Annotated in this window: 47 protein-coding genes and 1 pseudogene (2 of these 48 running past the window's edge); 25 read left to right on the forward strand and 23 right to left on the reverse strand. The window is 67.9% G+C overall.

Going from position 1 to position 57,671, the window contains the following annotated elements; all coding sequences use genetic code 11:
• On the reverse strand, positions 1-348 hold the 5' portion of the coding sequence (locus CJ177_RS40665; RefSeq protein WP_095870364.1) for a DUF429 domain-containing protein. 396 nt of this gene lie to the left of the window's left edge; 348 of the gene's 744 nt are visible here — the first part of the coding sequence; it begins with the start codon at positions 346-348; its stop codon lies off the left edge, out of view.
• A gap of 144 nt (positions 349-492) precedes the next feature.
• Between CJ177_RS40665 and CJ177_RS40670 the strand changes: the two genes are divergently transcribed.
• Both CJ177_RS40670 and CJ177_RS40675 read left to right on the forward strand, forming a co-directional pair.
• On the forward strand, positions 493-1,905 hold the full coding sequence (locus CJ177_RS40670; RefSeq protein ID WP_095870365.1) for a cytosine permease: 1,413 nt from the start codon (positions 493-495) through the stop codon (positions 1,903-1,905).
• Between the two features lie 161 nt (positions 1,906-2,066).
• Entirely contained in the window at positions 2,067-2,474 is a 408-nt protein-coding gene (locus tag CJ177_RS40675) for a VOC family protein (protein WP_025433064.1), read from the forward strand.
• Here CJ177_RS40675 and CJ177_RS40680 read toward each other — a convergent pair.
• Genes CJ177_RS40680 through CJ177_RS40700 form a run of 5 tightly spaced genes read right to left on the reverse strand, consistent with a single transcriptional unit; the run spans position 2,471 to position 6,777 of the window.
• Entirely contained in the window at positions 2,471-3,625 is a 1,155-nt protein-coding gene (locus tag CJ177_RS40680; RefSeq protein WP_005252438.1) for a M20 family metallopeptidase, read from the reverse strand. The two genes, CJ177_RS40675 and CJ177_RS40680, sit on opposite strands and share 4 nt — an antisense overlap.
• On the reverse strand, positions 3,622-4,293 hold the full coding sequence (locus CJ177_RS40685; RefSeq protein ID WP_061044394.1) for a DUF1028 domain-containing protein: 672 nt from the start codon (positions 4,291-4,293) through the stop codon (positions 3,622-3,624). The genes CJ177_RS40680 and CJ177_RS40685 overlap by 4 nt, the downstream gene beginning before the upstream one ends.
• Positions 4,290-4,703, reverse strand: coding sequence for a RidA family protein (locus CJ177_RS40690; RefSeq protein ID WP_005252433.1), 414 nt, complete (start codon positions 4,701-4,703; stop codon positions 4,290-4,292). Before CJ177_RS40690 ends, CJ177_RS40685 begins: the two co-directional genes overlap by 4 nt.
• On the reverse strand, positions 4,700-6,160 hold the full coding sequence (locus tag CJ177_RS40695) for a 4-hydroxyphenylacetate 3-hydroxylase family protein (protein WP_005252432.1): 1,461 nt from the start codon (positions 6,158-6,160) through the stop codon (positions 4,700-4,702). Before CJ177_RS40695 ends, CJ177_RS40690 begins: the two co-directional genes overlap by 4 nt.
• The gene (locus CJ177_RS40700) at positions 6,157-6,777 is read right to left on the reverse strand and encodes a flavin reductase family protein (RefSeq protein WP_095870366.1); all 621 of its coding nucleotides are present in this window, start codon (positions 6,775-6,777) and stop codon (positions 6,157-6,159) included. Before CJ177_RS40700 ends, CJ177_RS40695 begins: the two co-directional genes overlap by 4 nt.
• 193 nt (positions 6,778-6,970) lie before the next feature.
• Between CJ177_RS40700 and CJ177_RS40705 the strand changes: the two genes are divergently transcribed.
• Complete coding sequence (locus CJ177_RS40705) at positions 6,971-7,876, forward strand: dienelactone hydrolase family protein (RefSeq protein ID WP_061044474.1); 906 nt, start codon at positions 6,971-6,973, stop codon at positions 7,874-7,876.
• On the opposite strand, the gene CJ177_RS40710 is transcribed toward CJ177_RS40705, so the two are convergent.
• Complete coding sequence (locus CJ177_RS40710; RefSeq protein ID WP_005252427.1) at positions 7,834-8,511, reverse strand: YrhK family protein; 678 nt, start codon at positions 8,509-8,511, stop codon at positions 7,834-7,836. The two genes, CJ177_RS40705 and CJ177_RS40710, sit on opposite strands and share 43 nt — an antisense overlap.
• Positions 8,512-8,630: 119 nt before the next feature.
• Here CJ177_RS40710 and CJ177_RS40715 point away from each other — a divergent pair, with 119 nt between their 5' ends.
• The gene (locus tag CJ177_RS40715; protein ID WP_061699707.1) at positions 8,631-9,839 is read left to right on the forward strand and encodes an enhanced intracellular survival protein Eis; all 1,209 of its coding nucleotides are present in this window, start codon (positions 8,631-8,633) and stop codon (positions 9,837-9,839) included.
• Here CJ177_RS40715 and CJ177_RS40720 read toward each other — a convergent pair.
• From CJ177_RS40720 to CJ177_RS40735, 4 genes are all read right to left on the reverse strand, one after another.
• A complete protein-coding gene (locus CJ177_RS40720; protein ID WP_005252424.1) occupies positions 9,836-10,762 on the reverse strand; it encodes a LysR family transcriptional regulator in 927 nt (308 codons plus the stop codon). The genes CJ177_RS40715 and CJ177_RS40720 overlap by 4 nt on opposite strands.
• Before the next feature lie 86 nt (positions 10,763-10,848).
• The gene (locus CJ177_RS40725; RefSeq protein ID WP_095870367.1) at positions 10,849-12,390 is read right to left on the reverse strand and encodes an APC family permease; all 1,542 of its coding nucleotides are present in this window, start codon (positions 12,388-12,390) and stop codon (positions 10,849-10,851) included.
• 68 nt (positions 12,391-12,458) lie between these two features.
• Positions 12,459-14,123 carry an amidohydrolase gene (locus CJ177_RS40730; protein WP_061699705.1) on the reverse strand — a complete coding sequence of 555 codons (1,665 nt, stop codon included), beginning with the start codon at positions 14,121-14,123 and terminating at the stop codon, positions 12,459-12,461.
• The gene (locus tag CJ177_RS40735) at positions 14,120-15,547 is read right to left on the reverse strand and encodes a cytosine permease (RefSeq protein ID WP_061699704.1); all 1,428 of its coding nucleotides are present in this window, start codon (positions 15,545-15,547) and stop codon (positions 14,120-14,122) included. Before CJ177_RS40735 ends, CJ177_RS40730 begins: the two co-directional genes overlap by 4 nt.
• Before the next feature lie 226 nt (positions 15,548-15,773).
• On the opposite strand from CJ177_RS40735, the gene CJ177_RS40740 reads away from it, so the two are divergent.
• From CJ177_RS40740 to CJ177_RS40785, 10 genes are all read left to right on the forward strand, one after another.
• Positions 15,774-17,891, forward strand: coding sequence for an FAD-dependent oxidoreductase (locus CJ177_RS40740; RefSeq protein WP_095870420.1), 2,118 nt, complete (start codon positions 15,774-15,776; stop codon positions 17,889-17,891).
• 11 nt (positions 17,892-17,902) lie between these two features.
• A complete protein-coding gene (locus tag CJ177_RS40745) occupies positions 17,903-18,268 on the forward strand; it encodes a cupin domain-containing protein (protein WP_061699703.1) in 366 nt (121 codons plus the stop codon).
• Positions 18,269-18,302: 34 nt separating this feature from the next.
• A complete protein-coding gene (locus CJ177_RS40750; protein ID WP_005252419.1) occupies positions 18,303-19,799 on the forward strand; it encodes an aldehyde dehydrogenase in 1,497 nt (498 codons plus the stop codon).
• A gap of 209 nt (positions 19,800-20,008) precedes the next feature.
• Positions 20,009-20,497 carry a GNAT family N-acetyltransferase gene (locus CJ177_RS40755; protein WP_025433067.1) on the forward strand — a complete coding sequence of 163 codons (489 nt, stop codon included), beginning with the start codon at positions 20,009-20,011 and terminating at the stop codon, positions 20,495-20,497.
• A 31-nt stretch (positions 20,498-20,528) separates the two neighbouring features.
• Complete coding sequence (locus CJ177_RS40760) at positions 20,529-21,515, forward strand: isopenicillin N synthase family oxygenase (RefSeq protein ID WP_061699702.1); 987 nt, start codon at positions 20,529-20,531, stop codon at positions 21,513-21,515.
• Positions 21,516-21,705: 190 nt separating this feature from the next.
• The gene (locus CJ177_RS40765) at positions 21,706-23,085 is read left to right on the forward strand and encodes a dicarboxylate/amino acid:cation symporter (RefSeq protein WP_061699701.1); all 1,380 of its coding nucleotides are present in this window, start codon (positions 21,706-21,708) and stop codon (positions 23,083-23,085) included.
• Between the two features lie 43 nt (positions 23,086-23,128).
• Entirely contained in the window at positions 23,129-23,524 is a 396-nt protein-coding gene (locus tag CJ177_RS40770) for a nitroreductase/quinone reductase family protein (RefSeq protein WP_061699700.1), read from the forward strand.
• 377 nt (positions 23,525-23,901) lie between these two features.
• A complete protein-coding gene (locus CJ177_RS40775) occupies positions 23,902-29,394 on the forward strand; it encodes a glutamate synthase-related protein (protein WP_095870368.1) in 5,493 nt (1,830 codons plus the stop codon).
• On the forward strand, positions 29,391-31,160 hold the full coding sequence (locus tag CJ177_RS40780; protein ID WP_061699698.1) for a sulfite reductase subunit alpha: 1,770 nt from the start codon (positions 29,391-29,393) through the stop codon (positions 31,158-31,160). The genes CJ177_RS40775 and CJ177_RS40780 overlap by 4 nt, the downstream gene beginning before the upstream one ends.
• 34 nt (positions 31,161-31,194) lie before the next feature.
• Entirely contained in the window at positions 31,195-31,644 is a 450-nt protein-coding gene (locus CJ177_RS40785; RefSeq protein WP_005252412.1) for a flavodoxin domain-containing protein, read from the forward strand.
• A gap of 4 nt (positions 31,645-31,648) precedes the next feature.
• Here the strand turns inward: CJ177_RS40785 and CJ177_RS40790 are convergent, their stop codons facing one another.
• From CJ177_RS40790 to CJ177_RS40800, 3 genes are read right to left on the reverse strand one after another with little or no spacing between them, the layout of a single operon-like run.
• Positions 31,649-32,512, reverse strand: a complete 864-nt coding sequence (locus CJ177_RS40790) for a PaaX family transcriptional regulator C-terminal domain-containing protein (RefSeq protein WP_061699697.1) — start codon at positions 32,510-32,512, stop codon at positions 31,649-31,651.
• Positions 32,496-33,731, reverse strand: coding sequence for a kynureninase (locus CJ177_RS40795; protein ID WP_095870369.1), 1,236 nt, complete (start codon positions 33,729-33,731; stop codon positions 32,496-32,498). The genes CJ177_RS40790 and CJ177_RS40795 overlap by 17 nt, the downstream gene beginning before the upstream one ends.
• Positions 33,728-34,582 (reverse strand): tryptophan 2,3-dioxygenase, encoded by an 855-nt coding sequence (locus CJ177_RS40800; RefSeq protein ID WP_005252409.1) that lies wholly within the window; start codon positions 34,580-34,582, stop codon positions 33,728-33,730. Before CJ177_RS40800 ends, CJ177_RS40795 begins: the two co-directional genes overlap by 4 nt.
• Positions 34,583-34,875: 293 nt before the next feature.
• On the opposite strand from CJ177_RS40800, the pseudogene CJ177_RS40805 reads away from it, so the two are divergent.
• Positions 34,876-35,418, forward strand: a pseudogene (locus CJ177_RS40805) (dihydrofolate reductase family protein); the annotation flags it as partial.
• An 87-nt stretch (positions 35,419-35,505) separates the two neighbouring features.
• On the opposite strand, the gene CJ177_RS40810 reads toward CJ177_RS40805, so the two are convergent.
• Entirely contained in the window at positions 35,506-36,027 is a 522-nt protein-coding gene (locus CJ177_RS40810; protein WP_082764787.1) for a hypothetical protein, read from the reverse strand.
• A 382-nt stretch (positions 36,028-36,409) separates the two neighbouring features.
• Here CJ177_RS40810 and CJ177_RS40815 point away from each other — a divergent pair, with 382 nt between their 5' ends.
• Positions 36,410-37,585 carry a S9 family peptidase gene (locus tag CJ177_RS40815; protein ID WP_095870421.1) on the forward strand — a complete coding sequence of 392 codons (1,176 nt, stop codon included), beginning with the start codon at positions 36,410-36,412 and terminating at the stop codon, positions 37,583-37,585.
• Here the strand turns inward: CJ177_RS40815 and CJ177_RS40820 are convergent.
• From CJ177_RS40820 to CJ177_RS40845, 6 genes are all read right to left on the reverse strand, one after another.
• A complete protein-coding gene (locus CJ177_RS40820) occupies positions 37,494-39,116 on the reverse strand; it encodes a GMC family oxidoreductase (protein ID WP_095870371.1) in 1,623 nt (540 codons plus the stop codon). The two genes, CJ177_RS40815 and CJ177_RS40820, sit on opposite strands and share 92 nt — an antisense overlap.
• A complete protein-coding gene (locus CJ177_RS40825) occupies positions 39,113-40,681 on the reverse strand; it encodes an APC family permease (protein WP_005252403.1) in 1,569 nt (522 codons plus the stop codon). Before CJ177_RS40825 ends, CJ177_RS40820 begins: the two co-directional genes overlap by 4 nt.
• A gap of 56 nt (positions 40,682-40,737) precedes the next feature.
• A complete protein-coding gene (locus CJ177_RS40830) occupies positions 40,738-42,258 on the reverse strand; it encodes an aldehyde dehydrogenase family protein (RefSeq protein WP_025433069.1) in 1,521 nt (506 codons plus the stop codon).
• Positions 42,255-43,901, reverse strand: coding sequence for a BCCT family transporter (locus CJ177_RS40835; RefSeq protein ID WP_082833491.1), 1,647 nt, complete (start codon positions 43,899-43,901; stop codon positions 42,255-42,257). The genes CJ177_RS40830 and CJ177_RS40835 overlap by 4 nt, the downstream gene beginning before the upstream one ends.
• On the reverse strand, positions 43,898-45,070 hold the full coding sequence (locus CJ177_RS40840) for an aromatic ring-hydroxylating dioxygenase subunit alpha (protein WP_005252400.1): 1,173 nt from the start codon (positions 45,068-45,070) through the stop codon (positions 43,898-43,900). The genes CJ177_RS40835 and CJ177_RS40840 overlap by 4 nt, the downstream gene beginning before the upstream one ends.
• 382 nt (positions 45,071-45,452) lie before the next feature.
• On the reverse strand, positions 45,453-46,265 hold the full coding sequence (locus CJ177_RS40845) for an IclR family transcriptional regulator (protein WP_005252398.1): 813 nt from the start codon (positions 46,263-46,265) through the stop codon (positions 45,453-45,455).
• A gap of 198 nt (positions 46,266-46,463) precedes the next feature.
• On the opposite strand from CJ177_RS40845, the gene CJ177_RS40850 reads away from it, so the two are divergent.
• On the forward strand, positions 46,464-46,808 hold the full coding sequence (locus CJ177_RS40850) for a bifunctional 3-phenylpropionate/cinnamic acid dioxygenase ferredoxin subunit (RefSeq protein ID WP_005253983.1): 345 nt from the start codon (positions 46,464-46,466) through the stop codon (positions 46,806-46,808).
• The gene (locus tag CJ177_RS40855) at positions 46,805-47,983 is read left to right on the forward strand and encodes an NAD(P)/FAD-dependent oxidoreductase (RefSeq protein WP_005252396.1); all 1,179 of its coding nucleotides are present in this window, start codon (positions 46,805-46,807) and stop codon (positions 47,981-47,983) included. The genes CJ177_RS40850 and CJ177_RS40855 overlap by 4 nt, the downstream gene beginning before the upstream one ends.
• An 8-nt stretch (positions 47,984-47,991) precedes the next feature.
• On the opposite strand, the gene CJ177_RS40860 is transcribed toward CJ177_RS40855, so the two are convergent.
• Positions 47,992-48,792: an IclR family transcriptional regulator gene (locus CJ177_RS40860; RefSeq protein WP_005252395.1), complete on the reverse strand. Its 801-nt coding sequence runs from the start codon at positions 48,790-48,792 to the stop codon at positions 47,992-47,994.
• A 339-nt stretch (positions 48,793-49,131) separates the two neighbouring features.
• Here CJ177_RS40860 and CJ177_RS40865 point away from each other — a divergent pair, with 339 nt between their 5' ends.
• The 4 genes from CJ177_RS40865 to purU all read left to right on the forward strand — a co-directional run bounded on the left by CJ177_RS40865 (position 49,132) and on the right by purU (position 54,069).
• Positions 49,132-51,594 carry an FAD-dependent oxidoreductase gene (locus tag CJ177_RS40865; protein WP_095870372.1) on the forward strand — a complete coding sequence of 821 codons (2,463 nt, stop codon included), beginning with the start codon at positions 49,132-49,134 and terminating at the stop codon, positions 51,592-51,594.
• Positions 51,591-52,217, forward strand: coding sequence for a cyclodeaminase/cyclohydrolase family protein (locus CJ177_RS40870; protein ID WP_061044376.1), 627 nt, complete (start codon positions 51,591-51,593; stop codon positions 52,215-52,217). Before CJ177_RS40865 ends, CJ177_RS40870 begins: the two co-directional genes overlap by 4 nt.
• Positions 52,214-53,107 (forward strand): bifunctional 5,10-methylenetetrahydrofolate dehydrogenase/5,10-methenyltetrahydrofolate cyclohydrolase, encoded by an 894-nt coding sequence (locus CJ177_RS40875; protein WP_095870373.1) that lies wholly within the window; start codon positions 52,214-52,216, stop codon positions 53,105-53,107. The genes CJ177_RS40870 and CJ177_RS40875 overlap by 4 nt, the downstream gene beginning before the upstream one ends.
• A gap of 113 nt (positions 53,108-53,220) precedes the next feature.
• On the forward strand, positions 53,221-54,069 hold the full coding sequence (gene purU / locus CJ177_RS40880; protein WP_061044374.1) for a formyltetrahydrofolate deformylase: 849 nt from the start codon (positions 53,221-53,223) through the stop codon (positions 54,067-54,069).
• Positions 54,070-54,136: 67 nt separating this feature from the next.
• Here purU and CJ177_RS40885 read toward each other — a convergent pair whose 3' ends face one another.
• Positions 54,137-54,808 (reverse strand): GntR family transcriptional regulator, encoded by a 672-nt coding sequence (locus CJ177_RS40885; RefSeq protein WP_005253976.1) that lies wholly within the window; start codon positions 54,806-54,808, stop codon positions 54,137-54,139.
• 113 nt (positions 54,809-54,921) lie between these two features.
• Between CJ177_RS40885 and glyA the strand changes: the two genes are divergently transcribed.
• The 3 genes in view from glyA to CJ177_RS40900 are tightly spaced (at most 33 nt apart) and all read left to right on the forward strand, a layout consistent with a single transcriptional unit that may run on beyond the window.
• Positions 54,922-56,247 (forward strand): serine hydroxymethyltransferase, encoded by a 1,326-nt coding sequence (gene glyA, locus CJ177_RS40890; RefSeq protein WP_061044373.1) that lies wholly within the window; start codon positions 54,922-54,924, stop codon positions 56,245-56,247.
• A complete protein-coding gene (locus tag CJ177_RS40895; RefSeq protein ID WP_005252387.1) occupies positions 56,247-57,482 on the forward strand; it encodes a sarcosine oxidase subunit beta family protein in 1,236 nt (411 codons plus the stop codon). The genes glyA and CJ177_RS40895 overlap by 1 nt, the downstream gene beginning before the upstream one ends.
• Before the next feature lie 33 nt (positions 57,483-57,515).
• On the forward strand, positions 57,516-57,671 hold the 5' portion of the coding sequence (locus tag CJ177_RS40900; protein WP_005252386.1) for a sarcosine oxidase subunit delta. It continues 123 nt past the right edge of the window; 156 of the gene's 279 nt are visible here — the first part of the coding sequence; its start codon is at positions 57,516-57,518; its stop codon lies off the right edge, out of view.

Here is a 57,671-nt window from a genome sequence, read left to right on the forward strand (position 1 = left end):
CGCGATGAGATCGGCCGACACACTGAGCGGGGATATCCCCGTCGCGGCCTGCACCACGAGGTCGGTGCGCCGCTTGGTCAGCGGTCGACGCCCGTCGCGGTTGGCGAGACCGCTGGTCGCGGACAGTCGGCCGGCGTGATGGTCGGTCACCATCCGGACGAACGCGTCGGGCCAGCCGAACGGTGCATCGATACCGGTCCTGTCGCACGCCAGCACGGCCTCGGTGACGGCGTCGTTCCCGGCTCCCAGCCGGACGGACTCGACGCGGGCCACACCGCCGGACCAGTCGATGATCGCCACAGCCGTCTTCTTCGGTTCGGCCGCCAGGTCGACTCCCACGGTGCGCATCGTCCCAGGCTAGTCCGACCTGCTGAATCAGAAGAAGTGATGCAACGCATCAGTTAGTTGTTCTGTACAGATTCACTGCCTCCGACCATTGTGGTCTCCACTACTCGACCTAGAAGTGGCGCACTTGCGCCGTTCGGAGGATTGATGCCCGACACCCCCGTCGCCCCGATGCTGGAGAAGCACACCATCGGGTTCGTCCCGGAATCCGATCGCCACGGCAAGGTTCGTGATCTGTTCACGCTGTGGTTCGGCGGCAACCTCGCCCCGCTCCCGATCGTGACCGGTGCCCTCGGCCCCAGCCTGTTCGGACTCTCGCTGTGGTGGAGCCTCGTCGCGTTCGTCGTCGGACATCTCGCCGGGGGCGCCCTGATGGCGTTGCATTCGGCGCAGGGACCTCAGATGGGAATCCCCCAGATGATCCAGAGCCGCGGACAGTTCGGCACGTTCGGGGCGCTCATCATCGTGGTGATCGCCGCCGTCATGTATCTCGGCTTCTTCTCGTCGAACATCGTCCTGGCAGGCCAGTCGATGCACGGGATCGCGAACGGCATACCCGTGGACGTGGGGATCGTGGCCGGCGCTCTCGGCTCCGCCGTCATCTGCATCGTCGGCTACCGGTTGATCCACATCCTCAACCGCATCGGAACCTGGGTCCTCGGAATCGGAATCCTGGTGGGCTTCTTCGCCATCCTCACCGGCGACCTGCCGTCGGACTTCCTCACGCGGGGCGACTTCAACTTCGCCGGTTGGCTGGCCACCGTGTCACTCGGCGCACTCTGGCAGATCGCGTTCGCACCCTACGTCTCCGACTACTCGCGGTACCTCCCCAAGGACGTGGGCGTGCCGTCGACGTTCTGGGCGACGTACCTCGGGTGCACCCTCGGCTCGTTCCTCGCCTTCGCGTTCGGCGCGGTCGTCACGTTAGCCGCACCGATCGGCATGGGCACGATGGACGGCGTCAAGGCGACGACGGGAAGCCTCGGCAGCGTCATGCTGGTGCTGTTCCTGCTCAGCGTGATCAGCCACAACGCGCTGAACCTGTACGGCGCCGTCCTCGCCATCATCACGTCGGTCCAGACGTTCCGCGCCCGCTGGATTCCGACCGCCCGCGCCCGGGTGATCCTCTCGACGATCATCCTCGTCGCGGCCTCCGTCGTCGCCATCGCGCTGTCGGCCGACTTCGTGTCGCACTTCGTCGATCTGGTGGTCGTGCTTCTCGTGGTGCTGGTGCCGTGGACGGCGATCAACCTCATCGACTTCTACATCATCCACAAGGGCGTCTACGACCTCGAGTCGATCTTCCGCTTCGACGGCGGCATCTACGGCCGCTTCAACTGGACGGCCATCACCGCCTACCTGCTCGGCATCGTCGTCCAGATTCCGTTCATGGCCACGTCGCTCTACACGGGCCCGGTGTCCGCGTTCCTCGGCGGCGCCGACCTGTCGTGGGTGGCCGGGCTGGTGGTGACCGGGCCCATCTACCTGCTCCTGGCGCGGCGCGGTTCGACCGGAGCGAAGACCGCCTCCGGCGCTGCATCTGTGCCCGCCCGGCTGTAGTCCCCGAACACCGCGCCGCCCGAGCCTGTTACAGGCTCGGGCGGCGCGGTGTTCAACCCCTGTCCGCTCGGGCAGGGTTTCGCATTTGTCCACCACCCGGCGGCGCCGGCTCGTTAGGGTCGAAAAAGAGACCGTTCCACCGGAGAAGAGAGTTGTCGCAGATGTCCAATTTCCCGGGCCTCACCCACGTCGCGATCACCGTGTCCGACCTACCGGCCAGCACCGCCTGGTACACCGCACTGTTCGGATCTGCCCCCGTCCTCGACGAGGACGAGGAATCGGGGACCTTCCACCACACGGTGTTCGCGCTCGACGGCGGCATGCTCTTCGGCCTGCACACGCACCCAGACAGCGGCGCTCCCGCACGGTTCGACGAACGGCAGGTCGGACTCGATCACATCGCGTTCCAGTGTTCGCCCGACGCACTGCCCCGGTGGGTGGAGCGGCTCGATGCCCTCGGCATCGAGCACGGGGGCATCAAGACAGCGCACTACGGTTCGGGCATCTCGTTCCGCGACCCCGACAACATCGCGCTCGAATTCTTTGCCCCACCCGTGAGTACTTCTTAACGTCGGGCGGTTAACAAGTACTCACGGGCGGCGGAGCCGCAGGCGTCGAGCAGGGTCAGGGCGAGGGCCAGTGCGCCGTCGACGGCCGCCCGGTCTGCAGCGGACGCGGCGCTGGCCGCGGCGAACTCGGCCTGATGGTTGACCGCGGGCGCCGAGTCGATGCCGATGTAGGGGTGGATCGCGGGAATCACCTGCGAGACGTTGCCCATGTCGGTGGAGGCCCGGTTCATCAGCGAGTCCGCGCCGGTGCGGAACACGCGGCCCAGTCCCTCCGCGTGCCGGACGTACGACGCGAGCAGCGCTTCGTCGGTGCGGAACTCCGAGTACGGTTCGCTTTCCGGGGCGATGGTCAGTTCACAGCCGGTTGCGACGGCGCCGGCCTCGAAGCAGCGGGCCACGCGGGGCTCGATGCGGGCCAGCTCCTCCAGCGTCTCCGCCCGCACGTACCAGCGACCTTCGGTGCGCTGGGGAATGGCGTTGGGCGCCTCTCCCCCGCGGGTCATCATCCCGTGCACTCGCGTGCTCGACGGAAGCTGTTGGCGGAGAAGCCCGATGGCGACCTGCGCCACCGTGAACGCGTCGGCCGCGTTGACACCCCGTTCGGGGTACGCGGCGGCGTGTGCCGCCTTGCCGTCGTACCGGATGTGGCTGTGGGACACCGCGTACGGTTCGGCCCGGGCGACGTCGACCGGGCCGGGGTGGGCCATGACGGCGGCATGGACGCCCTCGAACGCACCGCGTTTCAACATGTCGATCTTGCCGCCCCCGCCTTCCTCGGCGGGGGTGCCGAGCACCGACAGGGTGATGCCGAGGTCGTCGACGAGCGGGGCGAGAGCCAGCGCCGTCCCCACCGAGATGGCGGAGATGACGTTGTGTCCGCACGCGTGCCCGAGCCCGGGGAGCGCGTCGTATTCCGCGCAGACCGCGAGGTGCAGCGGTCCGGAACCGACGTGCGCGCGGAACGCGGTGGGCAGACCGACGTACTGCTGCTCGACCGTGAAACCGGCGTCCGACAGCACCCCGGCCACCCGCACGCACGAGCGTTCCTCCTCCCACGCGACCTCCGGGTGGGCGTGGAGGTCGTGCGACAGAGCCAGGATCCGGTCTTCCGCCCTCCTGGCTCCGTCACGAACCGCGGCGTCGGCGCTCACAGGTCCCCCGGCACGCCGTAGGACGGGGCGGCCGTCGGATCGACACCGCGCACCCGGTAGTCCCGCTTCTGCGGCTCCCACACCGTCCACAGCCGGCGCAGTTCGCCGACCGGGTCGTCGTGCCAGTCGACGCGCAGATCGGTGACTGGCCAGGGCACGTCCTCGACCACCTGGATTCCCGCCGAGTGCACGGGCCCCGCCTCCCCACCGGCGGTGACCGCCGCGGTGAGTCCGTCGAGCAGTCTGCCCTCGAACGTCGGGGCGGTACTCGACACGTAGCCGAACAGCAGCGACCGGATGACGCCTTCGTCGCGGAGCATGTTGCCGGCGACGGCGGCGCCGCTGCCCTGCGCACTGCTGTGGATGCCCAACGTCTGCGCGCCCGAGTGCACGGCGGTGCCGCCGCCCGGATCGACGACGACGACCTGGCGGTACTCCGGGAACTTCTCCTGCGCGAGTGCGCTTTTCAGCGCGGTCTCGGCATTCGCACCCGAGGCGAGCGCGTCGAGGCCGACCGGTCCCAGCTGCGGATTGGTCACGTTCTGGGAGGCGACGACGCCGACCCCGGACCGCACGTGCAGGCAGCGTGCGGCCACGGCGGGGCTCGAGGAGCAGACGACCATCCCGAACGCGCCCCCGGAATCACGGGCGACGAGTGAGAACGTCATGAGCTGATCACTGCCGTCGCGTCGATCTCGACGAGCCATTCGGGCCGGGCGAGGGCGTCGACGACGATGCCGGTGGACACGGGGTGCACACCCTTCAGCCAGCGTCCGACCACTCGGTAGACGGTCTCGCGGTACCGGACGTCCACCAGGTAGATGGTGACCTTGACGACGTCCTCCAGCCGGCTGCCCGATTCCTTCAGCAGCATCGCGATGTTCGCCATCGCCTTCTCGGCCTGGGCCTCGACGTCGCCGACTCCCACCGACTCCCGGGTGTCGAGGTCCTGTCCGATCTGCCCGCGGAGATACACGACTCCGCCGGCGACGACGGCCTGTGCGAGGTCGTTGTCGAGGTTCTGTTCCGGGTACGTGTCACGGGTGTTGAACGGGCGGACGCGGGTGTGGGTGGTCATGCCGCACCTCCGTCGACGTTGTCCGACAGTCCCGCTGCGGCCTTGACCAGCCCGAGTGGACCGTCGAAGTCGAAGTTGCGGTAGACGGCGGCGAGCTGTGCGAAAGGCGGCGACTGGGCGAAGAGCTGGAACGTCAGGCGATGTCCCGCGTAATCGCTGTTGAGCAGGTCGCGGGCGAACGCGAGCAGCTTGCGACGGTCGTCGGCCACCCAGTTGTCGTTGATGGAGTAGAACTTCTCCAGCCACGGCGCGACGTCGGGGTCGGCGAACGTGGCGGCGTCCGGGGTGATGCAGATCTGGCCGCCGCACAGTTCGCGGGCGATGTGCATCATCGCGGGCAGCTGGCTGAGCGCCATCACCCGGCCGGTGTAGAGCAGGGACTGGTTGGGCATGAGCAGGCCGCCGGGGCTGGGCTCGGCGAGGGAGATGGCCGCGGTGAGGTGGGCGTTGATCGTCTCCCGGTAGCAGGCGAGCTGCGCGAGCTTCTCCTGCACCGCCTGCTGCTTCTCGAGCCCGCTCTGCTTGACGTTCCAGAGTGCGGATCCGATCATCAGATCGGCCAGGTGCAGGGTGCGTTGCACGAATGGGAACGCGCTGTAGCGGTGCAGGGTGGAGCGGATGAACGTGGCCGCCCGGGTGTGCCGGTAGAACAACACGTCTTCCCAGGGGATCTCGACGTTGTCGAACACGACGAGGGACTCGACCTCGTCGACGCGGTTGGCGAGCGGGTAGTCGGCGGACGGCGCGCGGCCGGCGAACCCGTTGCGGGAGATGTACTTCAGCCCCGGCGCACCCATGTCGAGCACGAATCCGACGGCGTAGTCGGACAGTTCGCTGTTGCCCCAGTTGGCGATGGTCGGTTTGGTGAACGCCTGGTTGGAGTAGGCGGCGGCGGTCTCGTACTTCGCGCCGCGCACGACGATGCCGTTGTCGGTCTCCTTCACGACGTGCAGGAGCATGTCGGGGTCCTGATCCTGCGGCGCCTTGGACCGGTCGCCCTTGGGGTCGGTGTTCGCCGACACGTGGAACGGGTCCTCCCGGACCGACCGGTCCAGGTGGCGACGGATGTTCTCCGAGAAGCGCGGGTCGACCTCGTTGAGGACGTCCTGACCGTCGAACAGCGACCACATCTCGCCGATGGTCTCGTCACCGACGCGGGTGACCACGCCCCGGGTGTCCTCGAGTACCAGGTCGACGGCGGCGCGCTTGTCGAGCCAGTCCTGCTGCGTGCGGGGAAGCTTGTTGGCGATGGCGTTGCGTTCGCCGGATTCGGGATCGACGTAGGTCATCGCGTCCTGCGTGGCCTCGTCGTGTGCGAGGTCGTAGATGCGTGCCCGCACGTCGACGATCGGCTTGAACATGGGGTGGTTGGCCACGTCCTTGACGCGTTCCCCGGCGACCCAGACCTCGCGGCCGTCCCTGATGGACTCCCTGTATTCGTCACCGGTGCGGATCATTTCGTGCTCCTGGTCCTCGGCGCGGGGTGTGCGTCCGGGTAGTCGGGAAAGGTGGAAGGTTCGAACGCTGCGGGCTTGCTGTAGGTGTGGGAGGCGTACACGAGCGGTTCGCCGGGGTGTGCCTCCACGGCGGCGACGCGCCCGATGTAGACGCGGTGGGTGCCGGCCTCGATGACATCGTGGACGGTGCAGTCGAACGACGCGATCGCGTCGTGGACGCGGGGTGAGCCGGATTCGGCCACGGTCCAGTGCCCGCAGGTGAAGTCCCACCGCTGCTTGCCGGGCCAGGGGCGGCCGGCGAAGGTGTCTGCGACGTGATCGTGCTGGGTGGCAAGCACATTGACGCAGAAGACGCCGTTCTCGGAGATCGCGTCGTTGACCGGGCTTCGTCCGTGCAGGCAGACCAGCACCAGCGCCGGGTCGGCCGAGACGGAGCACATTGCGCTCACGGTCTGTGCGGCGCGCCCGCCGGGGCCGTCGGTCGCGACGACGGTGACTCCGGTGGCGACGGCGCCCATGGCCGCGACGAAGTTCACGGTCGAGCTGTCCGGCATCGGTGGGGCCACCGATGTTCGGGCCGTCGTTTCGACGGCTGTGTGACGGTCAGCGATCGGCATGACGGGCTCCTTTCTATGTGCGGTGAGCGGGGAGTTCGTGACGTTGCACCAATCTTGAGGTCCCCAGTGAAATCTGTACAACACAGATAAGTGGCGCACTGCATAAGGAAAAGTGATGAATCGGGAACCGATGCCGATCACGACTTCGACCAGGGATAATTCCCTACATCAGCCGATGCGGACGGGGACGATCATGACGCCACTGCAACGCTATATCGCCGAAGAGATCGCAATCGACCATGCCGACGGGCTGCTGTCCCGCCGCGAGGCGTTGCGAAGACTCGGCCTCATCGGTCTCGGCGTGGCGGCGGCGTCCTCGCTGCTCGCCGCGTGTTCCACCGACAGCGACGAGTCGCCGACCTCGGCGCCGGTGACACCCGGCGGAGCGACGCCCCCGCCACCGGGCGCGGCCGACGCCGTCGGGACCGAAGCCGTGACGTTCCCCGGCCCGGACGGCCGGGTCCTGCAGGGTGCGTGGGCCGACGCGGCCTCGCCCCGCGGAACGGTCCTCGTCATACACGAGAACAAGGGCCTGACCGACCACATTCGTTCGGTGGCGGGACGATTCGCGGGTGCCGGCTACTCCGCCCTCGCCCTCGACCTGCTCTCGGAAGAGGGCGGGACCGCGACGTTCACCGATCAGGCGCAGGCCACCGCCGCGCTGGCCACCGTGCCGCCGGCACGCTTCGTCGCCGACATGAAGGCCGGTATCGACGAACTCGGGCGACGGGTGCCGGACAAGAAGATGGCGGCGGTCGGGTTCTGCTTCGGCGGCGGGATGGTGTGGCAACTCCTCGCGTCCGGCGAGCCGCGGCTGGCGGCGGCGGTCCCCTTCTACGGTCCTCTGCCCGAGGGCGCCGACTTCTCCGGGTCGAAGGCCGCGGTCCTCGCCATCTACGCGGAATTGGACGCCCGGGTGAACGCGTCCCGCGACGCCGCGGCCGCCGCACTCGCGAAGGCGGGGCTACCGCACGAGATCGTCACGGTTCCGGGTGCCGATCACGCGTTCTTCAACGACACCGGGCCCCGCTACAACGCGACCGCGGCAGCCGAGGCCTACGAACGTGTCCTCGCCTGGTTCGGCGAATACCTGGGGTGAGGCGGGCGCATCAGCAGTGCGGCCACGAGGAAGCAGACCGCGCCCACGAACGTGCCCAGATCGGCGATCGTCGCGTTCTTCAGCGCGTCGGTGCCGGGCACGATGTACGCGCCGACCGCGGACACCCCGAACGCTATCGACCCGATCATGTTCAGCCAGGTGCTGCGCCAGTTGCGGGCATGCGGATCCCACAGCTTGTCGGTTTCGGTGGTGGCCACCACCGCCAGACCGCTGGCGACGAGGAACGCCGTCGACCCGAAGAGGTCGGGACTCCACCCCCACACCCGGTCCTGTTCGACGGTGAGGCTCTGGATCAGCACGACCCCGGTACTCACGTTGAACAGCAGGGTGCCGACGAACTGGATCAGCGCCGCCCACCAGTCGTAGCGTTCGACCGTCGCGGATTCCTCCCCGGGCACCGGCCTGCCGCTGAGCCGCAGCTGGATGAATCCGGCGGTGGTGAAGAACAGCGATCCGACGAAGTAGGTGATGTTGTCGATCTCGGGGCCGACCGCCTGCCCGTACACCCGTGTGGCCGCCATCCCGAACAGGAAGGAGCCGATGACGAATCCCCAGGACTCCCGACGCAGCCGGAGCGTTCGGCGAGGTGCGGACGAGGTGTGGTCACTCGACACCGTGACGTCACCCCCTCACCGGTCGGCAAGGTCTCAGACTCTCCGAAGACACGCACCGGGTCAAGGTCGGACGCCGAAATTCGGCTGCGCGTCCACGTGGGGTGTGCCAGTGTCGGGACATGACGACGACCACCGCCGGCATCACGATCAGAACGGCGACCGAACAGGACTGGCCGAAGATCACCCTGCTCAACGAGATCTGCTTCGTGACACCGCAGACCGAGGAGTTCACCGCCCACTGGAAGCAACTCGTCAGCGGCGCGCCGCCGATCATCGCGCTCGACGAGGACGCGGTGGTCGGCGCCACCATGGACATCCCCATGACCGTCACCGTTCCCGGTGGCGAAGGCGTTCCCGCGGCGGGCGTCACCGCGGTGACGGTCGCGCCCACCCATCGCCGCCGCGGCCTCCTGCGCGCGCTCTACACCGAACATCACACCCGCATCCGGACGTCGGGTGTCCCGCTGTCGCTCCTCACCGCCAGCGAGGGCGGGATCTACGGCCGCTTCGGGTACGGACCCGCGACGGTCGAGACCACGTCGAGCATCGACCGCCGGTTCGCTGTGCCGCACCCGAAGGCACCGGACCCGGGTGGTGTGCGGATGGTCCATCCCGCGGAGGCCCGGGTGGCGTTCACCGACGTCTACGACCGCTGGCAACGGGTGACCCCGGGGGCGCAGGTCCGGCCCGGGATCGTGTGGAATCGGATCTTCGCCGACCGCGAGAGCGAGCGCGGCGGCGGCACAAGCCTGTTCGGGCTCGTCCATGACGACGGCTACGTGCTCTACCGTCGCGTGTCCGGCGACAACGGAACCGTCGCCCGGGTGGAGGAGATCCGCACGGTCACGCGGGACGCGCACGCGGCGTTGTGGCGGGCACTGCTCGGCCTGGACCTCGTGCGCCGCATCGAAGCGCACCTCACCCCCGAGGACCCGCTGCCGTATCTGCTGACCGACGGCCGGCTGGTGCGCACCACCTCGCGCCACGACGAGCTGTGGGTCCGGATCATGGACGTGCCCGCCGCCCTCGAGGCCCGCAGGTACCGAACAGACCTCGACGTCGTGATCCAGGTCGACGACGGGTTCCTGGACGCCGGTGGGCGGTTCGCGCTGACTGTGCGGGACGGCACCGCGATGTGCACCGCGACCGCCTCCGCCCCGCAGGTGGTGCTCGACCTGGACGTGCTGGGCAGCCTGTATCTCGGCGCCCACCGGGCACGCACGTTCGCGGCCGCGAACCGGCTGCAGGCTGCGGACCCCGACGTCCTCGACCGTGTCGATCACGCCTTCGGCGCCGACCGCGACGCCCAGATGGGGTGGCCGTTCTAGCGGCCCGAACCGGCCTGTTTCGCGAACACGGCGCGCGCCCGTTCGGCGACGGCCCGGGCCCGCGCCGTGCTCCGCACACCCTTCAGCCGGGCGAGCACCACGGGGAGGCCGGGGACGTCGTCGGCGATCGGCAGCGTCGCGACGCGTCCGCCGTCGTAGGTCCGGCCCTCGGCGGGCCGCTGGTTGAGGATCGAGAAGCCGTGGCCGCGGGCGACGAGCCCGCGCACCGTTTCGTAGCTCGCGGACCGGTACCGGACCACCGGCGTGACCCCCGCCGCCGACAGCATCGCCAGGAAGTAGTCACGGCTGCTCGGCAGGTCCAGCAACACCATGGGTTCGCCCTCGAGGTCGGCGAGGGTGATCGCGTCGTGTCCGGCCAGCCGGTGGTCCGGCGGAAGGATGACGTGCGGTCGGGCGACCCCGAGCGTCTCCGTCTCCATGTCGTCGCCCAGCCCGAGATCGTAGGTCAGGGCCAGCTCCGCGGTGCCGTTGCGCAGCGCCGACCGCACCGCCTCCGCCTGCGTCTCGACCACCTCGACCTCCAGGTCGGGGTGCTGATCACGCAGGTCCGAGATCAGTGTCGGGAGGATGAACGGGGTGAGGGTGACGAAGCAGGCCAGGCGCACCGTTCCCCGGACGTTGTCCTCGTGGCCGCGCGCCGCGTCGAGAACCTCACCGAGGTGGGCGAGGACGCTGCGGGTGTCGCGGAGCATCTCCTCACCCGCCGCGGTGAGGACCAGTCCGCGGGACCGTTGCCGGATGAAGAGCTGGGTGCCGATCTGGTGCTCGAGTTGGGAGATCGCCGAGGAGACTGCCGACTGCGCGACCATCAGTTCGTCGGCGGCCTTCGTCATACTGGAGAAGTTCGCGGCCTCGACGAAATACCTGAGCTGGGTGAACGTCACGTCGGGTCGTCGTTGCATGCGCTCTCCTCGGGATCTGAGGCCACCAGGATTGCAGGTCTCCGACCGGGGAGCCACCCACGACACACGCGGCGGCCGCGACACCGTCAGCGGATGTCGGCGTTCACGAGGTCGGGATCCCGCTCCGATCCGGGGCCGTCCTCCCGGGCGGGGCGCGGGCCGCTCTCGGACCGCACGGACTTGCCGCGCACGTATCCGACGGCGCCAAGGAGCGCGAGCACGGCCAGCGTCCCGAGGGTGAACAGTTCGAACGTCCCCTGGCTCACTCCCCAGATCTCCTCGAAGTCGTAGTCCAGGCCAAACACCGATTCCAGGGTTCCGGGGAAGACCGCCACCCAGGAGCCGAGCAGCACCCACGCGAAGCAGAGGATGCCGAGCACGCGGAAGCCCGCGTTTCCGGTGGGAACCCGAAAGGGCCGCACGACGTCCGGGAAACGGGTGCGCAGGCGGACCGCCGAGGGGATGACGATCAGGTAGCTGAGCAGGAACGTCGAGATCGAGATGGTGAGCACGACCGCGAAGATGGAACCCCCGGAGCCGGTGATCTGCATGGCCGCGATCATGAAGACGGTGGCGACGAGTCCGGACAGGAAGTTGACGCGCACCGGCGTTCCGAGACGCGGATGGAAGCGGCCGAAGAACCCGCCGAAGAACGCGCCGTCGGCCGCGGCCATGGCCTGCATGCGGTCGCTGATGATCATCCACGCCGCGCCCTGGGTCATCAGGATGACCGCGAAGATCACCCCGGTCACGGTGAGCATGGCGGGTGCGGCGGGACCGTAGACGCTGTACACGGTCGCGACTGCCTCGAGAAGTCCGCCGACACCGGTGATGTCGTCTGCGGGGACGACGAGCAGGATGGCGAAGATCGGCAGCAGGTAGGACGCGGCGGCAATGGCGCAGGCGCGGGCGATCGAGATCGGGACGTCGCGGGCAGGGTTCTTCATCTCCCCGGCGGCGCTGTTTCCGGATTCGAAGCCGAGGTAGGAGAACAGCAGCAGCGGCGTCACCCCGAGGAGCCCGGTCAGGGTGGGGCTGAAGTCGCCCGCCGAGATGCCGGCGAATCCGTTCTTCGCGGCGTAGATGCCGGTGGTGACGAGGAAGAACAGCAGGAAGACGATCTTGAGGAACGCGCCGACCGTCGGAATCCATTTGCCGCGTGCCAGACTCACGACGGCCGCGAGCACCGTCAGCCAGATGAAGACCAGTTTGAACAGGTAGTCCGTCACCGATCCTTCCTCGAACGCGGTGACGTAGTGGTTCCAGGTCTCCGCGGCGATGAACGCCATGGACCCGCCGACCCACACGGGCTGGGTCACCCACGTCAGCAGCGATGCGAGGGCGGCGAGGGGCCGGCCGAACGCTCTCCGGACCCACACGTACACACCGCCCTCGCCGGTGAACGTGCTGCCGATCTCGGCGAAGATGAGGCCGTACGGCAGCAGGAAGAACACCGCGAGAACCAGTGCCCAGGTGAAGGTCTCCGCACCGAACGTGGAGACCTGACCGAGGACCTCGACCGACACCACCGCCGCGACGATGAGGAAGACGATGTCGAAACGGCCGAGTGACTTCTGGAGATGTTGTGTCTGTTCGTCCGCCAGGGCGGTGGGGGTGTTGTCGCTCATCGATGTACCTCGTTGCTGGAGCCGATGGGAATGTGCTTGCGCGCTCTGGGTTTTCAGTCGGCCGGTTTTCAGTCGGCGCGGTAGACGGTCCGCCCCTCCACCATGGTCAGGGTGGGGCGTATCGTGCTGACGTCTTCGGCGGCGAAGACGTCCTGGTCGAGGAGAACAAGATCGGCCAGTTTGCCGACCTCGACGGTGCCGGTGACGTGGTCGAGGTGGTTGGCGTACGCCGAGCCGAGCGTGTAGGCCTCGATAGCGGTCCGGAGATCGAGTGCCTGATCCGGACCCAGCGGCACGGTGCGGGCCTCGTCCCCGATCGCGTGCGGATCGTCCTTCGGACCGGTCCTGGTGACGGCGGTGTGAATCGCCCAGAGCGGATTGGGGTCGGTCACCGGCCAGTCGCTGCCCATCGCGAGGCGCGCCCCGCTGCCGTGCAGCGACCGGAAGGGGAAGTGCCACTTCTCGCGTTCGGCGCCGAGGAGCGGCAACTTGCGCTCGACGATCTCCGTGTCGCGTCGCGCCCACAGCGCCTGGATGTTCGCGATCACACCGAGTTCGGCGAATCGCGGAATGTCCTCGGGATCCACGACATCCAGGTGCGCGATCTGGTGCCGCCCGTCCGACTGCGGGTGGGACCGGATGCCGAATTCGAGTGCGTCGAGGCATTCGCGGACCGCGCGGTCGCCGACGGCGTGCATGTGGATCTGGAACTGATCTCCGACGAGTGCGTCGACCACCTTGGCCAGATCGTCCGGTTCGATGAACGACGCGCCCAGCGCCTCCGCACCGGCGGCGACGCTCGTGTACGGGCTGAGCATCGCGGCGGTGCAGTTCTCGCAGATGCCGTCCTGCATCACCTTCACGGTGGTCGCGTGGAACCGCGTCGTGCCGCTCTGCGCGCGTCGTGCCCGGATGTCGTCGAGTTGCGCGAGGCCGCGGTCGGCCGACCACCACAGTGCGCCGATCACCCGGGCGGTCAGCGTCCGATCGGCGTCCAGCCGCAGGTAGGAACCGAGGTTGTCCGGGAATCCGAACAGCGGGATACCGACGCCGGCGTCCTGCCAGGCGGTGATTCCGAGCGAATGCAGGTGGCTCTGCGCGGCCAGCAGTGCCTCGTCCATGACGTCGTCGGTGATCGGCGGGAGCAGACCGGTGACCAGTTCGCCGGCCTTCTCGACCAGGATTCCGGTGGCCACGCCTGCCGCGTCCCGATCGATCCGGCCGCCGTCGGGATCGGCGGTGGCCGAGTCGATGCCGGCGACCGCGAGGGCGCGGCTGTTCACCCAGACACCGTGCCCGTCGTGGCTGGTGAACACTGCCGGCCGGTCGGGAATTACGGTGTCGAGGTCGTGTCGCATCGGAAGCCCGCCCGGGAAGGCGTCGCCGTACCAGCCGTTCCCGGTGACCCAGGCCTCGCCCGTGTGAGCGTCCGCGTAGTCCCGGATGGCGCGGAGGTACCGTTCCCGCGAATGCGGTTCGCGGGACAGGTCGCACGTGAGGCCCTGGATGCCTGCGGCCACCGGGTGGACGTGCGCGTCCTGGAATCCCGGCAGGAGGCTGCCGCCCTGCATGTCGACCACTTCGGTTGCCGGACCAACGAACTCGGGGAGGCCGCCGCGGCCGACGTGCACGATTCTGCCGGACTGCACGGCCACCGCATCCGCGGGCGCGGCGTCGGCGCTCAGGAACACGGACCCGTTGACGAATACCGTGTCCGCGAGGATGGTGCTCATCGGTTCACCAGTTCTTCCGTGAGGGTGGGCGCCGGCGACGACACGACGGTCCGCCGGGCCAGCACGTAGTAAAGGACACCGGATACGAGCAGTCCCGCGCACCAGGCCACGTCGACTCCGCCGAGGTCCTCGGCGAACGGTCCGGTGAAGGACGGGGTGACGGCGAACGGGATCTGGACGACGATGCCGACGGCGTACACGGCCAGCGCGGTCGTGTTCCACTGCCCGTAGATTCCGCCGTCCGCGGCGAAGAACGAGTCGACGTCGTAGTCACCGTGCTTGACCAGGAAGTAGTCGACGAGGTTGATGGCCGACCACGGAATCAGCACGTAGAGAAGGAGCGTGATGAAGTTCGTGAAGTTGGTGAGGAAGCTGCCCTGTCCGAGGATCGACATTCCGAGACCGAGGACGTGGAGGGCGATCGTCGCGATCAATCGACCGCGGACCCCGGGCAACCAACCCCGGACGAACGTTTCGATCAGGGTGAGGGCGTTGAGCATCGCGCAGTAGATGTTGCCCGCGTTGGTGCTCGCCGAGGCGAGGGCGAAGCAGAACAGCACGGTGGGGCCGAAGCCGCCGAGCAACCCGTCGAGACCGCTCATCGCGTCGGCTTCGGCGGAGAGCGCACCCACGAGGGCGCCGAGGGTCATCATCAGCGAGCCGCTGAGCACCGATCCGCCGTAGGTTCCCCAGAACGCTCCCCGCACACCCGTTTTCGATGGCATGTACCGGGAGAAGTCGGAAACGTAGGGAGCGAACGCGATCTGCCAGACCGCTCCGACCGCCACCATCGAGAAGAATCCGGCGGAGGTGAAGCTGCCGGCGGACAGCGCACCGGACGGAATGCCGTCGGCGATGATCCACACGAACGACGCGGCCCCGAGGATTCCGATGACGACGGCCCAGAAGCTGACGAGGATCTTGATCAGCCGAAGGCCGACCGCGGAGATGACGAGGCTGATCGCCACGGCGAGCCAGATGCCCGTGTTCACGGAGATCGACGGGACCACCTGATGGATGGCCTGTGCACCGACGACGACATTGGAGACGAAGAAGCCCATGAACATGACGAGGGCGACGACGACGACGAAGGCGGCGCCCCTGGCTCCGAACTGGCCGCGCGCCTGCAGCATCTGCGGGACGCCCAGTTCGGGGCCCTGCGACGCGTGCAGTCCCATGAAGATGCCGCCGAACACGTTGCCCACGAGGACAGCCGTGACGGCCCACCAGAAGCTGAGACCGAACACGGCGGTCGCGAGAGCGCCGGTCACGACCGTCAACGGCAGCATGCTGACGCCGAGCCAGATGCCGAACAGTCCCCAGCCGGTCCCGTTCCGGTCGGCCGCGGGGACGGGTCCGATCGTGTGTCGCTCGAGTAGGCCGCCGCGCGCTGTTTCAGCGGCTGCGGGCGAATCTGTGGTCATGACGTCTCTCTCGTTGCAGTGATGCCGGTCACTACTCTCGTCCGCACCCAGCAAATCTGTACAGCACAAATATCCGGGGTACTGCATCAGTTCTCCAGATGCCGAGGCCGCCACGGGGGCATCTGAAAAACTGATGCAGTGGCACGGAAAGATCCTGTTGACTGTTGTGGTCGCGCGGACCGACGATTCTGGCACTGCACGAACCGAACAGCGTGAGGAACCCACCGTGCGTGATCCGCGATACGACATCCTTTTCGAACCGGTCAAGATCGGACCGGTCACCGCCCGCAACAGATTCTTCCAAGTCCCGCACTGCAACGGCATGGGCTACCGCGACCCCTCCGGCGAGGCGTACATGCGGCGTGTCAAGGCCGAGGGCGGCTGGGCCGTCGTCTGCACCGAGCAGGTCGAGATCCACCCCACCTCGGACATCGGCCCGTTCATCGAACTGCGCCTGTGGGACGACCAGGACCTGCCTGCCCTGACCCGGATCTCCGAGAAGATTCACGAGGGCGGCTCCCTCGCAGGCATCGAACTCGCCCACAACGGCCTGAACAGTCCCAACCTGATCAGCCGCGAGACCCCGCTCGGCCCGCAGAATCTGCCCGTCGTCTCCTGGAACTACGACCCCGTCCAAGCCAGGGCGATGACCAAGTCGGACATCGCCGGCCTCCGGCACTGGCACAAGGAGGCGGTGCGCCGGTCGTTGAAGGCCGAATACGACATCGTCTACGTGTACGCCGGGCACGCGATCGGCGGCCTGCACCACTTCCTCTCCCGCCGCTACAACAACCGGTCGGACGAGTACGGCGGCAGCCTGACCAACCGGGTTCGCCTGCTCCGCGAGATCCTCGAGGACTCCCGCGAGGTCGCCGACGGGAAAGCCGCCGTCGCGTGCCGCATCTCGGTCGACGAACTCCTCGGCGACGAAGGGATCACCCGCAGCGAGATCGAGGACGTGATCGGTCTGCTCGGCGAGATCCCCGATCTGTGGGACTTCGTGCTGGGCAGCTGGGAGGACGACTCCGTCACCTCGCGGTTCGGTCCCGAGGCGGAGCAGGAACCGTATGTCCGCGGGCTGAAGCAACTCACCACGAAACCCGTCGTCGGCGTCGGCCGCTTCACCTCGCCCGACACGATGCTGCACCAGGTCAAGAGCGGCATCCTGGACTTCATCGGGGCGGCCCGCCCCTCGATCGCCGACCCGTACCTTCCCCGCAAGATCGAGGAGGGGAACCTCGAGGACATCCGGGAGTGCATCGGTTGCAACATCTGCGTGTCCGGCGACTTCACGATGTCCCCGATCCGCTGCACCCAGAACCCGACGATGGGCGAGGAGTTCCGGCGCGGCTGGCACCCGGAGCGGATCAAGGTCCGCTCGACCGATTCGAACGTCCTCGTGGTCGGCGCCGGCCCCGCCGGACTCGAGGCTGCCCGTGCACTCGGGCAACGCGGTTACAACGTCAGCCTCGCCGAGGCGAGCAGGCAACTCGGCGGTCGTGTGACCCGCGAGTCCAAGCTGCCCGGACTGTCCGCGTGGATCCGCGTGGTCGACTACCGCGAACAGCAACTCCGCAAGCTCCCCAACGTGGACGTGTTCATGGAGAGCGAGATGACCGCCGACGACGTCATCGAGAATGACTTCCACCACGTCGTCGTCGCCACCGGTTCGCACTGGCGCCGCGACGGCGTCGGCCGGTGGCACACCCACGCCGTCCCCGTCGACGAGCACGCCGACGTCCTGACCCCCGACGACGTGATGGCGGGGCTCCGCCCCCGGGGCAACAAGGTCGTGCTCTTCGACGACGACCACTACTACCTCGGTGCGGTCGTCGCCGAACTCCTCGCCAAGGAGGGATTCGACGTCACCCTGATCACCCCGGCCGCGCACGTGTCGCAGTGGACGACGAACACCATGGAGGTGGTACGGATCCGCAAGCGAATCATCAAGGCCGGTGTGCACGTTCAGGTGAACCGCGCCGTCACCGCGGTCACCGCCCAGTGTGTGCGCACGGTGTGCGCGTTCACCGGCGACGAGCAGTTCGTCGACGCGGACAGCGTCGTCCTCGTCACCGCGCGCCTCCCGAAGGACGGACTGTTCCACGAACTGCAGTCGCGTGAACCCGAATGGGCCGGCGCCGACCTGCGCAGTGTCCGCGGCATCGGCGACGCCTGGGCTCCGTCCACCATCGCGGCCGCGGTCTGGTCCGGGCACCGGTACGCCGAGGAACTGGACGAACCGCCGGCCCCGGGTCCGGTCGCCTTCCGGCGAGAAGTCACCGGACTGTCCATCGAAACCGTCGAGAAATTCTCCGTCCCCCCGCTCGCCACCGCACAGAACTGAGGAACACCACCATGACCGCAGTCCATCCGATCCCGACCGACGCCCGGAACATCGCGGCGATGACGCCCAGCGCGTACGTCACCGCGGACACGCTCCGGGCGGGTGACCCGAAGGAACACGAGATGGTTCACCTGAGCAGCGGAGACGACAAGTTCACCGTCGGCTCCTGGCGCGCCGAGCCGTACAGCGAGTACATCGAGTCCTACCCGGGCAACGAATACACCCGGGTGCTGGAGGGTTCGGTGACGTTGACAGCGGACGACGGCGTCGCACACACCTTCGGACCCGGCGACGCGTTCACCCTGACCAAGGGGTGGCGCGGCGAGTACCGCGTCGACGAGCCCCTGCTCAAACAGTTCGCCATCTATGTTCCCTGATCGCACACCACCACTTTCGAGCCGAGGGATGACGATGCCTGATCCGACCACACTCGCCGACTGGACCCGGCTCGCCGCGACGATCACGCCGCGCCGGGAGCTCTTCATCGACGGCGCGTTCCGTCCCGCCAAGTCGGACGAGACGTTCGACTCGATCAACCCGGCCACCGGTGAACTGCTGGCCCGGGTGTCGGCCGCGGACGCCCCGGACGTCGATGCCGCGGTCAGGTCTGCGCGCGAGGCATTCGACTCGGGTATCTGGTCGCGGAGCCCGGCGTCCCACCGCAAACGGGTTCTGCTCAGGCTCGCCGAGCTGATCCTCGAACACCGCCACGAGCTCGCGCTGCTCGACTCCCTCGACATGGGCAAGCTCGTGGTGGAGGCGCTGAATGTCGACGTCCCCTCGGCCGCCGAGCTTTTCACGTTCTACGCCGAGGCCCTCGACAAGATCGGCGGGGAGATCGCGCCCACCGATCCCGGGAGTCTCGCGCTCGTCTCCCGCGAACCCCTCGGGGTCGTCGGGGCGGTGGTCCCGTGGAACTTCCCACTCGACCTCGCGGTGTGGAAGCTCGCGCCCGCCCTCGCGGCGGGCAACAGCGTCGTCCTCAAACCTGCCGAGCAGGCCCCCCTGTCGGTGCTGCGGCTGGCCGAGCTCGCCGCCGAGGCGGGACTCCCCGACGGCGTGCTCAGTGTGGTGCCGGGACTCGGCGCCGAGGCCGGCGCGTCGCTGGGCCTGCACCCCGACGTGGACGTCATCGCCTTCACCGGTTCGACCGAGACCGGGAAGCGGTTCCTCCGGTACGCGGCGGATTCGAACCTGAAGCAGGTCTGGCTCGAATGCGGAGGGAAGAGCCCGAACCTTGTCTTCGCGGACGCCGACCTCGACGAGGCGGTGGAGAAGGCGGTGTTCGGTGCGTTCTACAACCAGGGCGCGGTGTGCTCGGCCAACTCCCGGCTGCTGGTCGAGGCGTCGGTGGCCGAACAGGTGACCGAGGCCCTGGTCCGCCGGGCGTCGTCGATCCGCCCCGGCAATCCGCTCGATCCCGCCTCCACGCTGGGCGCGATCGTCGACGAGATCCACGCTCACACCGTGACGGGGTTCATCGACCGCGCCCGGTCCGACGGCCGGGTGCTGCTGGGCGGCAACAGGACCACCGTCGACGGCCGCGGATCCTTCGTCGAACCGACGATCTTCGCGGACGTCGCACCCACGGCCGAGGTGGTGACGCAGGAGGTGTTCGGACCCGTCCTCACCGTCCAGACGTTCACCGACGAGGCCGAGGCCGTCCGGATGGGCAACGACAGCATCTACGGGCTGGCCGCCTCGGTGTGGACCGAGAACCTGAACCGGGCGCACCGCGTCGCCGCGGCACTGCGGGCGGGAAGCGTCTCCGTCAACACCGTCGACGCCATCAGCGCGCAGACCCCGTTCGGCGGGTTCAAACAGTCCGGGTTCGGCCGCGACCTCTCCCTGCACGCGTTGGACAAGTACACCGGACTGAAGACGACGTGGATCCGGCTGCGGCAGTGAGCGTCACGACACCGGGTTGAGCTCCCGACCTCGCCGGGCGAATGTACCCGTCGGCGCTGCCGAGGCGCCCGAAGGTACATTCGCCCCGAAACGTGGCACCCCACGTGGGCACGTCGAGCCGCTATGCTGGCGCCATGTCTGCCCCCGCCCCTCCGGAAACAGATCCTCGATTGCGTTGTGTCACAGCACTTCATGGCGATACTTCTACGATGCCGCCGATCACCGTACGCAGGCTCGATGCGAGGGACTGGGGGTCGGTTCTTCGCATCTATTCGGAGGGCATCGCCGGCGGGCCGGCCACTTTCGACACCGAGACCCCGACGCGGTCGGAGCTGGACGCGCGCTGGCTGGACGGCCACCGGTGGGTGGCCGAGGTGGACGGGACGGTCGCCGGGTGGGTCGCCCTGTCCCCCGTGTCCTCGCGGCGCTGCTTCCGCGGAGTGGCGGAGAACTCGGTGTACACGGCCCGAGAGTTCCGCGGTGCGGGCGTCGGCACCGCGCTGATGCGGCGGCTCATCGACGAGGCGGACCGCTCGGGCATCTGGACGCTCCAGGCGTCGGTGCTGGCCGTGAACACCGGGTCCATCGCACTGCACCACGCGGTCGGCTACCGGACGGTCGGGGTGCGGCATCGCCTCGCGCAGATCGACGGCGTCTGGCACGACAGCGTGCTGCTCGAGCGCCGCCGGGAGACCTGACACCGCGACGACCCGGGGATACCGTGGAGGAATGCTCCCCGTCATCGATTTCGCCGAACTGGACACACCGGCCGGGCGGGAACGGCTGCGGGAGATCACCCATCATGTGGGGTTCTTCTACCTCGACGGGCACGGCGTCGCCCGGGAGCTGCTCGATCGGGTATTCACCGTCGCGCGGGAGTTCTTCGCCCTGCCCGACGACTCCAAGCAGTCGATCGCGATGCTGAACAGCCCCCATTTCCGTGGCTACAACCGGGTGGGCGGCGAACTGACCAACGGCGAGACCGACTGGCGGGAACAGATCGACATCGGCCCCGAACGGCAACCGATCCCCGGCGCCGACGGATACCTGAGACTGCAGGGTCCCAATCAATGGCCCGCGGATCTCCCCGACCTCGAGAAGACGATCGAGGCACTGGACGCCGCGCTCGCCGACGTCGGGATGCGGCTCCTGCGGCACTGGGCCGCGTCACTCGACGCCGATCCGGCGATCTTCGACGACGCCTTCGCGCACGCCCCCGCCACGCTGATCAAGGTCGTCCGCTATCCGGAACGGCCGAGCGCCGACCACACCGGCGAGCAGGGCGTCGGCGCCCACAAGGATTCGGGCGTTCTGACGATGTTGCTCCTCGAACCCGAGTCGTCGGGACTCCAGGTGGAAACCGAGGACGGCGACTGGATCGACGCACCGGCCCGCGCCGGCTCGTTCGTGGTCAACATCGGCGAACTGCTCGAGGTCGCGACCGGCGGGTACCTGAGGGCCACCCGGCACCGGGTGCTCACCCCGGCCGGTGCGCCCGAGCGACTGTCGGTGCCGTACTTCCTCAATCCCGCTCTCGACGCCACGGTCCCGACCATCGGGTTGCCGCCGCACCTGGCCGAACGTGCCCGCGGCATCGAACTCGACCCGGCGAATCCGCTCTATCGCACGTACGGAGAGAACGCGTGGAAGAGCCGCACCCGCGCGCACCCCGACGTCTACCAGCGCTGGTATCCGGGCGAGGCGGAACCGGAGTAAACGCGCGCCCCCGCCGGGAGTATTGTTCCCGCAGTGTTGTTCCTGACCTCTCGGCGCTACGTCGACCTCCGCCTGCAGGCGAGCGCAATCTGTCCGCGCTCGCGCTGACGCACCTCTCCACTCAGGACTCTCTCTCGCCGTATCCGCCCCACCGGGCGACGTTCCACGGCCCGATGCGAAAGGCACACCCATGCCCAGTCCCGCGCTGTCCACGCGCGCCGAGACCACCTCTCGACGCCGGCTACCCCAGTGGGCCACCTCGTTCGGCCCCCAGATCGTCACCGGACTCGTCGTCGGCGTCGTCCTCGGACTCGTCGCCCGCGCCATGCCCGTCGCCGCCGACGGCAACGAGAACTGGCTCGTCGGAACCGTCCACACCATCGGTTCCAGTTACGTGAAACTGCTTACCGTTGCGGTGATCCCGTTGGTGTTCACGGCCATCGTCAGTTCGATCGCCAACCTGCGTGAGGTGGCCAACGCCGCGCGCCTCGCCGTGCAGACGCTGCTGTGGTTCGCGATCACCGCGTTCATCGCGGTCGTCATCGGGATCGTCATCGGGCTCGTCACGCAGCCCGGATCGCACACGACCGTCACAGGCGCCGGCAAGGAACCGGCCACCACCGGGTCGTGGTGGGCGTTCGTCACCGGCCTCGTGCCCAGCAACTTCCTCGGCCTGAACGCGAAGACCACCCTCACCGAGGGCGCCGCCAGTACGTCGCTGAGTTTCAACGTGCTGCAGCTGCTCGTCGTCGCGGCCGCGATCGGCATCGCCGCACTGAAGGTCGGGGCCAAGGCCGAACCGTTCCTGCAGTTCAACGCGTCGCTGCTCGCGATCGTGCAGAAGGTGCTGTGGTGGATCATCCGCCTCGCACCGATCGGGACCGCCGCGCTGATCGCGAACGCCGTCGCCACCTACGGCTGGGACGCCATCGGCTCGCTCGGCTGGTTCACCGCCGCCGTCTACATCGGCCTGGCCGTGGTGTTCCTCGTCGTCTATCCCGTCCTGATCCGCGCGCACGGACTGTCCGTGCGTGCCTTCTACTCCGGCGTCTGGCCCGCGACACAGCTCGGCTTCGTGTCCCGTTCGTCGATCGGCACCCTTCCCCTCACCGAGCGGGTCACCGAACGCAATCTCGGTGTCCCCCGTGAGTACGCGTCGTTCGCGGTGCCGCTCGGGTCGACCACCAAGATGGACGGCTGCGCTGCCATCTATCCCGCGATCGCCGCGATCTTCGTCGCCGAGTTCTACGGTGTGCCTTTGTCGTTCACCGACTATCTGCTGATCATCGTCGTCTCCGTGATCGGATCCGCGGCCACCGCGGGCACCACCGGTGCGACGGTCATGCTGACGCTCACGTTGTCGACGCTGGGACTGCCCCTCGCCGGCGTCGGCCTGCTGCTCGCGGTCGAACCGATCGTCGACATGGGCCGCACCGCGGTCAACGTCACCGGCCAGGCTCTCGTCCCGACGATCGTCGCGAAGCGGGAAGGCATCCTCGACGAATCCCGCTACAACGCCGAACGAACCGGCGACCCCTTCGAGGACGACGACGCGGTCGCAGCGAAGTAGCGAAACGCTCGACGAGAGCCTTCCCACGTGGAAGGCTCTCGTCATGGCCGACCTCGACGCGATCAAACGACGGATCGTCATGCAATTCCAGCGGCACGTCGCCAACCCGCTCTCCACACGACTGTCGAGCCAGACGCTCCTCGAGACCACCGGCCGCGTCAGCGGGCAGCCCCGCGTCACGCCCATCGGTGGCCGGCGACAGGGCACCGAATTCTGGCTGGTGTCCGAGTTCGGTGAGCGGTCGAACTACATCCGCAACATCCGCGCGAACAATGCCGTTCGTCTGCGGATCCACGGCAGGTGGCACACGGGCACCGCGACGCTGCTCCCCGACGACGACGCCCGCGCCCGGCTGGCGCAGCTTCCCCGGATGAACAGCGTCGCCGTCCGGGCTGTCGGCACCGACCTCCTGACCGTCCGCATCGATCTCACCGACTGAGATCAGTCCCGCACACGCCGACCGAATAGTCACCCGCACCCGCAAAAGCGTCCGCATCTGACCAATGTCCGGGCATCTCCGAGCGGGGCCCAGCGTCCTGGCCAGGTGTGATGTTCGCAACTCGGCGTTCGGCTGCATGCCCGGCGCGGATTTGCTAGGGCTCGGCGGCTGCGGATCGAGCAGCTTGCAGTAGGGACTTAGCCTCGGCTAATCTGCGATTTCGCGCGGACCTGCGAAAGCTCCGCACCTCAGACAACGACGTCTGCCTCACCGGCGTATCGGTTCGGGGCCGGTTCTCTGCCGTGATCCTCTCGCCGACGCCACCCGTGCGCCCAGCACGGCCCCATATTCGGCGAGTATCGCGAGGAGACAGTCGGTTGAACACGAGTGCCACCGAGTCCGGCCTGTACGACAGGACGCTCGACAAGAGCAGCTGCGGCGTGGGCTTCATCACCCGCAAGGACGGCATTCAGACCCATGACGTCCTCACCCGGGGCCATGAGGCCCTGTGTGCTGTTCCTCACCGTGGTGGCATGTCGGCCGAGGGTGTCGGCGACGGCGCCGGTGTCTGCGTCGACCTGTCGGTGCCGTTCTTCCGCACGCTGACCGGTCAGGACGATCTCGAGGCCGGCCGGTTCGGTGTCGGCAACTTCTTCCTCCCCACCGATGTGGCGTTCCACGGCGACGCGGAGGCCGTCATCGAGCGGGCTCTCGCCGATCAGGGCTTCCGGGTGCTGCTCGAGCGCGACGTGCCCGTCGACGCGACCGTGCTCCGGCCCGCCGCCATCCGGCATCAGCTGCCGATCCGGCAGTGGGTGTTCACCGTGCCCGAGGCGTGCGCCGACGAGACCGAGTTCGACCGTCGCATCCACGACGCCCTGCTCGCGATCGAGGCCGTCGCGTACACCCAGCCGGATCTCGCCGGGCTGTACCCGCTGTCGCTGAGCGCCCGCACCCAGGTGCTCAAGGGCCGCCTCAACTCGAACGAGGTGATGCCCTACTTCCAGGACCTCGTCGACCCGGCGCACGCCATCCACACCCTGTACTTCCACACCCGGTTCTCGACGAACACCGACCCGCACCCGACGATGGCGCAGCCGTTCCGTCTGATGGCGCACAACGGCGAGCTCAACACGGACAAGAAGAACCGCCTGTCCGAGACGGCGCTCGCTCGTGCCCGTAACCGGGAGATCGTCCGCCCGCACGGCCAGTCGGACAGTTGCCGCCTCGACCAGACGCTGCAGAGCCGGGTCGTGGAGGACGGTCTCGACCTGGTGACCGCGGTGGTGTCGATGATGCCGCCGGCGTGGGAGAACGACTCCACCCTGTCGTCCGAGGTCCGGGCGATGCTCGAGTACTTCTCGCTGTACGAGGAGAAGAACGACGGCCCGGCGGCGCTGATCTTCGGTGACGGCACCGTCGTCGGCGCCCGGCTCGACCGGCTCGGACTGCGTCCGCTGCGCTCGGTGGAGACGGACGAGTACCTGTGCGTCACGTCCGAGGCCGGGCAGATCGACTTCGACCCCGAGACGGTCCTGCACCGCGGACGCATCGAGGCCGGCGGCATGCTGTACTTCGACCACCGCGAGGGCCGCTCGTACTCCACCGACGAGGCACTCGAGCTGCTCGCCTCCCGGAACGACTACCCGGCGCTCGTCGCCGAGGCCCGCCGGACCATCGAGGCGCTGCCCGAGGTCGAGGCCGAGCCGGGACCGTTGCGCTACAACGGCGACCTCGAGCGCACCCAGCGCTACGTCGCGTACTCGCACAACCAGGAAAGCTTCAAGTTCATGATGGACCCGATGCTCGCGTCGGGTCAGGAGAAGATCTCCGCGATGGGCTACGGCAACGCCATCAACGCGCTCTCCGATCAGGAAGGCGGGGTGGCGAAGTACTTCTCGCAGCGTTTCGCTCAGGTCACGAACCCTTCGCTCGACAGCATCCGTGAGGCCGACGGCATGACGCTGCGCGTCGCGCTGGGCGCCAAGCCGAACAGCGGGGCGCAGTCGGCGCCGCAGATCGTGGTGCCGTCGCCGATCCTCACCCACATGGACATGCTCCGGATCCGCAAGCAGTCCGAGACGCCGGTGCAGCGATTCCCGATGCTGTACACCCCCGTCCACGGTGACTCCGCCGCCAACGCGGCCACCCTCGAGGCCGCCGTCGACGGGCTCTGCGACGAGGTGGAGGCGTTCGCCCGCGAGCAGGGCGGCATCGCGATCGTCACCGACCGTCACGTGGCCACCGACAGTGCGGCGCTGCCGATGATCGTGGCGATCTCCGCTGTCAACCAGCGGCTGATCGAGGAGGGCCTGCGCCTGCGGGTGTCCGTCGTCGCCGAGAGCGGTCAGATCTCGTCGTCGCACCACGTGGCCGCCGCCCTCGGTTTCGGCGCCGCCGCGATCTACCCGCTCGCCGTTCGTCTGCGCGCCGAGGAGAAGTTCGCCGACGAGGCGGATGTGGCGTTCAAGCGGTTCGCGAAGGCCGCCGAGAAGTCGCTGATGAAGACGATGGGCCGGGTCGGTCTGTGCACCGCCGAAAGCTACATCGGCGGCGAGTTCTTCGAACCCAACTACCTCGACACCGACGACCGGGTGTTGCGCCGCTACTTCGCGAACGTGAAGACGCCGGTCGGTGGCGTCGGGTTCACCGTCATCGCGCAGGCCGTCGCCGACTGGCACCAGCGCGCCCTGACGGTCACCGGGGAGAAGGACGTCCCGCTGCTCGGCCTGTTCAAGGAGCGCGCGGAGGGCGCGGGTCACTCGTACGGCACGGCAGCCGTGCGTGGCTTCGTCGACCTCACCGAGGAGCCCATCTCCTTCGACACGGCGGGCACGCAGGACCACACGGAATCGCTGCGACTGCTGCCGCTGAACCGGCTCGAGGACGCGTTCGGTCTCGACGACGACGCCTACCGCAACGCCGGCTTCCAGAAGCTGACACCCGAGGCGATCGACCGCTTCGAGATCACCCCCGGCTACCGCGCCTTCGCGCGGACCATGGCCGAGGAGCGCACCCGTCGTCCCGCAGCGTTGCGGGATGTGCTGGATCTGCCTGCCGACGTCACGTTCCTCACCACGGCAGCCGAGTTCCGCAAGCAGATGGGCCGCTTCTCCCGCAAGGGCAACAACAGCTTCGCGGTGCGCGGACTCGAATCCGAGGCCGTCGGCCAGGACCGGTTCCGGCTCCGGCTCACCGGCCCCCACGCGGGCGAGGCCCGCGTGCTGGCGGCGCTCGGCGAATCGCTGGCGATGCGGTTCGGCGACGATCTCCGCGAGCACAGCGTGGACGGCGACGCTCTTCTCGTGCGCACGTCCGGTGAGGCGCTGCGATGTCTGTCGCTGCTGCGCACCGCTCCGGCGAGCCTGCCGATCGAGAAGGTGCAGAAGGCCAGCGACATCACCCCGTTCCTCACGTCCGGCGCCATGAGCCACGGCGCGTTGAACTCCAACGCGCACGAGGCCGTCGCGCACGGCACCAACATGGCCGGCGGCATGTCGAACAGCGGTGAGGGCGGCGAGCACATCTCCCGCTACGGCACCATCCGCGGTTCCAAGATCAAGCAGTTCGCGTCCGGCCGCTTCGGTGTGTGGGCCGGGTACCTGGCCGACCCGATGCTCGAGGAACTCGAGATCAAGATCGCGCAGGGCGCCAAGCCCGGCGAAGGCGGGCAGCTGCCCGCACCCAAGGTGACCGTCGAGATCGCGGCCGCTCGCGGCGGCACACCCGGCGTCGAACTCGTTTCTCCCCCACCGCATCACGACACGTACTCCATCGAGGACCTCGCGCAGCTGATCCACGACTGCAAGGCGGCGCGGGTCCGGGTCATCGTCAAGCTCGTGTCCTCGGAGGGCATCGGCACCATCGCGGTGGGTGTCGCGAAGGCCGGCGCCGACGTCATCAACGTGGCGGGCAACACCGGCGGCACCGGTGCCGCCGCGGTGACCAGCCTCAAGTACGCCGGACGTTCGGCGGAGATCGGCGTCGCCGAGGTCCATCAGGCGTTGTGCGCCAACGGGTTGCGGCAGAAGGTGCTGCTCCGGTGCTCCGGCGCGCACCAGACGGCGAGCGACGTGGTGAAGTCGGCGCTGCTCGGCGCCGACAGCTTCGAGTTCGGCACCACCGCGCTGATGATGCTCAAGTGCGTCATGGCCAAGAACTGCAACGTCAAGTGCCCGGCCGGTCTGACCACCAATCCCGAGCTGTTCGACGGTGATCCGCGGGCGATGGCGCAGTACCTGCTGAACATCGCGCACGAGACCCGCGAGGTGCTGGCCGAGCTGGGAATGTCCTCGCTGCGCGAGGCCCGGGGCCGATCGGATCTGCTGCAGCTCCTCGACCACCCGTCGAGCGTCGGCCAGCTCGACCTGCGCGCGATGCTCGCCGTGGTCGAGGAAGTGACCATCGGCGATCCGGTGTACCTGGAGAAGGACTACACCCTCGACGACGGCTGGCTCGTGCAGCTACGCGCCGCGCTGATCGAGCAGGGCGAGGCCACGATCGAGCTCGGCGACGGGGTGCATCTGAGCAACCGCAACAAGAGCGTCGGCGCCCAGCTGGCGGTCGACATCGAGCGGATGCTGAACCACGAGCTCACCGATGTCGAGCTGCCCGCCGTGCTCCGCGACGAGCGCGGCCGCGGCTACCTGCGCGAAGGCAGCGTCCGGATCGCCACGTCCGGGTCCGCGGGCCTGTCGTACGGTGCGTTCTGCAACGACGGCATGACCCTCGTCCACACCGGCACCGCCAACGACGGCGTCGCCAAGGGCGCCAACGGCGGCAGCATCGTCGTGCGCTCGCCCGGTGGCGGCTCCGACCTGCACGGCGGCAACGTGCTGATCGGCAACTTCGCACTGTTCGGCGCCACCGGTGGGCGCACGTTCGTCGAGGGCCAGGCGGGTGACCGTTTCGCGGTGCGCAATTCGGGTGCCACCGCGGTGGTCGAGGGCGTCGGCGACTTCGCGTGCGAGTACATGACCAACGGCGCCGTCCTCAACCTCGGCGGCTTCGGCAAGGGCGTCGGCAACGGCATGAGCGGTGGCTTCGTCTACCAGTACGACCCCGAGGGCAAGCTGCCCGGCAAGGCCAGCGCGGACTCGATCCTGCTCGGCTCCGTCACCGGCGACGGCGAGCACGCAGCGCTGCACCGTCAGGCCGTGCACGTGCTGCTCGGGTGGCACCTCGAGGCCACCGGCTCCGCCAAGGCGGCCTGGTTGCTCGAGAACTGGGAGACCGAACAGCACCACTTCGTGTACGGCATGCCGCGCGCGCTGCTGCAGTACCAGGACAGCGACGAGATCCTGAAGGCCAAGCCCCGCAAGGACCTGGCCGACGAACTCGCCGCCGCACTGGTCGCGCACCAGGTGCGCAAGTTCAAGCTGGACTACCGGGACGGTCACGCGGTGCTGGACGGCGCCGTGCCCGGCTACGGCGAGGCCGACACCGAGGCCATGTTCGCGCTACTGAACAACTACACCGTGCTGAACGCGGCGCAGGAGATGGCGCTGTCCAAGCTGCCGGGTGCCGCGGATCCGTCCGATCCGGCGGTCGACAAGGCCGTCCGCAACCTGCTGCTCACCGAGGACTTCTTCCTCATGCAGCGGTTGCAGCGGTACGCGCGGGAAGCGTTGAAGGACTACAGCGACGAGGACCTGGCCGTGATGGTGGCGGCCAAGCGTCTCGCCGACTACAAGGATGCGCTGCGCCGCCGCAACGTGCGGTCCATCGACGCCCCCGGCACGTACGGCTGGATCCTGCACCAGGACGCCAAGAACGTCGACAAGATCGGCCGGCTGCCCGGTTTCGAGGAGCTGTTCGCGCAGCACGCTCTCCCCGATCTGATCCCCACGAGAGACGTGGTCCCCTCATGAAGATGCCCTACATCCCCCAGGACGCCCCGTTCAGCGAGGACCAGCGCGTCTGGCTCACCGGCTTCCTCGCCGGCATGAGCTCGCGCCTCGTCGTCGGCGGCTCCAATGCGCCCGCCGCGGCGGGCGGTGGGCAGTTGCCCGCCATGCACGTGCTGTACGGCAGCCAGACCGGGAACGCCGAGGGTGTGGCGGAGGACGCTGCGGCCGCGGCACGTTCGCAGGGTTTCGCGCCGGTCGTGAGCGCCCTCGACGACGTCGACACGGACGCCCTCGCCGCCATGCACCGCGTCCTCGTCGTCACCTCCACCTACGGTGAGGGTGAGATGCCGGACAACGCCGAGCTGTTCTGGCAGGCACTGTCCGCGGAGACCGCGCCACGACTGGAGAACACCGACTTCGCGGTGCTCGCGCTCGGCGACACCGGGTACGACGGGTACTGCCAGGCCGGCAAGATGATCGACACCCGGCTCGAGCAGCTCGGTGCCCGCCGCGTCACTCCGCGCGTCGACTGCGACGTCGACTACGAGGACACGGCCGCCGCGTGGGTCGCCGACACTCTCCCCCTGTTCGCAGCCGTCGAGGGCATTCGCGGCGAGTCCCCCGTCGCCGATGTCGCCGAGCCCGAGACGAAGCCGGCCCGGAAGCGGTCGCAGTGGAACCGCAAGAACCCCTACGCGTCCACGCTCTCCGTGAACCGTCGGCTGTCGAGCGACACGTCCGCGAAGGAGATCCGGCACTACGAGTTCGCGCTCGCCGACAGCGGTCTCGAGTACGAGGCCGGTGACGCGCTCGGTGTGATGCCGATCAACGATCCCGCGCTCGTCGACGCCCTGGTGTCCCGGCTGGGCACCCCGGCGGATGCCGCCGTCACCGGCAAGGAGCGGCCGTTCAGCGATCTCCTGCTGCACGGTTACGAGATCTCCACGCCGAGCCACGAATTCATCGACGAGATCGAGAAGCGAGCGGGCGACGAAGAACTGAGCCATGTGCTGCGGCACGGCGACAAGGAAGCACTCGACGCCTGGTTGTGGGGCAAGGACGTGCTCGACCTGCTGCTCCTCGAACCGTCGGTGACCCTGACCGCGGACGAGTTCGTCGGGCTGCTGAAGCCGTTGCAGCACAGGGCGTATTCCATCTCGTCCAGCCCGCTCGCCAACCCCGGCAGCGTGCACCTGACCGTCGCCAGCGTCCGCCACAGCTCGGCCGGGCGCGACCGCGGTGGCGTGTGCTCCACGTTCCTCGCCGACCGGATCGCCGAGGGCGGCAACGGCGGGATCTTCGTGTCGAAGAACAAGTCGTTCCGCGTCCCCGCGAACGACGACGCACCGATGATCATGGTCGGACCCGGCACCGGCATCGCGCCGTTCCGCGCGTTCCTGCAGGAGCGGCAGGCGCGGGGCGCGTCGGGACGCAACTGGCTGTTCTTCGGCGACCAGCACCGCGCGTCGGACTACATCTACGAGGAGGAGATCGGCGCGATGAGCGACAGCGGTCTCCTCACCCGCCTCGACCTCGCGTTCTCCCGCGACCAGGCGGAGAAGATCTACGTGCAGAACCGGATGCTCGAGAACGGCGCGGAGTTGTTCGCCTGGCTCGAGGACGGCGGCCACTTCTACGTCTGCGGCGACGCCACCCGGATGGCGAAGGATGTCGACCGGGCCCTGCACGACGTCATCGCCACCCATGGCACCCTTTCCACCGAGCAGGCCGCCGAGTACGTGACCAAGCTCAAGAAGGAAAAGCGTTACCTGCGCGACGTGTACTGACCACGTCGGCAGCAACTCACGAGGAGCAAGAACAATGGCAGTGGTGATTCTGTACGGCAGCGAGGGCGGAACCTCCGAACTGGTGGCCGACAACATCGCCGACGTGCTCGGCGACTACGGCGACACGTCCCTGTACGACATGATGGAATTCGACGCGGGCGATCTCGACCCCGAGAACTTCCACGTCATCGTGTGCTCCACCTACGGTGAGGGCGAGCTGCCCACCGGCGCGGAACCCTTCTTCGAGGGCCTCGAGGAGGACGAACCCGACCTCACCGGTGTGCAGTTCGCGTTGTTCGGCCTCGGCGACAAGGTGTACGAGGAGACCTACAACCGCGGCGGCGAGATCATCGCGGAGAAGCTCGTCTCCCTCGGCGCGGTCCAGGTCGGCGAACACGGCAGGCACGACGGGTCCAGCTCGATCCGCCCGAAGGATCAGGCCGAGGAGTGGGCCAAGAACATCGGCGAGGAATTCCTCGGATAGCACCTCACACGGGGAGCCGCGACTGCACGCTCCGCACCCAGTCGCGGCTCCCGTCGAGGTAGCGGTCCCGCGCCGACGCGAACAGGCGGACGCTGTCGGCGCCGGGCCAGTCCTCGGGCAGCATGCCGGCAGGCAGGCCCGGGTCGATGTACGGGATGATGCGCCATTCGTCGAGCAGCGGGACGAAGCGGACGAACGCTTCGCGCGGCGACACCTCCTCTGCGGCAGCCAGAGCGACCCGGTGGCGGTCCAGGAAGTCGCGGTGCCGCGCGGCGATGCCGTCCAGGTCCCACCACCGCGTCGCCGCGTCCCCCATCGAATCGGGGACGCACACCGCCGTCGACACGAACGTGGTCACGTACTCGGACAGGCCCAGCGCGTCGACGATGTCTCCCACCTCGCGGGCGAGGTACTCGGGGGCGATCCACAAGCCGGGCGACACGGTTCCGCAACCGATCCAGCCGAGCCGTCTGCGCAACTGGTGCCGCACCGCCCGTTGAGATTCGGGGATGGTGAACGAGATCAGCCGCCAGGGATCGGTGTCCGCCATCTGACGGAAGCCGAAGATCCGCGGATCGCCGCGTCCGAACATCGCCTCGGCCTGCTCGGTCACCTCGTATCCGCTCCGCCCGTCGCGGGTCAGCGGCCGCAGCACCCCCTTCTTCTTGAGGCGGGCCACCGCAATGCGCGTCGATTCGGACGGGATACCGACGGCGTGCATCAGTTCCACGAAGTCGGCGATCGCCACCCACCCGCCGAGGTCGCGCACGTACGCACCGAGGACGGTGCGGATCAGCGACGTCGCGCTGCCGGGCCGCGAATCGAAGTCGTCGAGGATCGCGCTCGCGGGTTCAGTCGGTGAGTTCATCACGGATCGCGAGTATCCCGGCGCACACCTCACCGAAGCTCGTGCTCAGCGGGCTCAGGCCGAGCCGCAGGCCCTGCGGGGCCCGGAAGTCGGGGATGACGCCCTTCGTCCACAGTCGCTCGACGACGGTCTCGAACCGCGGGTGGTCGATGATGACGTGACCACCCCGCTCGGCGGAATCCTCCGGCGATCCGATCTCCACGCCCAGCGGAACCAGTAACTCGCGCACGAGGTCGAGCGCGTACTCGGTGAGCGCGATCGACTTGGCGCGCACGGCGTCCATGCCGACGTCGTCGAGGAGTGCGAGGGTGTCCTGCAGCGCGATCATGCCGAGGACCGACGGCGTTCCGCTGATCACGCGCCGGATGCCGGGCGCCGGCCGGTAGCCCTGCTCCATCGCGAACGGGTTGTCGCGGCCCATCCAGCCCCAGATCGGCTGCACGAAGTCCTGCTGATGGTCTGCACGAACGTAGGCGAACGCCGGTGAGCCCGGCCCGCCGTTCAGATACTTGTACGTGCACCCGACCGCCAGATCGACACCCCACGTGTCGAGTTCGAGGGGAACCGAGCCGACGGAGTGGCACAGGTCGAGCAGCAGCAGCGCACCGGCGTCGTGTGTCACGCGAGCGGCGCCGGCGGCGTCGACCAGGTAACCCGAGCGGTAGGCGACGTGGCTGAGCACGACGAGCGCGGTGTGTTCGGAGACCACGGACTTCAGGTCGTCGACGGTGACGCCGCCCCGGGTATCGGACTCGATCCACCGGAGCGTGAGCCCGAGTTCTCCGGCGACGGCCTCGAGCACGTAGCGGTCCGTCGGAAAGTTGTCGCGGTCCACGACGATCTCGGTGCGGTCCGGGCGCAACGCGAGCGCACCGCGTGCCAGCTTGTACAGCAGGACCGTCGTCGAGTCGCCGATGGTGGTCTGTCCGGCGGCCGCGCCGAGCGTCACCCTCGCGAGGGTGTCACCGATCGTGATCGGCAGGTCGTACCACTCCTCGTCCCACCCGCGGATGAGCCGGCCGCCCCACGACTGGGTGACGAAGGCGGTGATCCGCTCGGCGCTCGCCTTGGTGGGCCGTCCGAGCGAGTTTCCGTCGAGGTAGGCGGGCACCGAGGGGTCGTCGGCGCCGATGAACAGGTCGCGATACGGGCGCAACGGGTCCGCGGCGTCGAGTTCGGCGGCGCGGGCGGCCGGCGCATCGGTCGAGGTGGTCATCATCGTCCGATCTCGGTGCGCACGGCCAGCAGTTCCGGGAAGAACGTCAGGTCCAGTGCCTTCTGCAGGAAACCCACTCCACTGGATCCTCCCGTTCCGGATTTCATCCCGATGGTCCGCAGCACCGTGCGCATGTGACGGAAGCGCCACAGCTGAAAGTTCTCCTCGAGGTCGACGAACTCCTCGAAGGCCTCGTAGACGGCCCAGTGTTCGTCGTGGTTCTCGTAGACGAACTTGATCAGGGGCAGCAGGTCCTCGTTCAGCGTGTAGGCGGTGGTCACGTCGCGGTCCAGTGCAGAGGCCGGCACGTCGTACCCGAGCCGCGACAGGCACTGCCAGAACGCGTCGTACAGGCTCGGCTCGGTGAGGAGCCGTTCGAGCAGATCGTGGGCGGCGGGATCGGCGTCGAACACCGTCAGCATTCCGGCGTTCTTGTTGCCGAGCACGAACTCGACGGCGCGGTACTGGTAGGACTGGAACCCGGACGAATTGCCGAGGAACTGGCGGAACTCCGAGTACTCGGTGGGGGTCAGGGTGGCCAGCACCGACCACTGTTCGGTCAGCGTCTTCTGGATGTGCTTGACGCGGGCCACGCACTTGAGCGCCCGGCCGATCTCGTCCTCGTCGAAAGCGGCTCGGGCCGCAAGTGTTTCGTGCAGGACGAGCTTCAGCCAGAGTTCGGTGGTCTGGTGCTGGATGATGAACAGCAGTTCGTCGTGATGTTCCGGGCGGCTCACCGGTTTCTGTGCGCTCAGCAGGGTGTCGAGGTCGAGGTACGACCCGTAGCTCATCCGCTCGCTGAAGTCGGTGACGATGTCTTTCTCGATGGCTCTGGTGTTGGCCTGCACGCCCATGACCGTCCTCACTGCTGGTGTTCGAGTACCGGGCTCCCGACCTTCATATTACATAATCGTGGCGACCGCTACGGTTGTCGAATACGCGCCCCGCAGCCTGGACTCACACCACACACCGGCCCCTGCCCGACGACGTCCGGCACGTCGACCGACAGCCGAGCACGCGCCACCCCGGGTGCCACTCTGCAACGCGAGTTCAGCGCCCTCATGGGCGTCGCACACCGGTAGATCCGACCAGGCCCGGTCGGTCGTGCGGCGATGGCTTTGCGACCGTGGCGGTGTCAGTATTCGATATGAGAACACTCGCGATCACCCAGAACATCACCCTCGACGGCTCCATCGAGATGCTCGGCGACTGGTTCGACCCGGCGGACCAGGATCCGCAGCTGCTCGAGGCGACCCGCCGGCAGTCCGAGCGTGCGGACGCGATGTTGCTGGGCAGGCAGACGTTCGAGGACTTCCGCGGCTATTGGCCCCGACAGACCGACGACCAGACTGGGATCACCGACGAGCTGAACCAGATTCAGAAGTACGTCGTCTCGTCGACCATGGCCGACCCCCAGTGGCGGAACTCGACCGTGCTCACGGACGACTGGATCGCCCAGGTACGCGCGTCGAAGGGGCAGGAGGGCCGCGACATCGTGGTCACGGGCAGCATCACTCCGACCCACACCCTGATCGAATCCGGCCTGGTCGACGAGTACCGGCTGTTCGTGTACCCCGCCGTCCAGGGTCGGGGACGACGACTGTTCCCCGACGGGTACGAGATGCCGAGACTGCAACTGGTGGAGGCCCGCGGCTTCCGGAACGGCGTCTCTCTGCTGCACTACACCGTCCGAGGACACCACCCCAGGGGCCCTCGGTGGACGACGATTTCCCAGCAGGCGGCCCCGCCGGGACCGTTCCGGCTCCGGATGCCGCCGCTACCGCTCCGCGTCAGCAGGAGCTGTGACCGTGGTGGTGGGGGTCGTCGGTGTGGGTCTCTTCGTCCGCGTCGGTAGCTCTGGTGGTGGCGGCAGGATCCAGGTAGTCGTCGGCTCCGACGAGCGTGTCACCGGAAGCACCTCGAAAGTCGTCTGCACCACCATGGACGGGGTCGGCACGCACCGCAGGCCGGCCACCTGGAAACCGCGACTGCCGCGGTTCGGCACCGCCGCGCGGAAGTCGGCGACGCTGCCGACCTGACGGGTCTCGCCCAGGACACGATCGCCGAACTCCACCGTCCACGGCCCGCCGCAGGTCGGAAGACTCGTCGCGTGATACTGGATGCGGTCGCCCGGCTGCCCGCGCGGCGGAGTGACGACGAGGACCGGCCCGGCGGGATCGAGCATGCGCGTCGCTTCCCTGTCGGGTTCGCTCGACGCACCGCCGCCGGCGTGGACTGCGAGCAGGACAGCAACCGACCCGACGAATACCGTCGTCGCCAACCAGGGCGTCTGCCGCACCGACCTCACCTCGCACCTCAATTATGCGGCTTCGCCGCCCGTGCGCACCGACTCAGCACCACCGACGGGCGCACTCAAAATATCGTCACGGCGGCTCCTAGCTCGTCCACCGCCAGGGCAGCACAAGCGGTACCGCCGCAAAAATGAGCGAATTACACTGCACAACAGTATATTTCATACTCCATTACCTCGGCGCCATTCAGACGCTGATCCCCGATCATTGCTCCGGCGCGAGCCCCCGCAATCACCCCGGGACCCCCGTTCGGCTCGCAAATCCATCGATCGATTGCACCGAAGCAGCACCACCACTGCCAATCGGCCGTCCTCGCACGGATCACGCGTGTCCTGGCCAGATGCCATCACGGGTACGTACGGTGACTCGGTGACCGAACCAGCGCGCAGAGTCGACATCGTCTTCGCCCCCGGCGTGGTGGCACACCGCGGAACCGCGGAGGAACTCGTGGGCCGGGCGCTGGATGCACGCGGCCTGACCGGCGAGTTGTCGTTCGCCGCGGACACCGCCGGGCTGGAGCGGGCCGTGCGGTCGGCGGCGGGGCGAGGCGAATTCATCGCCGTGCCCGGTGCCGGGGCCTCCTTCACCGCCCCGGCCGGCGGGGCGATCCGCGTCGATTTCGGGGAGGGCGAGGCCGACCGCTCGGCGGGCACCCGGGTCCACATCCGGGGGCGGGGACTCGACGGACTCCGCTACGCCGTCGACAGCTGGTACCACCACCGCTTCCACCCCGGGCGGATCGTCCGCTACGGCGACCACCCCGATCAGCGAGTGGAACTACGGATCCCGGGCGGCGACGGCCCCTTCCCCGTCGCCGTGTTGGTCCACGGCGGATTCTGGCGTCCTCGTTGGGAGTCCGACCTGATGGACGCGCTGGCGGTCGACCTGACGGCCCTCGGGTACGTCACCTGGAATGCCGAGTACCGGCGGGGCGCGGAGCACCGTTGGGCCGCAATGACATCTGATGTTGCCGACGCCGTGCGGGCCGTCGCGACCGTCCCGGAGGCGGACCCGGAGCGGGTCGTGATCCTCGGCCACTCGGCCGGTGCTCAGCTCGCGCTCCGCGCCGCCGCCGACGCCGCTGCCGAGCAGGCGGCGGTTCGTCCGGCCCTGGCGGTCAGCCTCGCCGGGGTGCTGAATCTGCGACTCGCCGGCGAACGCCACCTCGGCGAGGGCGCGGTGGCAGACGCCGTCGGCAGCCACTGGGCCGGCGACCGTGCGACGTACGAACGGTCGTCGCCGATCGAGCGACTGCCGCTGGGCATCCCTCAGCTGGTGGTGTGCGCCGTCGGGGACGAGCCGGACATGCTGGAGATGAGCAGGGAGTACCACGAAGCCGCCGCGGCGACCCCCGACGACGTCGTCCGGATCGAGGGGCCCGGCGATCACTTCACCGTCATCGATCCGGAGAGCGAGATCTGGCGAAGGACCGCCGAGGCGATAGACGCCCGGATCAGACCTCGGACAACGTCGACTCCGCCGCCCGCAGCCCGGCCGCGGACCGGCCACGGAGCAGATCCGCGCACCTCTCGGCCATCGTCATGACCGTGACGTTCGGATTGACGTGCGGCAGTTTCGGCATCGCCGACGCGTCGACCACCCGCAGTCCTCGAACCCCCTTGACCCGCAGTTCCGGGTCGAGCACCGCCATCGGATCGTCGACACTGCCCATTCGGGCCGTGCCCGCGGGGTGATACACCGTGTTGTGGGTCTTGTGGATGTAGTCGAGGATCTCGTCGTCCGTCACCGCGTCGGGTCCCGGCGCCAGTTCGCGGGCGATCCACCCGCGTAGCGCCTTCTGCTCGGCGATCGTGCGGGCCAGCTTCACCCCGGACAGCATCACCCGGTCGTCGTGACCCTCGCTGTCGGTGAAGTACCGTGGATCGACCTTCGCGCGGTCGCGGAAGTCCCGCGACCGCAGCCGGACCGTTCCGCGGGAGCGTCCCTGAGTGACGTTGGGTGTCAAGCAGAATCCGTTGTCGGTGGTCGGGTAACCCCACCGCAGGGTGTTCATGTCGAACGGGACGCTGCCGTAGTGCATCATCAGGTCGGGATGGTTCAGGCCCTCCCGGGTGGTCGCGAACAGGCCGATCTCCCACCACTGCGTCGATTCGGTGACCATCGGCTGGGACGCCTCCCAGAACACGAGCCCCTCGACGTGATCGTCGAGGTTCGATCCGACACCGGGCGAGTCGACGCGCACGGGAATCCCGAACTCCGCGAGATGCTCCGCCGGACCGATACCCGACAGCATCAGCAACTTCGGGGTGTCGATGGCCCCGGCCGTCACCACCACCTCCCGTCGCGCCGACACCGTGTCGTAGCCGGTGAGGTCGGGACGCTGGTACCGGACGCCCGTCGCCGTCTGCTGTTCGTCGAACAGGATCTCGCTCACCCAGCAGCCGGTCCGAACCTCCAGATTGGGCCGGGTCCCGAGGATCGGGTGCAGGTAGGCGTGCGACGACGACATCCGGGTACCGTCCTCGGACGCGTTGATCTGGAACCACCCGGCACCGTTGAGCACCGTTCCACCGCGGTTGAATGCAACGGTCGGCAGACCGACCGCGGCGGCGGCGTCGAGAACCGCTCGGCCGCACGGGTCGTTCGGCGGGACGTCGCGCAACCGCACCGGCCCGCCGCGGCCGTGCCCCTCACCGGGGGCGTCGTTGCTCTCCAGCCGACTGACGTACGGGAGGATGTCACGCGCACCCCATCCCGACGCCCCCATCGCCTCCCAGTCGTCCAGTGCCTCGGCGGGCGGCCAGAATGCGATACACGAGTTGTGGGACGAGCAGCCACCGAGAACCTTGGCCCGGGCGTGCCGCATGAAGCTGTTGCCCTTCTCCTGCGGCTCGACGGGGTAGTCCCAGTCGTACCCGGAGTCGAGCAGATGCATCCACTGGGACAGCTCGAGGATCGCCCGGTCCCCCACGTCGGACGGGCCCGCCTCGAGCAGGCACACCGTCACCGCCGGGTCTTCGCTGAGACGAGCCGCGAGAGCGCATCCCGCGCTGCCGCCGCCCGCGATCACGTAGTCGAATTCCCCTGCAGTGCTCTTCGATTCGCCGTCGGTCATCGGGCGAGCTCCTTGTCGTTCGGTTCGGATTCCGGCGCGGGCGTTACCACCGCCGCGCAGTGTGACGTCAACGTTCCGATGTGGTGCCTGCCGGTGGTGAGGTACCACAGCAGGCCGAACCCGAGGATGACGCCGATGTAGACGAAGGCGCCCCAGGTGTTGTACCAGGGTTCGCCGTACACGGCCTCGCGCGGCCAGGCAAGGTTGAGGGCCATCCCGATTCCCCACACGAGCGCGACGATGTTGACGGGTAGTCCCCATTTGCCCATCGTGAAGTAGCCACCCTCCTTCAGGTCCCGCGGCGGCCACTCACCCCGCAGCCTCTTCTTCAGCATCGGTCCGGTGACCATCAGGTAGGCCAGGTAGATCATGATGATCGCGATCGAGGTCAGCACGGTGAAGATGTGGGGCTGGCCGATGTTGACCACCAGGATCAGCGCGGCCACCACCCCGATCGTCACGGCAGGCACGACGGGTGTCCGCGTTCTCGGGTGGACGCGGGCGAGCCGCTCACCGAACGGGAGTGCGTTGTCGCGAGCCATCGCGAAGGTCAGCCGGATGGCGGCGGTATGCACCGCCAGCGAGCAGACGGTCACCGCGATCACGATGCATACCAGGAAGATCGTGCCCAGCGGCCCCCACATCACCTGCTCCACGATGTACTGCAGGCTGCCGTCCGACGCGCCGATCTTCGGATCGTCGAGGTCGGGTGCCGCCATCACGGCGAACACGAGGATCGCGCCGCCGATCACGAACGACGCGAGGATCGCACGGAAGATCGCTTTGGGGGCGGTGCGGCGAGGTTCGACCGTCTCCTCGCCCAGCGAACTCGCGGTGTCGAAGCCGTACATCACGTAGCCCGACGCGAGCGTCGCCACCAGGAACGCACCGAGGTATCCACCGCTTTCGCCTGCGCCGTACCCGTGGGTGGAGAAGAATACCTGCGGGCCGCGGGTCATGTTGGCGGCGAGGATGATCGCGATCAGCACCGCCGCGATGATCTCGATGAACACACCGGCGCTGTTGATCATCGCCATGAGACGGACACCGAGCGCGTTGACGACGGTGGTGAAGCCGATCATCACCGTCCCGAGAATGACGGCGTTGGTGGCGAAGTCGTGTTCTCCGGTGCCGTCACCGACGATCTGGAAGCCGCTCCACAGCCGCGGCAGGTTGAGCTGCAGTGCCAGCACAACGGCCGACAGGGTGACGATCGACGCGGTGAGCATCAGCCAGCCCGCGGACCACCCCACTATTCTGCTGCCGAGCGTCTTCGCCCAGTTGTACACGGAGCCTGCGATCGGATACTTGGCGGCCAGCTCCATGAAGCACAGTGCCACGGCGAGCTGGCCGACGAACACCAGCGGCCACGACCACAGGTAGGCGGGGCCGGCGGTGCCGAATCCGAAGTAGAACAACTGGAAAGTGCCGGTCAGAATGGAAATGTAGCTGACGCCCGCGGCGAAGCTCGCGAACTTGCCGATACTGCGATCGAGGGACTCCTTGTAGCCGAAATCCTCGAGTCCACTGTCGTGATCGCCGGTTGTGTTGTCGGTACTGGTCATTCGATCACTTCCTGAGAAGTTGAGTGTGCCTGCTCGCGCGCCCTGCCGGGAGAATGTCAGGGCGCGGTGAACCAACCCGCGAGAGGCGAGGTCGTGTTGTTCCAGATGTGTTTGACTTCCTGGTATTCGGAGAGCCCGGCGGGTCCGAGTTCGCGTCCGTTGCCGGACTTCTTGAATCCGCCCCATTCCGCCGCCGCGGTGTAGTAGCCGAAGTCGTTGAGCCACACGGTCCCGTGGCGCAGGCGGCGCACCACCCGTTCGCCCCGGGCGGCGTCCGACGTCCGGACTCCGGCGGCGAGGCCGTACTCGGTGTCGTTGCCGAGCCGGACCGCGTCCTCCTCGGTGGTGAATCTCTCGACCGTGAGAATGGGCCCGAACGTCTCCTCCTGCACGATGCGCATGGAGCGGTCGCAGTGGTCGAAGATGGTGGGCAGGTAGTAGCTGCCGCCGTCGAGCGCGGGATCGGCGGGCCGGGAGCCACCCGTACGGAGCGTCGCCCCTTCGGAGATACCCAGTGCCACATAGGATTCGATCTTGTCGCGCTGCGCCGCCGACACGAGAGGTCCGGTCTCGCTGCCGGGATCGAGACCCGGTCCGACGCGGATGGCCTCGGCGCGCGAGACGAGGGCGGCGACGAAGTCGTCGGCGATCGACTCCTCCACGATCAGCCGCGTCCCTGCCGAGCACACCTGCCCCGAATGCAGGAAGACGCCGGTGAGCACCTGGTCGACCGAGGACTCCCATTCGGCGTCCGCGAAGACGATGTGCGGGTTCTTCCCGCCCAGTTCCACAGCGACCTTCGTGACGTGCTTCGCGGCCGTCTGCAGGATGGTGGTGCCGGTCGCGAGTCCACCGGTGAACGAGATGAAGTCGACGTCACCGGTGTCGGTCAGCGCGGGGCCGAGGTCGGCGCCGCTGCCCTGCACGAGGTTGACGACCCCGGCGGGCACACCCGCCTCCTCGATCAGCCGGGCGAACGCGATCGTGCTCAGCGGCGTGACCTCACTGGGCTTGAGCACCATCGTGCACCCGGCGGCCAGCGCGGGTGCCACCTTCCAGGAGATCTGGAGCAGCGGGTAGTTCCACGGAGCGATGAGGACGCACACCCCGATCGGTTCGCGAACGACCCGGGAGACGACCGCGGGGTCACCCACGTCGACCACTCGGTCGCTGGAGACGAGGGCCAGCCGGGCGTAGTACCGGAATACCGAGACGACGTCGTCGATGTCGATTCGGCTCTCCACCAACGTCTTACCGGTGTCCAACGTCTCGATACGCGCCAATTCCTCCTTGTCGCGCTCGAGGAGATCCGCGATGCGCGACAGGAGCGACGATCGCACGGCAACCGCCGTCTCCGGCCAGTCCCCGGCATCGAAGGCCGCCCGGGCCGCCAGCACGGCTCGCCCGGCGTCTTCGGGCGACGCCTCGTCGACCGTGGCGATCACGTTCCCGGTTGCCGGGTCGATGCAGTCGCGGGTGCGCCCCGACGTCGCCGCGACCCACTCCCCCGCGATGAAATTCACCTTCCCGAACAACCTCGGGACGTCGAGATCCGCGGATAGTGCCGACATCTTCATACTGTGTCCGAAACCCTCTCGTGTGCAGACTTTTTCGATGAACCGACGATGAGCGGATCACGGGAGACGTCCCGATACAGCGAGAAGCACAGTCCGATCATCACCAGAAGGAACGGCGCGGCCGCGATGATCGTCATCGTCTGCAGCCCCTGAAGGGCGTCCGAGCCGCCGGTCCAGAGGATGAGTGCCGCGGTGCCCCCGGTGAGGGTTCCCCAGAAGATGACGACCCACGTGCTCGGTTCTCGTGCACCACGCTGCGACAGCGTGCCCATCACCAGCGACGCGGCGTCCGCGCCGGACACGAAGAAGATCGCAACCAGCACCATGACCAGCACGGTGGCGAATCCGGTCAACGGCAGATGGTCGAGCATCCCGAACAACTGGCCTTCGGTCGACGAGCGGGCCGCCAGGTCGACTCCGTCCTGCTGCTGTCCGATGCCGGCACCGCCGAACACCGCGAACCACACGAGGCTGACCGAGGTGGGAATGACGATCACGCCGATCACGAACTGCCGGATCGTGCGGCCGCGGCTGATCCGGGCGAGGAACATTCCGACGAACGGAGTCCACGACACCCACCACGCCCAGTAGAAGATCGTCCACGACGACAGCCAGGACGCCGTGTCGTCGCCGGAACTCGCGGCCGTCCGTCCCGACATGGTGGCGAGTTGCGCCGCATAGTCCGCGATCGCGGTGGGGAGCAGATTGAGGATGAGGACGGTCGGACCGAGCACGAACACGAACAGCGCGAGAATCACCGCCAGCACCATGTTGATGTTGGACAGCCAGTGGATGCCCCGCGCGACTCCCGACACCGCCGAACCGACGAACGCGAATGTCAGCAGCCCGACGAGGGCAACGAGCGCGAACGTGCCGACGTTGTCCATCCAGCCGATGATCTCGAGGCCGGAACCGATCTGCAGTGCGCCGAGCCCGAGCGACGCGGCGGTGCCGAACATCGTCGCGATGATCGCGAGGATGTCGATGACCTTCCCCACGGCGCCTTCCGAGCGGCGGCCGAGGAGAGGGAAGAACGCGGCGCTGATGAGTTGTTTGCGTCCGCGCCGGTAGGAGCCGTAGGCGATGGACAATCCGACGACCGCGTAGATCGCCCACGGGTGCAGTCCCCAGTGGAACATCGTCGTGGCCATCGCCGAACCGACGGAACCGTCTGTTCCCGGCGCCGGGCTCACCATGTGGGCGAGGGGTTCGGCGACGCCGTAGAACATCAATCCGATTCCCATGCCGGCGCTGAACATCATCGCGATCCAGCTCACCGTTCGGAACTCCGGTTTCTCGCCGTCGCGGCCGAGCGGAATCCGGCCGTACCGGGAGAACGCGAGGAACAGCGAGAAGACGACGAACGCCGACGACGCGGCGATGAACAGCCAACCGAGGTCGGCCACCAGCCAGTCCAGCGCCGCGGTCGACACGACCGAGAGGTTCTCCGGCGCCAGCAGTCCCCACAGGATGAGTCCGACACCGAGCGCCGCGGCCGTGCCGAACACCACCTTGTCGACGCTCCGCCGCCCCTCGCCGCCGGACGGCACCGCCGGCTCCTGCTCCTGGTGTCGAGGTTGCGGATCGACATCGTTCACCCTGGGAGGGTCGGTCACCCTCGGTTGCTCGCCGGCGTAGGTCATCGGGGATCCCCGCTCAGCCTTTCGAGTAGCCAGTCGTGGAATTCGCCGATGTGGTGTTCCGCGGGCACCAGCACACCCCCGTTCCGGTACGCCTTCGACGCCATCGTGGGCTGGGTCCGCTCACAGGCGTCGAAGTCCTGCTGGTTGACCCGGTGGAACAGCTCCACCGAACGGGAGACGTCGCGACCCGATGCGGTGACCTCCGGGGAGTACAGCCAGTCGCATTCGACGATGGTGCGATCCGCGGACACGGGGTACATGCGGTGGAAGATGACGTGGTCGGGCACGAGGTTGACGAAGACCTGCGGCCGGATCGTGATGGCGTAGTACTTGCGGTCCTGGTCGGGTCTGATGCCGGACAACGACTCGAATCCGCCGGTTCCGTCGATGGTGAACCCCTCGACGTCGTCACCGAAGGCGGCACCGTGCCCCACGAAGTACTGTGCGGCAAGGCCGTCCGCGAACTCGGGAAGTACCTCGGTGAGCTCGGGGTGGATGGTCGCGCAGTGGTAGCACTCCATGAAGTTCTCGATGATCAGCTTCCAGTTGGCCGCGACGTCGTAGACGATCCGGCGGCCGAGTTCCAGGGTTCCGATCTGGTACCGGTCGATGGCGGCCGGATCACCGAGTCGTTCGGTGACGGCGCCGACGACCTCGTCCTCGAACGACGGCGGTTCGTCGGCCAGGCACACCCATGCGTAGCCGAGCCATTCGCGAAGCGCGACCGGCACCAGTCCGTACCGCACCCGGTCGATGTCGGCTCCGGTCTCGTCCCGCAGCGCGGCCATGTTGGGGGCGGCCACCAGTTTGCCGTCGAGTCCGTACGTCCACGCGTGGTAGGGGCACTGAAGGTTTCTGCGGATCTGCCCTTCGTCCTCGGTACACAGCATGGCGCCGCGGTGCCGGCAGATGTTGAGGAAGGCGCGCAGTTCCCCGTCGCGGCCGCGGACGAGGAGCACGCTCTCCCGGCCCACCGTGACCTTCCGGAAGGCTCCGGGGTCGGCGAGATCGGCGGCGCGGACGGCGCAGAACCACATCGCCTCGAACAGGTTCTCCTGTTCGTCCGTGAAGATGTCGGCGTCGGTGTAATAGCGGCCACCGAGGGTGGGGATCAGTGCCGGTGCGGGCGCGGAGGCGGGAGCGGGGGCTTGGACGTCCGGAGCGGACATAGATGTCACCGTTTCTTTCGTTGCCGGGAAAGATGCGTTTCGGTCGGGCTGTGACCTGATGTCTGTGTGCGTAGGGGGCGCAGATCGCAGGGGGCGTCGTTGCCGAGTGTGACGACATGCGTGCCCGATCCGCGGCGACCGTTCGAACAGCGGGCAGCTGTTCCCGCCGAGTCATCGCGGCGTCAGCATTGTTGCGTCATCAGCAACGCTATGCGATTTACACAACTTAGACTGTGGCCCGCGGACGTGTCAAACATCACATTCGACACTTCTTTCGCAGACGCGACACGACCGAAACACCGCGTTAACCGCGGACGGCCGAAACCCGGGCAAACGGGACTATCCGTTCGTCCCGCCTTGAGGGAGAGGCACTTCCGGGCGTTCAGTCACCCGCGCCGACGGATTGCTGCGCTTCGATCCGCGCGACCGCGTCGGCGAGTTCGAGCGCCACGGCCTCGAACCGTTCGGGCGCCAGCCGGTACTCCGGACCGGACACACAGATCGACGCGACGATCCGGTTGGTGACCTTGCTCCGCACCGGCACGGCGATGGAATTGAGCCCCGCTTCGAGTTCCTCGGCCGTGGACGCCCACCCGCGCGACCGCACGTGCTCGAGTTCGACGTCGAGCGCCCGGAAGTCGGTGATCGTATTGGGAGTGAGCGGGCTCAACTGCGGCCCCAACCGGCTCCGGAGCTGGCCGGACGTCAATTCCGAGACCAGGACCTTGCCGGTCGCGGTCGCGTGCGCCGGGGTCACCTGACCCACCCACGTACGCAGCGCGACGTGGCGATCACTGCGGGCCTCGAGCACGTTGAGGGTCGCCGCACCGTCCAGTACCGCGAGGTTGACCGTCTCCCCGAAGGCATCGGCCAGGCGGTCGCACTCCGGCTGCGCAACCTCGACGAGCCCGCTCTGCGCGACCGTGGCCTCGGCCAATCGCACTACCGCGAATCCGAGCTGATACTTGCCGCGAACACCCGCTTCCTCCACGAATCCGCGTTGCTGCAGCGATGCGATCAGGCGTGACACGGTCGATTTGTGCACGCCGAGACGCACGGCGATCTCCGAGGCGCCGACACGGCCTTCTGCCGCGACTATCTCGAGCACGTCGATGGCACGTTCCACCGCGTGCACGGTCTTCGCCTTTCCTTCCGTTCCCTGGGCCGCGGGCGCCGTTGCCTCGGATTCACTCATGCCCCGAGGTTATGCCCACACACTTCGGGAACGCAGTTTTTACACGCGAATGCTTGACACCGTGGGGCAGCACCGGAGAGCATTGTGTTGCACACCTTGCAAGTCGTCGCGCATAGCGCAACAAACGCTCCACAACTTGTCCTTCCTCCCCGACGCTTTCGGAGGTATCGAGTGATTCTCGATAACGATTCCCCAGTTGTGACCCACCCCGGCGCCACGGCCTTCCCCGTGTGCGAACTCGTGACACTGCCCGTGGGCGAAGTCGTCACGGTGACCCCGCCGGGCATGGCTGCCATCTCCGTCTTCCACACCTCCGACGGTCTGTATGCCATCGACGACACCTGCACCCATCAGGACGCCTCCCTCGCCGACGGCTGGGTCGAAGGCTGCACCGTCGAGTGCCCGCTCCACGAAGCGTGCTTCGACCTGCGCACCGGAGTGCCCTCGGGCCCACCGGCCAAGATCGCAGTCCGCACACACGATGTGTCGATCGTCGACGGCACCGTGCTGCTTCATCTCGAAGAGAAGGGCGACGCCCGATGAACACTGTCCCGAATTCCATTGTGGTACTCGGTGCTTCACTCGCCGGACTGTCGGCGGTCCGCGCACTGCGCGAGAAGGGATACGCAGGCCGCCTCGTCGTGGCCGGGAGCGAGCAGTCCCTGCCCTACGACCGGCCGCCCCTGTCCAAGGAATTCCTCACCGGCGACCTGACCGACGAGGACCTCCTGTTGATGAACAGCGACGACGACACACTCGACGTCGAATGGCGCATGAACCGAACGGCCACCGGTCTGGTCCGCTCCCCCGACGGGAGCCACCGGGTCACGTTCGACGACGGATCCCACTTCGACGCCGATGCCGTCGTCGTCGCGACGGGCGCGCGCGCCCGGACCCTGCCCGGACACTCCGGCCTCGCCGGCGTGCACACCCTCAGGTCGGTCGACGACGCACGCGCACTGCGGGATTCGCTGTCACGTGCACAGAACCTCGTGATCGTGGGAGCAGGGTTCATCGGCGCCGAGGTGGCCTCCACCGCGGCCCGCATGAGCCTGAACGTCACCGTCGTCGAGGCCTCGCCCACGCCCCTCGCCGGCCCGCTCGGCATCGAACTCGGGGCGATCTGCGCAGGACAGCATGCCGCACACGGCGTCCGGCTCCTCACCGGGGCAGTCGTCGCCGCACTGCTCGGTGACGACGCGGTCGAAGCCGTCCAGCTGAGTGACGGAACGACCCTCCCCGCGGACGCCGTGGTGGTCGGAATCGGGGCCGTCCCCAATGTCGAATGGGCAAGCGACTCGGAACTGATGATCGAAGACGGTTTCCTCACCGACTCGTCGTGCCGCACGAACGTCCCCGGCGTGTACGCGATCGGCGACTGCGCACGGACGTTCGACGACGCCCACCAGGTGCACCACAGAAGCGAACACTGGAGCAACGCCGTCGCACAGGCCGCCACCGTCGCCGACACGATCATGGCCACACCGTCCGGACCCGCCGCGATCCCGTACTTCTGGTCCCACCAGTACGGCAAGATGCTGCAGTTCGCCGGGACGAGACACAGCACCGACGAGGTCCGGTTCGTCGACGGCGATCCCGGAACCGGCACGTTCGTGGCCACCTACGACCGGGACGGCGACACCGTGGGCGTCTTCGCGATGAACAGTCCCCGGCTGTTCACCCGGTACAAGAAGCAACTCGCCAGGTCGCGGGCCTGATGCCGACACTACGTGACGGCATAGCCCAATCGGCTGCTGATCTGCTGGGACGTGTCGAGTGCGGCGCGGGCGACGTCCTCGAACCGTTCCGGCAGCAGTCGGTAGGCGGGGCCGGACACACTCAGAGCAGCAATCATTTTCGACGTGTAGTCGCGGATCGGGACGGACACCGCGTTCAGCCCGAGTTCGAGTTCCTCCTCGGACTCCGCCCAGCCCCGCTCGCGAATGGTTTTCAGCGATTCCACGAGCGCAGGCACATCGGTGAGAGTTTTCTCCGTGAGAGCAATCGGAGTTTCTCCCACGCGCTCCGCGAGTTCGCTGTCGGACAATTCCGTCAGCAACAATTTTCCACTCGCCGTCGCATGTGCCGGGCTGCTCTGACCCACCCAGGTATTGGTACCGACACCGGACGGACCGTCCGCTTTGACGATGCTCACCGAGCGATTGCCGTCGAGTATCGACACATTGACGCTCTCGCCGACAGTTTCCGCCAGTTCGGCGCACAATTCCTGACTCTGCCGCACCAGATCGCCGTCCGGCGACGCGGTGCGGGCCAGACGGACGATGGAATTGCCGAGCTGGAACTTTCCCCGGTTCTTCAATTGGGCGACGTAGCCTCGCGAATCCAGAACGGCAACGAGGCGCGACGCGGTCGACTTGTGGACACCCAACTCGTCGGCGATTTCCGTGACGCCGGCGGTACCGAGCCTCGCCAGGATTTCGAGTACCGCCAGAGCGCGGTCCACTGACTGCACAGCGCCGGACGGCCGGCTCCGATCTCCATTCGAGTTATCGTCCAATTCAGTCATCGCGACTTCAGGATAGGCGACATCACCGTGCGACGGTTACCTCCATCCACACCCGGTTCCGCGTCATCACCGTCGCGCACGGTGCACATTTCCACGGTCGCTCGCGGAATCGCTGTTATTTCCCAAACCAATCATCGTGGAATTAACCGCAATTCGGGGTTGACCCCCTTACTCTTCCGAACCTAATGTGTTGATATATCAGTTGTCGTAATGGGTTCACATCAGTCCGATCCGTTTCGCAATTCACAGTTCTTTCCGGCGCCGTTCGAGCCCACACCGAACACCGAATCTCCCGCAACTTCGCCACACACAGGCACCCACCCAACCAGGAGGACCATCATGGGGTCACCGCGCGTAGTGATCATCGGAGCCGGCATCGTCGGCGCGAATCTGGCCGACGAGCTCACCGCTCGCGGCTGGGATCGGATCACGGTTCTCGACCAGGGACCGTTGCCGCTCACCGGAGGCTCCACGTCGCACGCACCGGGCCTGGTGTTCCAGACGAACGCGTCCAAGACGATGACCGAGTTCGCCCGGTACACGGTCGAGAAGTTCGTCGGACTCGACGTGGACGGCGAATGGTGCTTCAACCAGCTCGGCGGACTCGAGGTGGCCACCACCCCCGAGCGTCTCGCCGATCTGCACCGCAAGCAGGGCTGGGCCACGTCCTGGGGCATCGAGGGCGCCGTCCTCGACCCGGCCGAGTGCGCGAAGCTGCACCCGCTGCTCGACGAGAAGCGGGTTCTCGGCGGGCTGTACGTGGAGACGGACGGCCTGGCGAAGGCGTCCCGTGTCGTCGTCGCGCTGGCCCGGCGCGCCGAGGCCCGCGGTGCCGTGTTCCAGGGTTCGACGAAGGTGATCGGCATCGAACAGAGCGGCGGCAGGGTGACCGGCGTCGCCACCGCCGACGGGGTGATCCCCGCCGACATCGTGGTGTCCTGCGCGGGCTTCTGGGGTCCCGACATCGGCGCGATGGTGGGCATGGACGTCCCGCTGCTCCCTCTGGCGCACCAGTACGCGAAGACCGAGCAGATTCCCGAACTCGTCGGACGGAACACCGAACTCGCCGAGGCGGGCTTCCCGATCCTGCGCCACCAGGACCAGGATCTGTACTTCCGTGAGCACGTCGACCGCCTCGGCATCGGCACGTACGCTCACCGCCCGATGCCGGTGAACCTGCGCGACCTGGACGAGAGCGACGACGTGTCCGCGTCCGACATGCCGTCGATGCTGCCGTTCACGGAGGAAGACTTCGCGCCGTCGTGGGAGCAGAGCAAGTTGCTGCTGCCGTGCCTCGAATCCGCGAAACTGGAGGCCGGCTTCAACGGGGTCTTCTCGTTCACCCCGGACGGCGGACCGCTCATCGGCGAGTCCCCGGACGTCGCCGGGTTCTGGATCGCCGAGGCAGTGTGGGTGACGCACTCCGCCGGTGTCGGCCGGGCGGTCGCGCAACTGCTCGTCGACGGCCGCTCCGAGGTCGAACTGCACGGCTGCGACGTGCACCGCTTCGAGGAGATCCAGCTCGCACCCGACTACGTCAGCGAGACGTCGCAGCAGAACTTCGTCGAGATCTACGACGTGCTGCACCCGCTGCAACCCAAGGAGTCTCCCCGCGACCTGCGGGTCAGCCCCTTCCACGCTCGCCAGAAGGAACTCGGCGCCGTGTTCCTGGAGAGCTCCGGCTGGGAGCGCCCGCACTGGTTCGAATCCAACGCCCGTCTGGTGCAGGACCTTCCGGCCGAATGGCAGCCGCCGGCCCGTGAACCGTGGGCGGCGATGTTCCACTCCCCCATCGCCGCGGCCGAGGCCTGGCGTACCCGCACGTCGGTGGCGATGTACGACATGACACCGCTGAAGCGGCTCGAGATCAGCGGCCCCGGCGCGCTGGCCCTGCTCGACCGGCTGACGACCGGCAAGATGGACAAGTCCGTCGGGTCCGTCACCTACACGCTCGCGCTCGACGAGACCGGTGGCGTCCGCAGCGACCTCACCGTCACGCGACTGTCCGACACCGTCTTCCAGGTCGGCGCCAACGGCAACCTCGACCTCGACTACTTCCGCCGCCAGTCCCCCGACGACGGCAGTGTGCAGATCCGGGACATCACCGGCGGCACGTGCGGGATCGGGTTGTGGGGTCCGCGAGCCCGGGACCTGGTGCAGGCGCTGAGCTCCGACGACTTCACGAACGAGAACTTCAAGTACTTCCGCGCGAAGCAGGTCCGCATCGGCGGTGTTCCCGTCACGGCGATGCGTCTGTCGTACGTCGGCGAACTCGGCTGGGAGCTGTACACGTCCGCCGACAACGGTCTGCGACTGTGGGATCTGCTGTGGGCGGAGGGGCAGAAGTACGACGTCATCGCCGCCGGCCGCGCCGCGTTCAACAGCCTGCGGATGGAGAAGGGCTACCGCTCGTGGGGCAGCGACATGACCACCGAGCACAACCCCTACGAAGCCGGTCTCGGTTTCGCGGTCCGGCTGCAGAAGGGCGACTTCCGTGGGCGTGACGCGCTCGACGGCGTTTCCGACGAGACGGTGGAGCGGCGCCTGGCGTGCCTCATGATCGACGACCGCACGTCGGTGGTCCTCGGCCACGAGCCGGTGTTCGTCGACGGACAGCCCGCCGGGTACGTCACGAGCGCCGCGTTCGGTCACACGGTGGGGGCGCCGATCGCCTACGCCTGGCTTCCCGCGAACGCGACCGTCGACACCGCTGTGGAGATCGAGTACTTCGGACGCCGCATCCCCGCAACGGTCGTGGCCGAGCCGCTCGTCGACCCCGAGATGAAGAAGATCCGGTCATGACCCTCCGAGACGACACGATCGCCGGATTCCTGGATTCGCTCGCCGCTCGGACCCCCGCGCCCGGCGGCGGCGCGACCGGCGCTCTCCACCTCGGCCAGGCAGCCGCGCTGGTCTCGATGGTCGCCCGCTACACCACCGGCAAGAGGTACGCCGACCACGGGATGCTCGTCGAACGCATCTGCGCCTCAGCAGATGCGTTTCGCGAGAAGGCCCTGCAGTTCGCCGAGGACGACATGGCGGCATTCACGGCCGTCATCGACGCCTACCGGCTCCCCCAGGACACGGACGACGAAACGGCCGCCCGCAGGTCGGCGATCGCGACCGCCCTCGCCGGCGCCGCCGCGGTCCCCGCCGAGGTGGTGGTCGCGGCAGGCGACGTCGTCGCACTCGCCGACGTCCTGCTGCCGGTGGCGAACCGCACCGTCGTCAGCGACGTCGCGGCCGCCGCCGAGGCTGCCCGCGCAGCCGCCACCACCGCCCGGGTGAACATCGAGGTGAACCTGCCGGGTATCACCGATCCGGATACCCGGCGGGCCCTCACCGAGTGCCTGTCCGGCGTCGACGCGATCGTCGAGCGTGCCGACGCAGTCACGACACGAGTACGAAAGCAGCTGAGTTCATGACCAGAAGCCTCGGTGGCGCCGAACTCGCCACCTCCATCCGCAACGACGCGTCCGTCGCCGCCGCAGCCCTCGCCGAAATCGGGGTCTTGCCCAAGCTGGCGGTCGTGCAGGCCACCGACGACGAATCGACTGCCTGGTACGTGCGTTCCATCGCGTCGGCCGCGAAACGCACCGGAATCCTGTGCGACATCGTCGATCTCGGCGCCGCGGCGTCGACCGAGCAGATCCGCAGCACGCTCGTCGAACTCGGCCACGACCCGGATGTCCACGGAATCATCCTGCAGACACCCCTGCCGGACGGAACCGACCTCGACGCCCTCCGGGAAGCGATCAACCCCGCCAAGGACGTCGACGGCGCGAACCCGGTCAGCCTCGGCCGCCTCGTCGCGCGTCTGCCCGCGTTCGCGCCCGCCACCGCACAGGCCGTGATCGCTCTCCTCGATCACCACGGAATCTCCCCGCACGGGAGGACGGCCGCGGTGGTCGGCAGATCGACGGTGGTCGGAAGTCCCGTCGCGCATCTGCTCGTGCAGCGCAACGCGACGGTGACCGTCTGCCACCGGCACACCACCGACCTGGCCGCCGGCACGCGTGACGCGGACATCCTCGTCGTCGCGGTCGGCATTCCCGGACTGATCACGGCCGACCACGTCGCCGACGGCGCCGTCGTCATCGATGTCGGGACGACGGCGACCGCGGACGGCCAACTGCTCGGTGACGTCGACGCCGCGGCCGTCGACGGCCGGGCGGGCGCGCTGACCCCGGTCCCCGGCGGGGTGGGACCGGTGACCACGGCGTTGCTGCTCAATCACACGGTCGACGCCGCCGCGACCCAGTACGCCCAGACTCGATCGGACTCCCTGCTCGCCGGGTTCCGTAGCAGCGTCTGACTTCGTCTCCACCCCTTGACCCGCTCGTCCAGCCTGAAATAGCATGGGCCCATTCTGATATATCAGTTCGCTCGGACTGACACCTCAATTGGTCCGGCATCGAGGAGACCCACATGACCCAGACCTTCACCCTGACGCTCAGCTGCGCTCAGCGTCCCGGGATCGTTCACGCAGTCAGCTCCTTTCTCTTCGAGCAGAACTGCGATATCGCCGAGCATCAGCAGTTCGACGACACCCGGAGCGACGCGTTCTTCCTCCGCACGTCGTTCGTGTCGGCAGAAGATGTCGACATCGAACGCCTCACGGCGGAATTCGGGAGCGTCGCCGCGAAATTCGGCATGACCTTCAACTTCAACGGCAGCGACCTGCCCCGCGTGATCGTGATGGTCTCCAAGATGGGTCACTGCCTCAACGACCTCATCTTCCGCTGGCGAGCAGGCAACCTCGGCGCCGAACTCGTCGCCGTCGTCTCCAATCACGAGGTGCTGCGCCCGATGGCCGAGGCCGCCGGGCTGCCGTTCGTCCACGTCCCGGTCACACCGGCCACCAAGCCGGAGGCCGAGGCCCGGCTACTCGAACTCGTCGAGGAGTTCGACGCGGATCTCGTGGTCCTCGCCCGGTACATGCAGGTGCTGTCGGACGACGCGTGCCGCGCGCTACGCGGACGGGCCATCAACATCCACCACTCGTTCCTGCCCGGTTTCAAGGGCGCCAAGCCCTACCACCAGGCGTTCGATCGCGGCGTCAAGCAGGTCGGGGCCACCGCCCACTACGTGACACCCGATCTGGACGAGGGTCCCATCATCGAGCAAGAGGTCATTCGCATCGACCACTCCTTCGACCCTGCGCGACTCGCCACGGTCGGGCAGGACGCCGAGGCCCTCGCGCTGTCGCGGGCCGTGCGCTGGCACTGCGAGAACCGCGTCCTGCTGCACGGTCATCGGACGGTTGTCTTCAGCTGAGGCGGCTCCGCCGCCCGTGAGTGGTTAACGAGTCCAGGGACTCGTTAACCACTCACGGGCCGGAGGCCTACAGCAGGTCGCGGATGGCCTTCTCGAAACCGGCGACGTGGGCGAGGGTGAGGGACGAGGCGGTGCTCTCGTCGCCGTCGACGATGGCCCGGAGCAGGGACACGTGCTCGCGGACGTGGCTCGCGACGTCGGGCAGCCGGTCGAGGAAGAGGCACCAGATGCGGGTGGCATGCGCGTCCAAGCTGACGAGGATGTCCTCGAGGTGAGGGTTCCCGGACGCCCGGTAGATCTCGCGGTGCACACGCACGTCCTTGCGCAGGACTTCGCGTGGGTCTTCGCTGTCGTCTATCTCCGCGATCTCGTCGGCGAGCGCGGTCAGCCGGGCTCGGGCGTCCGGGGACGCCGTCCGGGCCGCCCGGGCCGCCGCGGTCGGTTCGAGTTGCTTGCGGATCTCGGAGATATCGGCAAGGTCGGTCATGTCGACGGCGGTGGCAAACGTGCCGCGACGCGGGTAAGCGACGACGAGACGTTCCCGCTCGAGGCGCTTGAGCGCTTCCCGCACCGGTGTCCGGCCGAATCCGAGTTCCTCGGCGAGACGGTCGTCGTTGATCGGTTCACCGGGCCGGATGTCCAGCATGACCAGGCGTTCGCGCACGATCTCGTACGCGCGGTCGGCGTTGGTGCCGCCGTTCGATGCCGTGTCCGCGACCGATGAATGCGCCAGGCTCATGTTCCGTCTCCCTGATTTTCCGGAGCTATTGACCTTTGTCCGGTGCTGACCTTACTCTACTTTCCAGTTGATATATCAGTTCGAAGTCAACTGACCTTCCAGAAAGGCGAACCATGACCGTGGACACCGCACACCTCACCGAGGTGGCAGCAGCGAACCCGACGCTGACTCATTCGCTCGCCGATCTCGACCCCGCCGTGCACCAGGCGATCGCGGCCGAGCTCGAGCGACAGCAGGGCACCCTGGAAATGATTGCCAGCGAGAACTTCGCCCCGCTCGCGGTGATGCAGGCGCAGGGGTCGGTGCTGACGAACAAGTACGCCGAGGGCTACCCCGGACGCCGCTACTACGGCGGTTGCGAGCACGTCGACGTCATCGAGCAGCTCGCTATCGACCGCCTCACCGCGCTCTTCGGTGCGACATTCGCCAACGTGCAACCGCACTCCGGAGCGCAGGCCAACGCCGCCGCGATGTCGGCACTGCTGAAGCCCGGCGACGGCATCCTCGGTCTGGACCTCGCGCACGGCGGTCACCTCACGCACGGGATGAAGCTGAACTTCTCCGGCAAGCTCTACGACGTCGCCGCGTACCACGTCCGCGAGGACGATCATCTCGTCGACATGGACGAGGTGGAGCGTCTGGCCCGTGAGCACCGCCCGAAGCTGATCCTCGCCGGCTGGTCCGCCTACACACGCCAGCTCGACTTCGCCGCGTTCCGTCGCATCGCCGACGAGGTCGGCGCGTACCTCATGGTCGACATGGCGCACTTCGCCGGACTCGTCGCCGCCGGACTGCATCCCTCCCCCGTCCCGCACGCCCACGTGGTCACGTCGACGACGCACAAGACCCTCGGCGGTCCCCGCGGCGGCGTCATCCTCACCAACGACGAGGCACTGGCGAAGAAGTTCAACTCCTCGGTGTTCCCCGGACAACAGGGCGGCCCGCTCGAGCACGTGATCGCCGGCAAGGCCGTCTCGTTCAAGCTCGCCGCCGAGCCCGAATTCCGGGAGCGCCAGGAACGCACGCTCGCCGGCGCGAAGATCCTCGCCGACCGCCTCCTCGAGGACGACTCCCGGCAAGCCGGCATCAACGTCGTCAGCGGCGGCACCGACGTGCATCTGGTGCTGGTGGATCTGCGCGAGTCCGAACTCGACGGCAAGCAGGCCGAGGACCGGTTGCACCGGGTGGGAATCACGGTGAACCGCAACGCGGTCCCGTTCGACCCACGTCCGCCGATGGTCAGCTCCGGGGTGCGGATCGGCACCCCCGCGCTCGCCACCCGCGGTTTCGACCTGGACGCGTTCACCGAGGTCGCCGACATCATCAGCTACGCGCTGCGACCGGCCACCGACGAGGCCGGACTCGACGAACTCCGCGCCCGCGTCGATGCCCTCGCGCTGCGCTTCCCGCTCTACCCCGACCTCACGGAGGCGAACTGATGAGTGCCACCCAGCCGCCCGGCGCCCACCTGCCCGACCACCCCGACTTCCTGTGGCGTAACCCGGAACCGAAGAAGTCGTACGACGTCGTCATCGTCGGCGGCGGCGGACACGGCCTCGCCACCGCGCACTACCTCGCCAAGAATCACGGCATCACCAACGTCGCGGTCCTGGAGAAGGGCTGGCTCGCGGGCGGCAACATGGCCCGCAACACCACGCTGATCCGGTCGAACTACCTGTGGGACGAGAGCGCCAAGATCTACGAGCACGCCCTCGAGCTGTGGGAGGGCCTCGAGGACGACCTCGACTACCCGATCCTGTTCAGCCAGCGCGGCGTCCTCAATCTCGCGCACAGCCTGCAGGACGTCCGCGACAGCGTCCGCCGGGTGGAGGCGAACAAGCTCAACGGAATCGACGCCGAGTGGGTCGGACCCGACGAGGTCAAGAAGCTGTGCCCGCTGGTGAACATCTCGAGCGACATCCGCTACCCCGTCCTCGGCGCGACCTATCAGCCGCGCGCCGGCATCGCCAAGCACGACTACGTGGCGTGGGGATTCGCGCGCCGCGCCGACGAGGCGGGCATCGACATCATCCAGAACTGTGAGGTCACCGGTTTCGTCACGGACGGCAACAAGGTGACCGGGGTGCGCACCACCCGCGGTGACATCGCGACCGGTCAGGTCGCGCTGTGCGCTGCCGGGCACACCTCGACGCTCACCGACATGCTCGGCATCCGCACCCCCGTGCAGTCCCACCCGCTGCAGGCGCTGGTCTCCGAACTGCTCGAGCCGGTGCACCCGACCATCGTGATGTCCAACGCCATCCACGTGTACGTCTCGCAGGCGCACAAGGGTGAATTGGTGATGGGCGCCGGTGTCGACTCCTACAACGGGTACGGCCAGCGCGGCGCGTTCCACATCATCGAGCGTCAGATGGCGGCCGCGGTGGAGTTGTTCCCGGTGTTCGCCCGCGCGCATCTGCTGCGCACCTGGGGCGGCATCGTCGACGTGTGCCCCGACGCCTCCCCGATCGTCGGACGCACCCCGTACGACAACGTGTATCTCAACTGCGGTTGGGGCACCGGCGGATTCAAGGCCACCCCGGGGTTGGGCTGGTGTCTGGCGGACACCATCGCGAACGACGAACCGCACGAGTTCATCGCGCCGTTCAGCCTCGACCGGTTCGTCACCGGCGCCCTCGTCGACGAGCACGGCGCCGCGGCCGTCGCGCACTGATCCCCCGTCGCGTACTGAAATTCAGGAGCCACAATGCAACTCATCGAATGCCCGTGGTGCGGGTCCCGTGAGGAAACCGAGTTCCACTACGGCGGCGAAGCCCACGTCGTCTATCCGGAAGACCCCGAATCGCTGACCGACGAACAATGGGCACACTTCGTGTTCTTCCGCGCGAACCCGAAAGGTCTT

It is taken from the genome of Rhodococcus sp. ACPA1 (assembly GCF_002300195.1).
Taxonomy (GTDB): Bacteria; Actinomycetota; Actinomycetes; order Mycobacteriales; family Mycobacteriaceae; genus Rhodococcus_F; species Rhodococcus_F opacus.

Bases quoted from the DNA above. Each gene is read 5' to 3' on its own strand.
- CJ177_RS40670 (WP_095870365.1), top strand. From the start codon at position 493: ATGCCCGACACCCCCGTCGCCCCGATGCTGGAGAAGCACACCATCGGG.
- CJ177_RS40675 (WP_025433064.1), top strand. From the start codon at position 2,067: ATGTCCAATTTCCCGGGCCTCACCCACGTCGCGATCACCGTGTCCGAC.
- CJ177_RS40685 (WP_061044394.1), bottom strand. From the start codon at position 4,293: ATGACGTTCTCACTCGTCGCCCGTGATTCCGGGGGCGCGTTCGGGATG.
- CJ177_RS40690 (WP_005252433.1), bottom strand. From the start codon at position 4,703: ATGACCACCCACACCCGCGTCCGCCCGTTCAACACCCGTGACACGTAC.
- CJ177_RS40695 (WP_005252432.1), bottom strand. From the start codon at position 6,160: ATGATCCGCACCGGTGACGAATACAGGGAGTCCATCAGGGACGGCCGC.
- CJ177_RS40700 (WP_095870366.1), bottom strand. From the start codon at position 6,777: ATGCCGATCGCTGACCGTCACACAGCCGTCGAAACGACGGCCCGAACA.
- CJ177_RS40705 (WP_061044474.1), top strand. From the start codon at position 6,971: ATGACGCCACTGCAACGCTATATCGCCGAAGAGATCGCAATCGACCAT.
- CJ177_RS40715 (WP_061699707.1), top strand. From the start codon at position 8,631: ATGACGACGACCACCGCCGGCATCACGATCAGAACGGCGACCGAACAG.
- CJ177_RS40720 (WP_005252424.1), bottom strand. From the start codon at position 10,762: ATGCAACGACGACCCGACGTGACGTTCACCCAGCTCAGGTATTTCGTC.
- CJ177_RS40725 (WP_095870367.1), bottom strand. From the start codon at position 12,390: ATGAGCGACAACACCCCCACCGCCCTGGCGGACGAACAGACACAACAT.
- CJ177_RS40730 (WP_061699705.1), bottom strand. From the start codon at position 14,123: ATGAGCACCATCCTCGCGGACACGGTATTCGTCAACGGGTCCGTGTTC.
- CJ177_RS40735 (WP_061699704.1), bottom strand. From the start codon at position 15,547: ATGACCACAGATTCGCCCGCAGCCGCTGAAACAGCGCGCGGCGGCCTA.
- CJ177_RS40745 (WP_061699703.1), top strand. From the start codon at position 17,903: ATGACCGCAGTCCATCCGATCCCGACCGACGCCCGGAACATCGCGGCG.
- CJ177_RS40750 (WP_005252419.1), top strand. From the start codon at position 18,303: ATGCCTGATCCGACCACACTCGCCGACTGGACCCGGCTCGCCGCGACG.
- CJ177_RS40755 (WP_025433067.1), top strand. From the start codon at position 20,009: ATGCCGCCGATCACCGTACGCAGGCTCGATGCGAGGGACTGGGGGTCG.
- CJ177_RS40760 (WP_061699702.1), top strand. From the start codon at position 20,529: ATGCTCCCCGTCATCGATTTCGCCGAACTGGACACACCGGCCGGGCGG.
- CJ177_RS40765 (WP_061699701.1), top strand. From the start codon at position 21,706: ATGCCCAGTCCCGCGCTGTCCACGCGCGCCGAGACCACCTCTCGACGC.
- CJ177_RS40770 (WP_061699700.1), top strand. From the start codon at position 23,129: ATGGCCGACCTCGACGCGATCAAACGACGGATCGTCATGCAATTCCAG.
- CJ177_RS40780 (WP_061699698.1), top strand. From the start codon at position 29,391: ATGAAGATGCCCTACATCCCCCAGGACGCCCCGTTCAGCGAGGACCAG.
- CJ177_RS40785 (WP_005252412.1), top strand. From the start codon at position 31,195: ATGGCAGTGGTGATTCTGTACGGCAGCGAGGGCGGAACCTCCGAACTG.
- CJ177_RS40790 (WP_061699697.1), bottom strand. From the start codon at position 32,512: ATGAACTCACCGACTGAACCCGCGAGCGCGATCCTCGACGACTTCGAT.
- CJ177_RS40795 (WP_095870369.1), bottom strand. From the start codon at position 33,731: ATGATGACCACCTCGACCGATGCGCCGGCCGCCCGCGCCGCCGAACTC.
- CJ177_RS40800 (WP_005252409.1), bottom strand. From the start codon at position 34,582: ATGGGCGTGCAGGCCAACACCAGAGCCATCGAGAAAGACATCGTCACC.
- CJ177_RS40820 (WP_095870371.1), bottom strand. From the start codon at position 39,116: ATGACCGACGGCGAATCGAAGAGCACTGCAGGGGAATTCGACTACGTG.
- CJ177_RS40825 (WP_005252403.1), bottom strand. From the start codon at position 40,681: ATGACCAGTACCGACAACACAACCGGCGATCACGACAGTGGACTCGAG.
- CJ177_RS40830 (WP_025433069.1), bottom strand. From the start codon at position 42,258: ATGAAGATGTCGGCACTATCCGCGGATCTCGACGTCCCGAGGTTGTTC.
- CJ177_RS40835 (WP_082833491.1), bottom strand. From the start codon at position 43,901: ATGACCTACGCCGGCGAGCAACCGAGGGTGACCGACCCTCCCAGGGTG.
- CJ177_RS40840 (WP_005252400.1), bottom strand. From the start codon at position 45,070: ATGTCCGCTCCGGACGTCCAAGCCCCCGCTCCCGCCTCCGCGCCCGCA.
- CJ177_RS40845 (WP_005252398.1), bottom strand. From the start codon at position 46,265: ATGAGTGAATCCGAGGCAACGGCGCCCGCGGCCCAGGGAACGGAAGGA.
- CJ177_RS40855 (WP_005252396.1), top strand. From the start codon at position 46,805: ATGAACACTGTCCCGAATTCCATTGTGGTACTCGGTGCTTCACTCGCC.
- CJ177_RS40860 (WP_005252395.1), bottom strand. From the start codon at position 48,792: ATGACTGAATTGGACGATAACTCGAATGGAGATCGGAGCCGGCCGTCC.
- CJ177_RS40865 (WP_095870372.1), top strand. From the start codon at position 49,132: ATGGGGTCACCGCGCGTAGTGATCATCGGAGCCGGCATCGTCGGCGCG.
- CJ177_RS40870 (WP_061044376.1), top strand. From the start codon at position 51,591: ATGACCCTCCGAGACGACACGATCGCCGGATTCCTGGATTCGCTCGCC.
- CJ177_RS40875 (WP_095870373.1), top strand. From the start codon at position 52,214: ATGACCAGAAGCCTCGGTGGCGCCGAACTCGCCACCTCCATCCGCAAC.
- purU (WP_061044374.1), top strand. From the start codon at position 53,221: ATGACCCAGACCTTCACCCTGACGCTCAGCTGCGCTCAGCGTCCCGGG.
- CJ177_RS40885 (WP_005253976.1), bottom strand. From the start codon at position 54,808: ATGAGCCTGGCGCATTCATCGGTCGCGGACACGGCATCGAACGGCGGC.
- glyA (WP_061044373.1), top strand. From the start codon at position 54,922: ATGACCGTGGACACCGCACACCTCACCGAGGTGGCAGCAGCGAACCCG.
- CJ177_RS40895 (WP_005252387.1), top strand. From the start codon at position 56,247: ATGAGTGCCACCCAGCCGCCCGGCGCCCACCTGCCCGACCACCCCGAC.